The sequence below is a fragment of the Lactobacillus sp. 3B(2020) genome (genome assembly GCF_013487845.1).
Taxonomy (GTDB): domain Bacteria; phylum Bacillota; class Bacilli; order Lactobacillales; family Lactobacillaceae; genus Limosilactobacillus; species Limosilactobacillus alvi.
The window spans coordinates 1,900,600-1,958,270 of record NZ_CP047410.1 but is presented as its reverse complement, the minus strand read 5'-3'; the positions used below and the strand labels follow the sequence as shown (position 1 = coordinate 1,958,270).

Genomic DNA, 57,671 nt, shown 5'->3' with positions numbered 1-57,671 from the left:
TTAACCTACGGCACGGTCAAGGCTTAATTCACGCATCAAGGGAGACGGAGGAAGATCATGAAAGCAGCAATGACACCGGAAGAAATTAAAGCCCAAAAGCCTTACTTGGACTGGAGTTTATCCGAACGCGAATACAACTACATTAGTGAAAAACTTCTGGGCCGGTTACCTAACTACACCGAAACGGGTTTGTACTCGGCCATGTGGAGTGAACACTGTTCATATAAGAAATCAAAGCCGGTTTTGCGGCTTTTCCCGAACAAGAACGCCCGGGTTTTACAAGGTCCTGGTGAAGGGGCCGGGGTTGTCGACATTGATGATGGCCAAGCGGTTGTTTTCAAGGCCGAAAGTCATAACCACCCGTCAACGGTTGAACCGTACCAAGGGGCAGCCACTGGGATTGGGGGGATCCTGCGGGACATTTTCTCCATGGGGGCGCGGCCAATTGCTTCCTTAGATTCCCTCCATTTTGGTGAACTTGATAACCCCACGATGAGGATGAAAGTCCAAAATACCGTTAAGGGGATTGGGGACTATGGTAACTGCATGGGGATTCCAACGGTGGCTGGGGAAACCACCTTTGATCCTTGTTACTCCGGAAACCTCTTAGTTAACGCCATGAGTGTTGGCCTGATGAACCAAAAGGACCTCCAAAAAGGGACGGCCAACGGGATTGGCAACGCCGTGATGTATGTTGGTGCTAAAACTGGTCGGGACGGAATCCACGGGGCCACCTTTGCCTCTGCCGATTTCTCCGATGAAAATGCCACTCAACGGTCAGCGGTGCAAGTTGGGGATCCCTTCATGGAAAAGCTCCTGATGGAAGCCTGCTTAGAGTTAATTGAAAAGCATCCCGATTGGTTAGTCGGGATCCAAGATATGGGCGCGGCCGGAATTGTTTCTTCCAGTGCTGAAATGGCCTCGGAAGGGCAGGCCGGAATGGACTTGGACCTTGACCTTGTTCCACAACGGGAACCAAACATGTCGGCTTACGAAATTATGCTTTCGGAATCCCAAGAGCGGATGCTTCTCTGTGTGGTTAAGGGACACGAAGCGGATGTCAAAAAGATCTTTGACTTCTACGATCTTGAAGCCGTCACGATTGGTCGGATCACGGCAGGTCATAACTATGTCCTTCACCATGATGGCCAAGTTGTTTGTGACATCCCAGTTTCCACTTTAACCGATGATGTTTTAGAAGAAGCAAGTGAAGAACGGGAACCCGCTCGGCTTCAAGCTGCCAAAGCCCAACACGCTTGGCAACCAACAATTCTGAATGCGGAAGCAACCCTTCGGCAACTCTTAGCTCAAAGTACGATTGCGGATAAATCAGCTTTCTACCAACAATATGATTCCCAGGTACGGACCTCAACCGTCTTTGGTCCTGGTTCCGATGCTGGGGTGATCCGGGTCCGGGGAACTAAGAAGGGCTTAGCCATGACGACCGATGGAAACGGCCGCTTTGTTTACCTTGATCCAGAGATTGGCGGAAAGTTAGCACTGACCGAAGCCGTTACTAATATCATTGCCACCGGTGCTCAACCCCTTGCCATCACCGACTGTTTAAACTACGGTGACCCGAACGACCCGGAAATCTTCTGGGAACTTCATCACTCCGTAATGGGAATGGCCGAAGCGTGCCGGGTTTACGATACGCCCGTCATTTCCGGGAATGTTTCCTTATATAACGAAAATAACGGCCAAGCCATTCACCCAACGCCAATGGTCGGCATGGTTGGTTTGATTAAAGATATCAACCATGTGATTCCTTCCTTTGCCCAAAATGCGGGTGATCAAGTTTATCTTGTGGGGCAAACGGGGAACGACTTTGCTGGTTCTGAACTGCAAAAGCTGATGCTTGGTGACATTAGCGGGGTCTTGAACGATATCGACTTAACTCAAGTCCAAGCTTATAGCCAACGCCTTTTGCGGGAAATGCAAGCTGGCCATGTTGCTTCAGCCCACGATTTAGCTGAAGGGGGCTTGGCAGTGGGCTTAGCCGAAACCTTATTTAACACTGATTTGGGGATGAACCTCGACTTAACCCACCTAACCGCCGCCCAACTTTTCGCCGAAACCGGCGGCCGGTTTATTGTGACCGTTCCAGCTGAAGCTACGCCTGATTTTGAAGCTGCCATGGGTTCAGATGCCCAAAAGGTTGGGGAAGTAACTGCCAGTCACTGGCTCCAAGCCCGTTATCAAGGTGGCGAACTAAACGCTGCAGTGGCAGAATTACAAACAGTTTGGAAGGAGGCTATTCCATGCCAGCTGAAGTCAAAAGCTTAAATGAAGAGTGTGGCGTCTTCGGGGTATTTGGCGCCCCCGATGCCAACCATTTAACTTACCTTGGCCTGCATACGCTCCAACACCGGGGCCAAGAGGGGGCCGGGATTGTTACTACGGATGGACAAGAAATGTACCAATACCGTAACCGAGGGCTACTAGCCCACGTTTTTCGGAACCAAGCCGATCTCGATGGCTTAGTTGGTGAAGCCGCCATTGGTCACGTTCGCTATGCGACAGCCGGTCGGCAAACTTTAGCTAACGTCCAACCCTTCCTCTTTAACTTTCACGATGGCGATGTTGCCTTAGCCCACAACGGAAACTTAACTAATGCGGTTACTCTCCGCCGGCAACTGGAGGATGAAGGTGCCGTTTTCCAATCCGACTCGGATTCCGAAATTTTAATTCACTTAATCCGCAAGCATATTAAGGCAGGCTTTATTCCAGCGTTAAAGCAAAGCCTGAATGAAGTCCATGGTGGGTTTGCCTTCCTCTTACTCCAAAAGGATCGCTTAATTGCGGCTTTAGACCCGAATGGGTTGCGACCCTTAGTGATTGGCCAAATGGAAAATGGCGCTTATGTGATTGCCAGTGAATCTTGTGCCTTAGATATTGTTGGGGCCAAGTTAATCCGGGATGTTCAACCCGGGGAAATAATCATTGTTGACCAGGATGGCCTCCATACTGACCGCTTTACGGACAAGACCCAGTTGGCAATTTGTTCAATGGAATTTGTTTACTTTGCCCGGCCGGACTCAATTATCCATGGAGTGACCGTTCACAATGCCCGCAAACAAATGGGGCGGCTTTTAGCACAAGAACACCCTGTGGATGCCGACATTGTAATTGGGGTGCCCAATTCATCGCTTTCGGCGGCTTCCGGGTACGCTGAAGGAAGTGGCTTACCCTATGAAATGGGCTTGATTAAGAGCCAATACGTTGCCCGGTCCTTTATTCAACCCACGCAAGCCTTACGGGAACGAGCCGTGGCCCTAAAGCTTTCGGCCGTGCGGGGGGTCGTCGCTGGTAAGCGAGTGGCGGTGGTGGATGACTCCATCGTCCGGGGAACGACCTCCCAAAAGATCGTTAAAATGCTTCGCGATGCGGGGGCTAAGGAAGTTCACCTTCTAATTGCTTCCCCACCATTCCGCTTCCCATGTTTCTACGGGATTGATATTTCGACCCGGTCCGAATTAATGGCGGCTCATTATTCGGTTGAAGAAATGCGGAAAAAGATTGGGGCTGATTCGCTCAACTTCCTGAGCGTGGAAAATTTGGTGAAGGCGATTAACTTGCCTGATACCGGGGATGCGCCATATCAAGGATTGACGGTTGCTTACTTTAACGGTGATTATCCAACGCCACTCTATGATTACGAAGCCAGCTATCTAGCTTCTTTCAATGCCCAAGAAAAACGGATGCGAAAGGAACAACTCAAATGAATCGTTATCAAGCCGCCGGTGTTGATGTAAATGCCGGTTACGAAATGGTCAAAAAGATTAAAGCGGACGTGGCTTCCACCAAGCGGCCCGGTGTAATGGGTGGGATTGGTAGTTTTGGTGGCCTCTTTGATTTAGGAAGCTTGAACTACCGCCATCCGGTGTTAGTGGCTGGAACTGACGGGGTCGGGACCAAATTAATGATTGCCCAGGCCCTAAACCAGCCGGCCACGGTTGGGATTGATTTGGTTGCCATGTGTGCCAACGATGTCTTGGCCCAAGGAGCGGAACCGCTTTTCTTCTTGGATTACATTGCCACGGGGAAAAATGAACCAACCAAAATGGCAGCCCTAGTCCAAGGAGTTACCGAAGGTTGTCGCCAAGCCGGCTGTGCCCTAATTGGAGGAGAAACGGCCGAAATGCCTGATATGTATGCGATCGAAGAATATGATTTAGCGGGGACTTTAACCGGGGTGGCAGAAAAAGGTCAGCTCCTAGATGGTAGTCAAGTCAGTGCTGGGGATATCTTGATTGGTTTACCATCTAGTGGGATCCATTCCAATGGTTTTTCCCTCGTCCGCCAAATCGTGAAGGAAGCTGGTTTGCAGTATACCGATCACGTTGACCAACTGGGTGATCAAACCTTGGGAGAAGCTTTATTAACCCCGACTAAGATTTACGTTAAGCCGGTTTTACCACTAGTTAAAGCTGGGTTAGTCCACGGAATTGCCCACATTACCGGGGGTGGTTTACCAGAAAACCTGCCACGGATGTATGGGGATGAACTGCAAGCTGTGGTGGACCCGGCCAAATGGGAGCGGCCCGTAATCTTTGACTGGTTAATTAAAACCGGCCACTTGAACCGAGAAGATGCCTTTGGGACCTTTAACATGGGGCTAGGTTTGATCTTAGCGGTAAAGCCGGATCAAGTAGCTACCGTTCAAGCCCAGTTGACCAAGCAGGGTGAAACAAACTTTGTTGTTGGGAAAATTCAATCTCGCCCAGCAGATGCGGATAAATTACAAATTCTGTAGTCTAGATAATAGGAAGGAAAAAGATGCGAGTTGCAGTTTTAGCGTCCGGTAACGGAACCAATTTCCAGGTCATTGCCGAACATTATCAGAATCATGATTTGCCAGGGGAGTTGGCCCTCCTCTTTTGTAACCACCCAACGGCGCCGGTAATGCAACGGGCGGAAAAGTTCAACGTTCCCGCCGAAGCCTTTACGGTTAAAGATTGTGGTAGTAAAGAAGCTTATGAAGCCCGCCTGCTAAAGCTTTTGCAGGCTTACCAGATTGATTTTATTGCCCTGGCTGGCTACTTACGGGTGGTTGGGTCAACGATTCTGGCAGCCTTTCCGAACCGGATTGTCAATTTGCATCCGGCTTTATTACCGAAGTACCCAGGCTTACATTCGATTGAACGGGCTTTTGATGCAGGCGAAAAGGAAACCGGGGTAACGGTGCATTATATCGATGCCGGTCTGGACTCTGGTCCCATCATTGCTCAACGCGCGGTACCAATTTTACCAACGGATACCGTTGAAAGTCTGGAAACGCGGGTACATGAAGTTGAACATCAACTTTACCCAACTGTTTTGAAACAAGTATTAACGTCATTGGAGGAGGAAAACTAATGCGTGCCTTAGTAAGTGTATCGGATAAGACTGGTTTAGTTCCATTTGTACAAGGATTAGTAGCGGCGGGCTTTGAAATTGTCTCAACTGGTGGGACCAAGCGGGTGTTGGATGAAGCTGGTGTCCCAACGATTGGAATTGAAGAAGTAACCGGCTTTCCAGAAATTTTAGATGGCCGAGTTAAGACTCTTCATCCTAAGGTCCATGCCGGCTTACTGGCCCGACGGAACCGGGAAGATGATATGGCTACTTTGGCAGAAAAGCACATCACCCCAATTGACCTGGTTTGTGTTAACCTTTATCCATTTAAGGAAACGATTGAAGACCAAACTAAGGACTTAGCTGATGCGATTGAAAATATTGATATCGGTGGTCCTTCGATGATCCGGGCAGCGGCCAAGAACTACCAAGATGTCACAGTTGTGGTTGACAATGCCGATTATGACCGGGTTTTGGCTGCGATTAAAGAAGATGGTCACACGAGCTTGGCTCTCCGGGCGGACCTAATGGCCAAGGCCTTCCGCCACACGGCTGCTTACGATGCCGTAATTGCCAACTACTTGACTAAGCGCTTGGCAACCACTGAAGCCCAAAGTTTAACCTTGACCTTTGATAAGGAAGCAACTTTGCGTTACGGGGAAAACAGTCACCAAAAGGCTACCCTTTACCGGGATGCGGTGCCAACAACCAACTTCTCTCTCCTGCAAGCAAAGCAACTTCATGGTAAGCAACTTTCCTACAACAACATCAAGGACGCTGATGCTGCAATGCGGACGATCCGGGAATTTAGTGAACCAACCGTCGTAGCGATGAAGCACATGAACCCATGTGGGATTGGGACGGGTGAAACCCTTGAAACCGCTTGGGACCGGGCTTACAAGGCCGACTCCGTTTCAATCTTTGGTGGAGTAATTGCCCTTAACCGACCGGTTGACTTAGCAACGGCGGAAAAGATGCACCAAATCTTCTTGGAAATCATCATTGCCCCAAGCTTTGATGATGACGCTTTGGCCGTCTTGGAAAAGAAGAAGAACGTCCGCTTACTCCAAGTTGACTTTGATGCTCCAGAAGAACCGGAACCAGAACTTGTTTCCGTGATGGGGGGCCTCTTAGTTCAAGACGAAGACGTCTTACCAGAAAAGACTAGCGACTGGACGGTTGCGACCGAAGTCCAACCAACCAAGGAACAACTAGCGGCAATGATGTTTGCTTGGCGCGCCGTTAAGCACGTCAAGTCTAACGCCATCGTGGTGGCTAATGGTGAACGGACCCTTGGAGTGGGGGCCGGTCAACCAAACCGGATTGACTCCTTGAAGATCGCCGTTAAGCACGCCGGTGAAGATGTCAAAGGGGCTGTGATGGCTTCTGATGCCTTCTTCCCATTTGATGACTGTGTTAAGTTCGCCGCTGAACACGGGATCAAGGCCATTGTCCAACCCGGTGGTTCCATCCGCGACCAAGAATCAATCGATGCTGCCAACGCCGCCGGGGTTGCCATGGTCTTTACCGGAGTACGGCATTTTAGACATTAGCAAAAAGCACTTTGCCGGGAATTTGCGATGATAAGCGAAAAGAACCGTGAAGCCGGGTTTAAGGTGCTACTTTGATTGAGAGTATGATTCATAAATGGAGCTAGATTACGTAAGATGTAGGCGAACAGGAGTAATACCTACGATCCGCAAAGCATCTAATATCAGAAAGGAAAGATCATGAGCGAAGGGAAAAATGTCTTAGTTATTGGTTCCGGTGGCCGGGAATTTGCGATTGCCAAGGCCCTCAAACAAAGTGAACATGTCAATCATGTTTACTGTGCTCCGGGCAACGTTGGGATGCCAACAGTCGGGGTGGAACCAGTTGCCATTGCAGAAAATGACTTTGCCGCTTTGATTAAGTTTGCTAAGGAACATCAAGTTACTTGGACCTTTGTGGGCCCAGAAACGGCTTTGGTCGATGGCATTGTTGACGAATTTCACCAAGCAGGATTAAAGATCTTTGGTCCTGATGCTCGGGCGGCCCAATTAGAAGGCTCGAAGGACTACGCCTTGAACTTTATGCAACAAGCTAAGGTACCAACGGCTAAGCATACGACTTATGATCAATTAAACGCGGCCCGGGAAGGGTTGGACCAATATGGCTTCCCAGTGGTAATTAAAGCAAACGGTCTTGAAGGGGGCAAAGGGGTCGTGATTGCGCCTGATCAAGCAAGTGCAGCCGTAACTCTTACCCAAATGTTTCAAGCCGGGCAAACCCGGGTAGTCTTAGAAGAATGCTTGCAAGGACCGGAATACTCTCTCTTTGTCCTCATTGAAAATGGTCAATACCGGATCTTGCCAATGGCCCAAGACCATAAGCGAGCTTATGATCAAGATAAGGGTCCTAATACGGGAGGAATGGGAGCTTACAGTCCGCTTCCACAATTGGCGGATGCCGATTATCAACGGATGATTGATGAAGTCGTTAAGCAGACAGTAAAGGGCCTCGTTGATGGTGGTTATCATTACCACGGAATTTTGTACATTGGTTTAATGTTGACGGCGGCTGGTCCGAAAGTGATTGAATATAATGTTCGCCTTGGCGATCCTGAAACTCAAGTGATTTTGCCGCGGTTAAAGACGGATCTTTTTGAATTGGTGGATGCCTGCTTGAACGATGAGGAACTCCCCCAAGTTGAAGTGCATGAACAAGCAGTTTTGGGGGTCGTCCTAGCGGCTAAAGGCTATCCAACTAATCCGGTTCACGGTCAAAATCTAGGAACTTTCCCTGCCAAACCGGGAATCACCATTGACTACGCGAACGTGGCTGGTGACTTAACTAAGCTCACTGGGGCTGGCGGACGCCTACTAATGGTAATTAGTGAAGCTGATGATTTAAAGACCGCCCAAGCGAATGTTTACACCTACATTAACCAATTAGATGTACCGGAGTGTGAATACCGACATGATATTGGGGATAAGGCATTAAAATAAACAGCCGAGCTTTTTAGAGCAAACTTAAAAATAGTAATAATAAAAAAGTGCTAGAAACCAACGTTTTCAGTAACGTGGCTTCTGGCACTTTTTTTAAGTTGCTTCACCTGATTGGTGGCTACCACTTGCAAAGTAAGTATACCAGTAGTTTGCATAATCAACACGTACTGGTTGATAAGTGACCGCAGGATGTTCAAAGTTAGCATTGAAAATCATCGCTAGGTTATATGCTGATTGAGTACCCCTTATGTACTGACTAGTAGTCATTGAGGTATTAGTAGTAATTAAAGCAGTATTGTGAATAATTGTCGGATTTGCATCATTGACTAAAAACGAATCATTTTTAGCTAACAGCCTGTTCACTAGGAGTTGATTCACTATTAGCTGGATTTGAGTTTACCTGAGCATTAGCGTTGATAAGGAAAAGGGCAGTCGGAGTTATTAACGCAGTCATAAATTTCTATTCTAACAAGAAATCAGATCCTTTGTTTAAGATTGAAAGAGCTCTCACAATGACTATAATAGTTTTTAGTTGAGAAACGTCAATACTTTTTCACATCTTTTCACAATTTTTTTAATAATACCCAGTAACATGTGTTGATTATAGGCAACGATGAGTTAAACTGGAGGTTGTTTATAAGGAAAAAGATTCGCAGAGGGATACAGATAATGAGTAAGAAAATTAGAATCTTCTATTGGTGCTTTTTTGCGACTGTCCTAATTACTTGCTTTAATCTAGAACGAAATCGGCTTCACATGAAAGTAGATGCCAATGTTCGCCAGGTAAAGGTCACCACTGCTAGCACACTAACCGCATCGTCGGCGCATATGCGAACGCCAATTGATTGGCGTAAATCTTCGGAAACGGTGTCCTATCCAGATTTGAGTAAAGTTAAAAACTTCTGGATTAAGGTGAGCTTAAAGCAAAATCGAACTTACTTATACGATGGCAATAAGCTAATTTATACGATGTATAGTACTGGTGGTATGTATAAAAAGAATCCGCAAACTGGAAAGCTAGAAAGTATGACCCCAACCGGAACTTTCTATGCCCAAGCGGAACGAGGAACTTCGTTTTTCAATAGTTCCCTCAATGAAGGGGCAAACTACTATGTTTCGTGGAAGGATCATGGAGTTTACCTTTTCCATAGTGTTCCTACCAAGGCCGGTGGAGCTTATAACGTAAAAGAGGCTGATAAACTGGGGAAGTCGACTGGTTCACATGGTTGTATCCGCCTGTCGATTCCGGATGCAAAATGGATGTCGGCTAATTTACCAGTGGGAACCAAAATTGTGATTGAAAACTAAGTAACCGTGACTTAGGGGAAAGTTGGTTACTTACGTTGGTATAGTTTTTAAACGATATTTGGAGCAAAAAAAGCGACTGGGAAGAAAATTTGAAAATTCTCCAGTCGCTTAGGTTGTTTAATTTATTAATCATCTGGACTTAAGTAATCTAGCAAGGCCTTAAAAAAGAGGCAGACGTTTAGCACGATAAAAAGCCGAAAGAAGATCCCGGCAGGGACAATGCGCAAATGGTGGTAAATCAAGTGAAAACAGTCATAGATTAGGATGATTAAAATATAGAGCAAGTTAGCCCGAAAAATATCCTTTGACCACTTATGATTGATTGTGTATTGCCAAATTTGATCAAGCCATTCTTTAATCATCATTAAGCTCCTAACTGTAGAGAATATTTGCTAAAACAATTGCGGCTAAGGCAAAGCCGATGGCAGAAAGGTAGGCATCACGCAAATTTTCACGCATTTAAAATTCACCATTCTTTCGTAATTATTGGTTTCGATTGAATATATTACACGTTTTGAAATTTTTTTCAAGTTATCGTCAAAGTGAGTGGGAATATAATTATGAAACGCTTTATTAAGTTTATGACAGTAATACTAGTAACAGTTTTGGTTAGTACCATTCCAGCCAACGCTTGCGCTGCTGAGCAAGCCAATTTTTCCAATGCGAAGGCCTCGCTAATTGCGGATGCTAAATCGGGGCAGGTCATTTATGAACAAAATGCGAAGCAAAAGTTGCCGGTTGCTTCGATTAGTAAGTTATTAACGGTAATGGTGATTGCCGATGAAGTACGAGATGGTCAATTAAAGTGGACCCAACCGATTAAGATTTCTGCGGCCGTGGGCAAAATTTCCAATAATTCAGAATACTCAAGTATTGGCTTGCAGACTGGCAAGTCATATCCACTAAACCAACTCATGGCGGTGGCCCTTGTTAAATCGGCTGATGGAGCGACCTTAGCCTTAGCGGGGGCGACGGGAGATAGCACTGCTAGCTTTAACCAAAAAATGCAAAAGAAGGCCCGCCAAATTGGGGTGAAGGATGCCACGATTGTTAATGCTGTTGGTCTTCGTAACGGGGATTTACTTAAGAGTCAACGGGTGGCCGGAGTGGCAAATAAAGCTGAAAATGCGATGTCGGCCCGAGATGTGGCTAAGATTGCCACTTACTTTGTAAATCATTATCCGCACTTGGTCGAAATTGCTGGCTTAACTTCAACCACGATCCAAGCAACGAATGGCAAAGCTAAGACGGTGAAGACCATTAATAAACTTCTAACTGGTGGTTATGCCGTTAATGGGGTTCAATACTTAGGTTTAAAGACCGGGACTTCTGATAAGGCGGGGGCTTGTTTAGTTTCAGCCGCTAAGTATCAAGGCCGGACCTTAATCACCGTAGTTTTACATGCCAACGGCGGGAATGATGATCGCTTCACCCAAACCCAAAAGATGTATCAAGCCTTAGTTGATGAGTATGGTGCTCCCCAACAATTGCACTTGACCAAGCGCTATCAGACGATTCCGATAAAACATGGTCTACCCCTGAAAGTTAGGGTAGCTGCTCCAGCATTAAAAATTTGGATCCGGGGTGATGCTAAGGCACCTTATCACGCCAAAGTTGATCTTAAAAATTCCCTTGCTAAAAATGGAAACTTGCTAGCACCAATAAAAAAGGGAACGACGATCGGAACGATTACGGTTAAGCCTAAGGGGATGGCGAGCTTAAACTCCTATGGCTTAAAAGCACCATTAGTTACTCAACAGACCGTTAACCATGCTAGTTGGTTGAAGATCGCTTGGTACCGGATGGTTCATTAAAATAAAAGTGAGGATGGGAAAAAAGCTCCTTGACGGCCTGGTTGGGATAAGAAGAACGAAGGTTGATTCATTAGAATTGGCCTTTCGTTCGCACTTATCCGCTAAGGCCGTGATTTGGAGCGAACCAGCCAACTGGTTTGGCGTTTGTGAGCCCATGCAAGGCTGAATAGGTTGGTGCGACCGTTAGGGAAGCAACTACCATTCAGCTACTGCTTTGACCTTAGTTACTGAGTAACATTCGGAGATGACAAAGAGGGTGGGAAGAAACTTAAGTTTCTTCCCACCCTCCTCGTAACAGCTTATTTTATTGGTAAAGGGTAATTTTCGTTCCTTGTAAAATTGGTTGGCAAGCCCGGTGATTTTCAGGGAACGTTACGTGTAATTGACTAAGACTAGCTGGGGTGATGGTTACTGGCATCGTTAAAACGAGCCATTGAACGTTGGGGCTTAGTGGCGGGGTGGTTAAAGAACCGACATAGGCAAAGTAAGGACTTGGCGAGGTAAAAAGTTGATTTAAGTCCTTACTCGTTGCCGTTTCAGCTAGTACTTTAGTCAAGTCAAAGCCAGCGGGATTAACTTCACCAAACCGAGCCAAGACGAGATTTTCGCCGTTGGGGCCTTGGAAGACAAAGTGCATTTCCATGGCGTGGGCCTTACCATTAATAAGGTGTTCGCTCCCGTCGTGGAAGTGAACTCGTTGGAATTGATAAGTCGTGCCATGCCAAGTTAAAGTTCCCGTACCGTAAAATTGATCCCCGTGAACTTGCATATCTTTTTTCAGCGGGGTAGTCCCGGTAAAGTTGATCGTAATTGGTACCTTACTGTGGCCTGCTGATGATATTGAAGTAGGGAGGTCAATTGGTGATTGTTGGCTCTTCGGTCCATCCCAGCTAGCTTGCTTTGCATAATCTAGATATTCCATTGTGAAAACCTCATTCGTTAGCCTTAATAATTAAATTATAGCATGCTTTTGTTAACGCTTTCACCAAAAATATTTAGCAAGTGGTCAAATTTGTCTTTGACGTAACTATAATAAGGAAACGCACTAAACTGCAACCAGTCTTCCATTAAATTTCAAGTAAGAAGCTGATCGCCGACCTAGTTAATGTTTTTCGGATTGTCGCCCCACCTAAAAGAACTTGATTACTACTGGTTAGCTATCCCTACTGTATCAGCGGGGAAACCATTGGCAGCTCGGTAGAGGGCATCTTCGAATTGACCCATTGAGATTGTGTTAGCAATCGCAAAGTTAAAGCCAAATTGTTGCTGGAAGTCGTTGACGGCTTTGGAAGCCCCGTGGTGGGCCTTGCTCTTTACTAAGATAACAATATCAGCGGACTTCAACTTATTCTTTAAGTAAGCCTTTTGAGTCTTAAAGCTGTCGACGATGGTTGGTTGTCCGCCGTAAAGGCGAATCATTTGTTCATAGCTTTCGTGTTCTTGACGGTTACCAACTAAAACGGCGACGGTTTGCCCGCTTAGATCAATGCCGGGGTAACGTTTCTCGGTTGGTTGACTGGCAGTAGCTTCCAGCTTTTTACTTGGACTTGTCTTTTTAGCTGGGGCTTTAGCTGCGGCCTTTTCTTCTTCCGTCGGATAAGTCCACCGAATCCGCATAGAATCAGGATCATCAGTAAACCAAGCAAGTTGGACAATCGAACCCTTCCCAGCAACGAGGTTATCTTCGGGGAGTAAGAAAGCGTACTTCTTCCCGTCAACCATTAATGGTTCGTTGTTAGAATTAAAGGTGACCCGGAGATGGCGCTTGTGCTTTTGAACGACCCCAAAGTCAAAGGTTTGAATCTTGGCGGCGTCATCAAATTTAAGGTCGCCGAGGTGATCAATTGTCCGGATGGCTTTGTGAATAAAGATATCGTTGGGCCGAATATCGGCTTTAACAATTGATCCGGATTGCAGATTAAACTTCCGCACCATTGTTTCGCTGATGTGACCAGCTTCTTGGCCATTTTCAGTTAACAGGTCGGCCCCGACGAGTTGCCGTTGAATAACGTATTGGCTCTTTTGGCTACTGAATGGGGCTCGCGGTTGCTTTGGTTGGGTTTTTGCTAAGGCTTCCGTCATTGGGTTGTTAGTTTCAACGGGAGTCGGGGTAGTTGGGGTTGGCTTGACTTCCTTTGCTTGTGGCTTGGGCGCTGGTTGGCTTGGCTTAACTTGGTTTTTAATTGTCATAAAGTTAGCCTTCAGTTGGTTTAACCGAGGTTGCAAAGCCCTTTGATCTGCTTCCGAAAGATCCTTTAGCAGTTTTGTCATTTGATTATTAAGGTGATCAAACTTGACAGCGGCGGTTTTTGGTTGGTTAACTAAGCCTTGTAAAACTGGTTCCAAGCCCTTAATTTTGTTTAAGGCATCGTATTGGTGTCCAGTTAAGGGAACCTTAGTTGCTGAAGCTGGCTTAACCGGGGTTGACTTAACATGGTTAAGGTTAATTTCCGGGTTAGTCCGTTCAACGTGGCGCTTAATTTTGAAGTGCCGCGGTTGGTTAGTAGAGTGCTTGCTTTCGTAGTGGGGATGTTCACCAGCAGTAATTAAGTTTAGAGCTGCTTGGAGAATTTGTTGCCCCCGGATAAGTTCAGCGGGGGTATCACCGATATTTTCTAGGATCGTCATTAAGTCTTGACGGTAATCGTACATCTTCTCGACCTCCTTTTTGGGTATCATAACAATTCTAACAGGTTTTAAGCTCCAGAGGTAGTGAGGAAACCTGCTTGTTGCCCTGAGTTATTGTGCAATTGGAAAAATAAATTATCAAAAAAGTCTTAACTGGAAAATCATGGTTGAATTAAAAGAAGACGCATATAATAGTAGAAAACGGGGTGAAAACATGAAAAAATTCTATCAGTGGGCCGATAAAATAGGAGCCCTCTTGCAAGTTTTAAGTCTGATCTGTATTTCTTTGTTGGGGTTGGCGTTGATCTATTTTATGGTTGATGAATTAATTACGGTGGTAAAAATAAGCACGGTCACAACGGCCACTAACTACTACCTTCTCCTAGAAGGGGTTGTAACCTTCTTCCTCTTTTTCGAATTTGTCGCAATGGTAATTAATATTCTGCGGAACGGCGGCCATATTTCCGTTAACTTTTTACTTGGTTTAGGCATTACCGCCCTCGTCCGGTGGCTAATTACCGAACACGAAAAGTCCCTTGACGATTTGATCGTTTCCCTCGCTGTCCTCGCCCTTGTGGGTAGTACAATTCTTTTGGCGAAGTTTGTGCATGAAGATTAAAAATGGTCCGGAGCCAAATGCAAGGCAGTCAGCTCAATTTGAGGACGATTTTCTGATAAAACCAGATTAGATGTAGGCGTCCGCATTCCTAGAGGATTGGGGTTAAATTTAGTTGCTTGCGCCAAACTAACTCCCGCTAGCGCGATAGATGCTGCGCAAGTTGCACAAGATCTCAGATCTGTACGGAGTCAGAATCCAGATTTGCCCAGATTTTAGTTTGATTTTCCGAAAATAAATGAAAATTTTCACTAACCACCCGGCTTGCTCTTGGCAAGGAAGGTAATCTGATTTAAAATAATTGAGTATGGTGAATTTAACCGAGTTATCTTAAGAAGAAAGAGGTCAATTGAACATGGCTAAATTAGTTTTGATTCGTCACGGACAAAGTGAATGGAACCTTTCTAACCAATTTACTGGTTGGGTCGATGTCGACTTAAGCGAAAAGGGGGTTGCCCAAGCTAAGGCCGCTGGGAAGGCATTGAAGGAACACGGAATTGAATTTGATTACGCCTACACTTCAGTTTTGAAGCGGGCAATCAAGACCCTTCACTACGCTTTGGAAGGTTGCGACCAACTTTGGATTCCTGAATTCAAGACTTGGCGTTTGAACGAACGTCACTACGGTGCTCTTCAAGGCCACAACAAGAAGAAGGCGGCTGAAAAGTACGGGGACGAACAAGTTCACATCTGGCGTCGTTCATACGATGTTTTGCCTCCATTGTTGAGTGCTGATGACGAAGGTTCAGCTGCTAAGGACCGTCGTTACGCTAACTTGGACCCACGGGCTATTCCTGGTGGTGAAAACTTGAAGGTTACTTTGGAACGGGTTATTCCTTTGTGGGAAGACGAAATTGCGCCAAAGCTTTTGGATGGTAAGAACGTTATCATCGCAGCTCACGGTAACTCATTACGGGCACTTTCCAAGTACATCGAACAAATTTCAGACGAAGACATCATGAACCTTGAAATGGCAACTGGCCAACCAGTGGTTTATGACTTCGATGAAAAGTTAAACGTTTTGAGCAAGGAAAAGTACGAAATTGACTAGTAGTCGGTAAGGTGAAACATCCAAGATTACGGCAAAAGCGAGAAGAAGCACAGCATTCTTCTCGCTTTTTGCATTCCTAAAGAAGACTTATTTAAGCTTTGTTTAAGAGCGTGCTCTTTTGTGATAGATTTGGTATCATGGAAAACATGTAAGATCTGAAAAAAGAGAATGTTGGGAGGAATTTGATTGAAACTTTTTAATCGGAGGCAAGCGTCTAAATTTAATTCAACCGCCAAGCTTGACGGCATTAGCATTAAGGATTTTGCTAAGAGCCTCAAGGGCATGGTTAGTCGGAAGGAATACATGATGACAATGTGGCCTTTTGCCGGCTACTTTATTATTTGGTTAGCCTTAACGGGGCTGGGCCTTTACTTTGCCTATATGATGTTGGCTTCCTTATCAATGAGTTTGATGTACATCATGTACGGGATGATGTCGATGACGTCATTACTCTTCACCTTATTAGAATTTCTGGTGGTACTTTTCTTAGTTGCTACGGTTGGTTTTCTTTTCATGTGCTTGGTGGTGGCCGTTCAATTTGGTTACCAAGACCGGATTAACGACGAAAACAAGCAATTGACGCCAAGTTCAATCTGGCAACGGTTTAAGCACACCCGCAAGAATCAACTGTTACGGTTATGCTTATACAGTGGCTTATTCATCTTCTTATGGCAGTTACCATTAAGGGTTGTTGCAACGATCTGGGCTTCTAATAAGATTGTAGTGATAACTTGCCAAATCATTAACTACGTCATCGTGATTTGGAAGGGACTGCAATATTCCCAAGCCGTTTATCTTTACCGTTACAAGCAACCAGCTTTCTTGGGGCAATCCATGCGTCATGCTTTAACGGTAAGCAAACGGTATATGGCTGGCTTTAAGTTTAACCTCTTGTTGGTTGAAATCCTCTTTACCTACTTACCAGTCCTAGTATGGGGGGCCTTAACCGGGGGCTTAGTTTACTACGGGGAATACACAGCAACCAACCCCTTAATTTGGATTGGCGCGGTGCTCTTCGTGCTTGGCTACGCGATGATGATGCCATACTTAACCATGGTTTCCGCCCTTTACTTTGAAAAGACGAAGGCTAAGATCAAGGTTGATGGTCTTTACGAGGATACCTTTAAGCCAGTTGAAGAATTGACAGGAGAAGCTTTCAAAGATTAATTATTAAGTTTGACCGCTAACGAGGTTTAAAGCCTGGTTGGCGGTTTTTTATTGTCTTAGGCTAGGGCAAAACCCTAATTTAAGCAATTATCGTTGACAAACGTAAACTGTAGGCTATACTAAGAATTGTAGTAAGATTTACGGTTGTAAACGAAAGGCGGAATTTGAGATGGCACATGGGTTAGCGATTGGAATTGGAATAATATTAGTAGCTTTTATCCTGTGGTGGTTCTTCGGGAAGCATCAAGTATCAACGGCGGAAGCAACGGTGGTTGAAGGCGCAAAGAAGCAAACTGCCGATGTCTTAGTCGACGGGGGTTACAAGCCAGAAGTCGTAACCTTAAAGCAAGGGGTTCCGGCTACGTTGAAGTTTACCCGGAAGGACCCATCAACTTGTTTGGACCGGGTCGTTTTCCCGGAATGGGGAATTAACCGTCCCCTTCCCGAAGGCAAGACCGAAGAAATTAAGATTGACACCTCCCAAGCCGGTGAATTTGAATGGGCTTGTGGAATGGATATGTTCCATGGAAAGGTAATTGTAAAATAAAGGAGGAATATATCATGGCTAAGCAAACAATTATTGTCGACGGTGGATACCAACCAAATACGGTGACTTTCAAGCAAGGAAAACCAGCTGAATTAACCTTTAAGCGGGTTAGTGATCGGGGATGTGTCCAAGTCGTTCAATCTAAGGACTTTGGTTTTAAAAAAGAATTACCCCTTAACGAAGAAGTTACCTTTAATATTGATACTAGCAAGCCTGGCGAATACGGCTTTGCTTGTGGGATGGACATGGTGAAAGGAAAAGTGGTGGTGGAATAATGACGGTTTTAACCCGCTTTATTATTTCGGTCGTTTTATCCTTACCACTACTCGCTAACATGATCTTGATGCCCTTTGGTGGGCACCTACCTGGTGGGGCGTGGACCCAATTAGTCTTAACCACGTTGATTATGTTGATTTCCGCGAAGCCCTTTATCCATACTTCTTGGGCCGCCTTCAAAAATCACCATGCTAATATGGATACCTTAGTGGCAATCGGGACGACAACTGCCTATGTTTATAGTCTCTTTGCGATGGCAACGAACCGGCCGGTTTTCTTTGAGAGTGCTGCTTTTGTGACGACCTTTGTCCTGTTAGGCCAAGTCTTTGAAGAACGGATGCGGAATAATGCCTCCGATGCAGTAGCTAAGCTGGGGAATTTGCAGGCAAAAACAGCCACGGTCATCAAGGATGGTCAACCAATCCGGATACCCCTAGCAGAAGTCCAAGTCGGTGATTTGATCCAGGTTAAACCGGGAGAAAAAATTGCTGTCGATGGGACCGTCGTTGACGGAACTTCGACCGTTAATGAAGCCATGGTAACGGGGGAAAGTATGCCAGTGACCAAGCAAGCTGGCGACAAGGTGATTGGGGCAACCATCAACCAGACCGGGACGTTAACCTTTAAGGCGGACAAGGTCGGTGATGATACCCTCTTAGCCCAAATTGTGGAACTAGTTAAGAAGGCCCAAAATAGTCACGCCCCAATTCAAAAGTTAACCGACCAAGTATCAGATATTTTTGTGCCGGTTGTCTTAATCGTTGCCATTTTAACTTTTGAAATTTGGTACAATTTCCTGTACGTTAGTTTTGCGACGGCATTAATTTACGCCGTAGCCGTAGTGGTCATTGCCTGTCCATGTGCCCTGGGGCTAGCGACCCCCACGGCCTTGATGGTTGGAACGGGGCGGAGTGCCAAGCTCGGGATTCTGATTAAAAACGGCGATGTCTTAGAAGCAGTTAATCGGGTTAAGACGGTGGCCTTTGATAAAACCGGGACGATTACCACTGGTCAACCCCAAGTGGTTGATGTGATTGGGGATCGGCAAGTAGTTCTTGGTTTAGCCGCTGCTTTGGAAGCTAAGTCGGAACATCCGTTAGCGCAAGCAATCTTAGCCGCCAACGATCGGTCAAGCGACTTAACGGTGACTAATTTTCAAGCTATTCAAGGTCAAGGAGTTACCGGGACGGTTAACGGTCAACCTACCTGGGTCGGGAGTCCAACCTTAATGGCCCAGCCTTTCCCGGAAAAATGGCAATCAGAAATGGACCGGTTAACGGGGGAAGCCAAAACGGTAGTTGCTGTTGGTCAAGGTGATCAGGTCTTAGGATTAATCGCCATCCAAGATACCCCCAAGGTAACTTCAAAAGAAGCCATTGCGGATCTAAAGCAACTTGGTCTCTCCACGGTAATGGTAACCGGGGATAACCAAGCCGTCGCTGAAGCCATCGCCAAGGAAGTCGGGATTGACCGGGTGGTGGCCAATGTCCTACCGGCAGATAAAGCCGCCGTAGTTGAAGACCTGCAAAAGCAAGGCTCAGTAGCTTTTGTGGGGGATGGAATTAACGATGCGCCCGCCTTAACCACCGCTGATGTTGGGATTGCGATGGGTTCTGGGACTGATATCGCGATTGATGCTGGCGGAATTGTCCTGGTTAAAAATGATCTTCGGGATGTCCCATTAGCCATTGAATTAAGCAAGAAGACCTTTAACCGGATTAAGCTCAACCTTTTCTGGGCCTTTATCTACAACGTGATTGGCCTACCAATCGCTGCTGGCCTCTTTGTTGGGGTCGGCCTCGCCTTAAGCCCTGAACTTGCGGGATTAGCAATGGCCTTTTCCTCCCTTTCGGTTGTAACTAGTTCAGTGCTCTTGAACCGGACTCCTCTGAAGACAGAGCGCCAAGTTGTGATGAATTAGCAGCGGGCGGGAATGGCCGTAGTTATTGAGTAACCTTCGGAAATGAAAGAAAGAGGCTGGGAAAAAACTCCTAGTCCAAAGTAAAAACCGGATGATGAATTTCTTAAACAATTCATCATCCGGTTTTTATGTACACAGGAAGTTGCTCCTGATATGATGTAATTATCACGAAAACAAACAAAAAGGAGCGATTTCCATGTATCAAAATTATACCATAGGGCAAACCGAATTCGTACTAAACTATAACTATGATTTACCAAAGAACCATATTGCGCGACTAATTAGTGCATTTGTCGACTCAATTCCACAGGAGGTTCTATTGGAAGAGTCGGTGGCGGCTACTGGCCGCCCTGCATCGCATCCAGCAATTATGCTTAAGATCCTCTTGTTTGCCTACTCGCGTCAAACCTATTCTGGAAGAAAGATTGAAATGATGTTGGATGAGAGTCTACCAATGCGTTGGTTAGCCCATGACTATACTTATAGTTACCACACCATCAATAACTTTCGGAGCAGTCAGCACGCTAGTAATCTGATCAAGCGTGCTTTTGTCTACTTTACCATGGCTTTAACAGATCACGGCCTAATTCAAAATGATGCAGTTTTTATTGATGGAACCAAGGTCGAAGCTGATGCCAATAAATATTCATTTACTTGGCGTCGTGCAGTGGAAAAGTACCACGCTAAGTTAAGGGAAAAGACAAGTAAGATTTATGAGGAATTAGTGGAAAAACGAGTGGTGCAAGAAATGGCGCCAGAGCTGGTCACTTCTGCCGAAGGCATGAAAACAATGGAACAAGAACTCGGAGAGCAAATCACTAAATTAGATGAAGAGATTGAGCAAGAACCCAAAATCATCAAAGGTGGTTCAGTTAGGAAACGGCGTCGTCGTTTCCTAAAAAAACTTCGCCACCAGCTAAGCAACGACTTAATTCCTCGTGCCCAAAAGTATGAACATGCCGAAGATATCTTCCAAGGTCGCAATAGCTACTCCAAGACTGATCATGATGCGACTTTTATGTGTATGAAAGAAGATCCGATGATGAATCGGGAATTGAAACCTGGCTATAACTTACAAATTGCCACTCATAAGCAATTTGTTCTTGATTACGGATTATTTTCAAACCCAACTGATACAAGGACTTTAGTGCCATTTCTTAAGCAATTTCATGCCTTAGGCTTCTTTAAACATATCGTCGCTGATGCAGGTTATGGTAGTGAATACAATTACACAACGATTCTTGATCAGTTTGAAAAGCAACCTATTATTCCCTATACAACTTATCAAAAGGAACAGAAGCGCAAGTTTAAAAACGACCCAACTAACTCACAAAATTGGCAGTATAACGCCGAAGATGATTACTATATTGATCATTTAGGGGTTCGTTTTAGCTTTTATCGGTATAGTGAGCAAATCGATAAATATGGTTTCAAACATGATTTTAAAATCTATCGGGCAGATAAGCACCAGCCGTCAGCGCAATTGGATAAATTAACGAAAACACCAGGTGGTCGGCAACGTTATATGAAGGTTAACCCGACCTGGAATTATTACAAAGCAAAAGTGAAAGCGACCCTCTCAAGTGACGAAGGTAAGGCGATTTATCGTCGACGGAAGTTCGACGTTGAGCCAGTCTTTGGTCACATGAAGAGGGATTTTGGCATACGCTGAACTCATTTGCGTGGTCAACGGGCTGTGGAAAATGACATTGGCCTAGCCCTGATGACATTAAACATAACGAAATTGGGACAATTAATTAACCGATGGAGGGCCAATTTCATTAATAATCGAAAATCCGGACTACAATTTTTGATCAAGGCAAAAATTATAGTCCGGATTTTAATGTTAGAGGGGCAAAAATTAATAGTTAATTCCCAGCCTCTTTGGTTTTTGCTTGGTTTTAGCATGAAGATGGCTATGCGCTGGCTAAGGACTCAGCCTTTGATTATTCCACTAAATATACAAGGGGACTTCTTGATCATAAAAGCCAAGGGGGATTGCGAGGTAAATTAAGATCCCCATGATTAGCAAATCGATACAGCCAGCACCCTCGCTCCCTGTCCCTGGAGGAGATTATAATGTGAAAAAAAACTCGGCTAGGTTTGGAGCGGTGATAAGGTCGGATGCTTATCGAAGCGCCAAACTCAGCCGAGCTAGAGCGGGCAAATTTTCCCCTAATCAAGGGTAATATGATCTTTCAAGGTTTGGTTAGCGACTTGGTTTAGCTTTCGCTTAGCCAATCGTTCATGATAAGTACTAATTAGGTAGTTTTCTTCATCATTCGCCCCAACGAGTTCAAATTCCGGGAAGGTGAAATCCTTATCGACAACGACATAGGTGTTAAAACCGGTATAACCTAAGAATTGTTCGCCAGTTTGGAGGCTTTGTCCAGTTACCTTAACGAAGACCTCGGCGGAACGGTTTCCCAGTCCAGTTAAGTAGGCAGTCATCTTTAAGGCGTCGTGCAGTTGGAAGGGGTGGTAAAAATGTATATCTTCCATGCCCACGGTAGCCACTTTTTTTAAGGAAAGGTGGGAGGCGATGATTGATGGTTCAGCATCCACAATTTCAAGCAGCCGCCCGCCAAAAAGGGTTTGGTGTTCATTTAAGTCACGGTTTAAAATCCGGTGAGTCGTAATTACGCGGTGATCATGTACATTATATTTAGTCATTGCAAATCCTCCTGTTATTTAGAAGACCTTCATATCTGTCCAATGGGTTGGTAAGTTATTGAAGTCATAATTGGCTAAACCAGCGGCGATCTTGTCTCCAGTAAACATGGCGGTGTGTGAACGAGCTAGCATCAAATTTAATTCATTATCAGGATGGAATTGTACTAAGACCACGGGGATGTTCCAGGCCCAAGCAGCGCCAACTTCAAAAATGGTGCCGCTATCTGGTTCGTAATTTTGCTCTTCGTATTTGTAGTCAGTGATTGCGACCACCACGTCTGCTTTTTTAACTTGGCGCATGTCAGTGCTAAAAACGGCATCTTGCCAATCGCGGGAACCAAATGCTAAATTTTCTTCTTGATGTTCTTGTGGATTATAAATTCCTTCCGGATCAATCGTGGGATTCTTTTTAAGGGCGGTAATTACTTTTTCAATTCGTGTTTTTTGTTCCGGTGAGAAAAACGGACTCGCTAGGTAAACCTTATTTTGATACATTTTTATCATTCCTTTTATTTGTTCTTGTTTCCATTATAGTAAATTCTTGCTTATTATCACCACCCGCTGGTCAAAAAATTAAAATTGTTAATGGTTAACCCAATCGTAAAGAAAGGGGTTGCAAAAATCTTGCGGTGGTAAAACTTTCAAAAAGGCCTTGCGTAAAAGATGATGTGCGTGTATAGTATTTAATCGTTGTCACCGCGATAAAAAGTTACGCGTTTGGTGGTCAACACAAGATTGTTAAAACTTCTTGTTGACAAGAAGTTGACAGTTTGGTAATATATAAGAGTTGTCGCTGAGCGATGATTCAAGAACTTCTCCAAAAAAGTTCTTGACAAGCTCTTGAGTGATTTGATACAATGATCAAGTCGCTGACTTATAGCGAACAACGGTAGACCTTTGAAAACTGAATAAAGTTTCGACGAATCAAATGTGTAGGGTCCTTGATCTTGATGATCGAGGCAAAACATTTGCGAAGTCAATTCGCTTAATTTATTTTTGAGAGCTATCTCAAATTCTTATTTTATATGAGAGTTTGATCCTGGCTCAGGATGAACGCCGGCGGTGTGCCTAATACATGCAAGTCGTACGCGTTGGCCCAACTGATTGATGATGCTTGCATCTGATTGACGTTGGTTTACCAACGAGTGGCGGACGGGTGAGTAACACGTAGGCAACCTGCCCAGAAGCGGGGGACAACATTTGGAAACAAGTGCTAATACCGCATAACAACATTAACCGCCTGGTTAATGTTTGAAAGATGGTTTCGGCTATCACTTCTGGATGGGCCTGCGGCGCATTAGCTTGTTGGTAAGGTAATGGCTTACCAAGGCAATGATGCGTAGCCGAGTTGAGAGACTGATCGGCCACAATGGAACTGAGACACGGTCCATACTCCTACGGGAGGCAGCAGTAGGGAATCTTCCACAATGGGCGCAAGCCTGATGGAGCAACACCGCGTGAGTGAAGAAGGGTTTCGGCTCGTAAAGCTCTGTTGTTGAAGAAGAACATGCTAGAGAGTAACTGTTCTAGTATTGACGGTATTCAACCAGAAAGTCACGGCTAACTACGTGCCAGCAGCCGCGGTAATACGTAGGTGGCAAGCGTTATCCGGATTTATTGGGCGTAAAGCGAGCGCAGGCGGTTTTCTAAGTCTGATGTGAAAGCCTTTGGCTTAACCGAAGAAGTGCATCGGAAACTGGATGACTTGAGTGCAGAAGAGGGCAGTGGAACTCCATGTGTAGCGGTGGAATGCGTAGATATATGGAAGAACACCAGTGGCGAAGGCGGCTGCCTGGTCTGCAACTGACGCTGAGGCTCGAAAGCATGGGTAGCGAACAGGATTAGATACCCTGGTAGTCCATGCCGTAAACGATGAGTGCTAGGTGTTGGAGGGTTTCCGCCCTTCAGTGCCGCAGCTAACGCATTAAGCACTCCGCCTGGGGAGTACGACCGCAAGATTGAAACTCAAAGGAATTGACGGGGGCCCGCACAAGCGGTGGAGCATGTGGTTTAATTCGAAGCTACGCGAAGAACCTTACCAGGTCTTGACATCTTGCGCCAACCCTAGAGATAGGGCGTTCCCTTCGGGGACGCAATGACAGGTGGTGCATGGTCGTCGTCAGCTCGTGTCGTGAGATGTTGGGTTAAGTCCCGCAACGAGCGCAACCCTTGTTACTAGTTGCCAGCATTTAGTTGGGCACTCTAGTGAGACTGCCGGTGACAAACCGGAGGAAGGTGGGGACGACGTCAGATCATCATGCCCCTTATGACCTGGGCTACACACGTGCTACAATGGACGGTACAACGAGTTGCGAACTCGCGAGGGCAAGCTAATCTCTTAAAACCGTTCTCAGTTCGGACTGCAGTCTGCAACTCGACTGCACGAAGTCGGAATCGCTAGTAATCGCGGATCAGCATGCCGCGGTGAATACGTTCCCGGGCCTTGTACACACCGCCCGTCACACCATGGGAGTTTGCAATGCCCAAAGTCGGTGGGGTAACCTTTTGGAGCCAGCCGCCTAAGGCAGGGCAGATGACTGGGGTGAAGTCGTAACAAGGTAGCCGTAGGAGAACCTGCGGCTGGATCACCTCCTTTCTAAGGAATTAATCGGAAACCTACACAGCGTTGAAACTTTGTTCAGTTTTGAGGGGTTTACCTCTCAAGCTTGTACTTTGAAAACTAAATAATATCTTTTCTAAATAATCAAGAAAACCGAGAACACCGCGTTATTTGAGTTTTTAACGAATATAATCGCTATCTCAATTAACTCGATTGATCGTCGATCAATCAGGTTAAGTTACAAAGGGCGCATGGTGAATGCCTTGGTACTAGGAGCCGATGAAGGACGGGACTAACACCGATATGCTTCGGGGAGTGGTAAGTACACTTTGATCCGGAGATTTCCGAATGGGGAAACCTAACTAACTTAGTCGTTAGTTGCTTGACTAGTGAATTCATAGCTAGTAAGCGGTAGACGCAGTGAACTGAAACATCTAAGTAGCTGCAGGAAGAGAAAGAAAAATCGATTTCCTGAGTAGCGGCGAGCGAAACGGAAAGAGCCCAAACCAACGAGCTTGCTTGTTGGGGTTGTAGGACTGAACGTTTGAGTTACCAAGGGGCAAGGTAGTCGAAGCAGTTGGGAAGCTGCACCAGAGATGGTGATAGTCCAGTAGACGAAACCTTACCCCCTCAGTTCAGGATCCTGAGTACGGCGGGACACGTGAAACCCCGTCGGAATCCGCGAGGACCATCTCGCAAGGCTAAATACTCCCTAGTGACCGATAGTGAACCAGTACCGTGAGGGAAAGGTGAAAAGCACCCCGGGAGGGGAGTGAAAGAGTTCCTGAAACCATGTGCCTACAAGCTGTCGGAGCCCGTTAATGGGTGATGGCGTGCCTCTTGCAGAATGAACCGGCGAGTCATGATTACGTGCAAGGTTAAGGTGGAAAAACCGGAGCCGTAGCGAAAGCGAGTCTGAAATGGGCGTACGAAGTACGTAGTTATGTACCCGAAACCAGGTGACCTACCCATGTCCAGGATGAAGGTGCGGTAAAACGCACTGGAGGTCCGAACCCGTGTCTGTTGAAAAAGGCTGGGATGAGGTGTGGGTAGCGGTGAAATTCCAAACGAACTTGGAGATAGCTGGTTCTCTCCGAAATCTCTTTAGGGGGAGCCTCGGAATTAAGAATCTTGGAGGTAGAGCACTGTTTGAACACGGGGCCCGTCATGGGTTACCAACTTCAGATAAACTCCGAATGCCATCGATTCATGTCCGGGAGTCAGACGATGAGTGATAAGATCCACCGTCGAAAGGGGAACAGCCCAGATCACCAGTTAAGGTCCCAAAATATATGCTAAGTGGAAAAGGATGTGGAGTTGCATAGACAACTAGGATGTTGGCTCAGAAGCAGCCATCATTTAAAGAGTGCGTAATAGCTCACTAGTCGAGTGATCCTGCGCCGAAAATGTACCGGGGCTAAGCATATTACCGAAACTGTGGATTCAACCGTTAGGTTGAGTGATAGGAGAGCGTTCTAAGGGCGATGAAGTTAGACCGTGAGGACTAGTGGAGCGCTTAGAAGTGAGAATGCCGGTATGAGTAGCGAAAGACAGGTGAGAATCCTGTCCACCGAATGACTAAGGTTTCCTGGGGAAGGCTCGTCCTCCCAGGGTAAGTCGGGACCTAAGGCGAGGCCGAAAGGCGTAGTCGATGGCTAACAGGTTGAGATTCCTGTACTAGTTAGTTGCGTTTGAATGATGGAGGGACGCAGAAGGCTAAACGATCCGGACGATTGGAAGTGTCCGGCCAAGCAGTAAGTTAGGGTTAGAGTTAAATGTTTTAATCCGGGTTAACAAGCTGTGATGGGGAGTGAAATTATAGTAGCGAAGTCGTTGATGTCACGCTGCCGAGAAAAGCTTCTAGTGAGTAACTAACTACCCGTACCGCAAACCGACACAGGTAGTCGAGGAGAGAATCCTAAGGTGAGCGAGTGAACTCTCGTTAAGGAACTCGGCAAAATGACCCCGTAACTTCGGGAGAAGGGGTGCTGGTCGCAAGACCAGCCGCAGTGAAAAGGCCCAGGCGACTGTTTATCAAAAACACAGGTTTCTGCAAAATCGTAAGATGAAGTATAGGGGCTGACGCCTGCCCGGTGCTGGAAGGTTAAAAGGAAGGGTTAGCTTCGGCGAAGCTCTGAATTGAAGCCCCAGTAAACGGCGGCCGTAACTATAACGGTCCTAAGGTAGCGAAATTCCTTGTCGGGTAAGTTCCGACCCGCACGAAAGGCGTAACGATCTGGGCACTGTCTCAACGAGAGACTCGGTGAAATTGAATTGCCTGTGAAGATGCAGGCTACCCGCGACAGGACGGAAAGACCCCATGGAGCTTTACTGTAGCTTGATATTGAGTGTTTGTATTGCTTGTACAGGATAGGTAGGAGCCATAGAAACCGGGACGCTAGTTTCGGTGGAGGCGTTGGTGGGATACTACCCTTGCACTATGACCACTCTAACCCGCACCACTCATCGTGGTGGGAGACAGTGTCAGGTGGGCAGTTTGACTGGGGCGGTCGCCTCCCAAAAGGTAACGGAGGCGCCCAAAGGTTCGCTCAGAATGGTTGGAAATCATTCGCAGAGTGTAAAGGCACAAGCGAGCTTGACTGCGAGACAGACAGGTCGAGCAGGGACGAAAGTCGGGCTTAGTGATCCGGTGGTTCCGTATGGAAGGGCCATCGCTCAACGGATAAAAGCTACCCTGGGGATAACAGGCTTATCTCCCCCAAGAGTCCACATCGACGGGGAGGTTTGGCACCTCGATGTCGGCTCATCGCATCCTGGGGCTGTAGTCGGTCCCAAGGGTTGGGCTGTTCGCCCATTAAAGCGGTACGCGAGCTGGGTTCAGAACGTCGTGAGACAGTTCGGTCCCTATCCGTCGCGGGCGTAGGAAATTTGAGAGGACCTGTCCTTAGTACGAGAGGACCGGGATGGACATACCGCTGGTGTACCAGTTGTTCCGCCAGGAGCACCGCTGGGTAGCTATGTATGGATGAGATAAACGCTGAAAGCATCTAAGTGTGAAACTCGCCTCAAGATGAGATTTCCCATTCCGTTAAGGAAGTAAGACCCCTCAGAGATGATGAGGTAGATAGGATGGAAGTGGAAGTGCGGTGACGCATGGAGCGGACCATTACTAATCGGTCGAGGACTTAACCAAGGTAAAAGGTGGTAAGGTTGCTTGAGGGGAAAGATATTGTTTAGTTTTGAAAGCACAAGCTTTCAGTCCTGAAAAGGATAGAGTGTGGTGATGATGGCTTGAAGGATACACCTGTTCCCATGCCGAACACAGAAGTTAAGCTTCAACGCGCCGAAAGTAGTTGGGGGATCGCTCCCTGTGAGGATAGGGCGTCGCCACGCAAATGTAAACGGCCTGCAGAAATTGCAGGCCGTTTTTTTAGTATTTGTGAGTCTTTTTAGTATTTGTGAGCCCATGCAAGGCTGAATCGGTTGGTGCGACCGTTAGGGAAGCAACTGCCATTCAGCTACTGCTTTGACCTTAGTTACTGAGTAACATTCGGAGATGAAAGAGGGGCTGGGAAGAAACGTGCGTTTCTGCTCACCCTCGTTAGTTATTCTTGTAAGCTTACTAGTTCTTTCAACGCCAACGGAAATTTACGAAAACCATCACTGGTGAGGTAGTGGCCACCGTGTTCTTGGCAGATTAATTTTGCTTCCAATTCGCTAGCAATCGTAATTGCCTGCCGGTAAGGGGCGATTGGATCGTCTTTGGCAGTAATCACAGTGGCTTTTGAAACCTTAGTTCGCAGATCGGCATAATCTGGACGGGGATTGGTGAAACCATCTAAGCTTGGATAAAGGGGAAGCGGTCGATCAAAAGCGCCAACTAGTAATAAGCGAACGTCCTGGATTTGATGGTGGGCAACAAAACGAAGGGCCGTAATGCAACCAAGACTATGAGCGACAATGGTAATCCCATCTTCAACGGGGATTTGGTCGTCAACGGCTTGATCCCAGGCTTGGGGATCCGGAGAAAAAGGATCTGGTAACCATAGCCGGTCTAATTTAATAGCCGATTTAGCGGCGTCCTCAAGCCAGGGAAACCAGTCATCATCACGGGTAGAAGTGCCATGGATTAAATATGCTTGTTTCATTTGGATCATCCTTTCTTGGTTTATTCCTACCTTACCATGGAATCAGGCCTTAAAATGCGGCTTTTTGAAAAAATTTGCCAAAAGGGGTAGGCAAAGGACTGAATATCTGATATAGTAGTGACTGTTGAGAAATTGCTGACTTAGCTCAGTTGGCAGAGCACGTCACTAGTAATGATGAGGTCGGAGGTTCGAATCCTCTAGTCAGCATAAATAACTGTTAGAAGGTGTCTAAGAACGTTGTTTAATGGCGTTCTTAGACACCTTTTTTTATTCGTTTTTACTAAAAGACAATCACGTTTGTCACACGCCACTGTAACACTGTCACACGTTTTAATTTTTAAGGAGCCTTTTTTATTGGTATTACAGTGTTTTCAGCGGTTTTTAGTGTGTGACACACAGAGTAGATACTAAAGAACTGACTACTGAGATGGATTTATCTTAGTAGTCAGTTTTATTTTGCTTTGATAATTTTTAAAATTCCCTCACTAATTATTTCTGCTCGTTGAGGATCTAACTTTAGTAGGTAGTCAAACAGTTCTTTCGTCTTTGGAATATCTGAATTATTAGCAAGTTGATGATTAATTTGAATGCGATCGTTGAGTTGATATGTTAAGAGCTCAACGACTGATAGTTTTAACGCATCGGCGATGTCAGTTAATTTACTCAAAGAGATATTATCTTTTTCTCGTCTTTCAAGTTGGGAGATAAAGTTGACTGAAGAGTTACTGAGTTCTGCTAGTTTTTCTTGGGTAAGTTTAAGATCTTTTCGCCGGGCCTTGATACGGAGCCCGATATTTATTTCTTTCATGACCGCCGTTCCTTAATTCGTGATTAAGTTAAGCGTATGGATTTTAAGTTCAAAATAGAACACACTAGTATGTGAAAAAACATTATATTATTGTATAATCACAACGTAGTGTTATTTATTGAACGAAAGGTTCCTACTTGGGAGGAAATTCTCACTTGAGGATTGTAATAGAAACACTAATTAGTATTTACGGAGGTTTAATCATGGAAGATTCTAAGAAGAAAATGTTAGTAGCGTCAGTTGCTTTCGGTGCTGCGACCGTCGTAACCGGTGCAACAACCAATGTTCACGCTGCAACTAGCGATAACCAAGCTACTAGCCAAGCAACAGCAACTGATGTCAAGGCCACGGTGGGCCAACGGGAAGCTGATTCAGCGGCTGCTCAACAAAAGTATACCGATGCGCAAACGTCCTTGAGCGATGCCCAAACATCAGCTTCAACGGCACAAGGTAATGTCGACACAGCCCAAAGCGCGGCTACTAATGCACAAAACGCGGTTAGTAATGCGCAAAAGAACTTAGACACCGCTAATCAACAAGTAGCTGACGCTAAGAACGTAATGAGCGACGCTAACCCAGCTGGTGAAGCAAAGGCTCAATCAGCAATTGATAGCCAAAAGCAAGCGGTAGCAGATGCTAACAAGGCAGTCGATCAAGCATCACAAGCGGTTGCGGATCAACAAAAGGCAGTCAACAGTGACCAAGCAGTTGCTAATTCTGCGCAACAAGTCGTTGACAACGCTACTAAGAACGTTGCTAGTGCGCAAGCAAGTGCCGACGCTGCTAAGAATGCTATCAGTGATGAAGCAACCAAGGCAGCCGTTTCAGCTCAACAAACAGCGCAAAACAATTTAACGAATGACCAAAACGATCTTAATTCTGCTCAATCTACGTTAGCAAAGCAAACGCAAACGGTCGCTAACGATCAAACTAACTTACAAAAGGCCCAAAGCGACCAAGCAAAAGCCCAAAGTGCCGCTGACCAAGCAAAAGCCTCTGCTAACCAAACTAGTCAAGCTTTAGCCGACGCTACGAAGGCTAAGGATGAAGCTCAAGCAGCGGTTGATGCCCTCCAAAATCAAACGGAAGTTAAGAACACAATTGTTCTACCGGCAGGGTACAAGGAAGCTTATGAAGCTTACAAACAAGCTAATGATGATACTATCGCTGAAGCAGATCAAAAACTGACTAAAGTAGCTGGCAATGGTTGGTCTATCAATCACTATCAATCAAACGCCGCTGACAAATTAATCTCTGTGGATTATAAAAACCTTACTTTTGATCAACAGAAAGAACTGTCAATCTATGCTGCACAATTAATTAACCAAATTCGCGAACAAATGGGGACGCAACCAATTGCAGTTTCGCCAAAGTCGGTAGAACTTGGCAATAAAGCTGTCGAAGAAGCATATAACGAACCTTCTTGGGATGCGTTCGGTGATCATATTAATGCAAATGGGACCGTTGATGGGAAGTCACATAACGAAGACGCTCTTCGCTCAATTAATACTTCAATGGGTGGGGACCAAATTCTTGAAAATATGGCAACTTCGTTGCGGACGTACTCCAATTACGATGAAGCTACCAACGCTTATTACGCAGTTCCAGTTGCCCCACAAACCATGGACAGTTTGAAGAGTCAAATTTACTTTGACATTGAATCAATGATGTTTCATGACGCTATGCAGGCTTGGTGGCACACAGATACATTCATCAATTTTGGTGCCACTATTCACAGTTTGAACAACGAAACGCTCGGTGTTGACTTTGACAAGTATGGATATTCTCACTTTATTATTGAAGGCCAAGATCCTTTAGCTTTATTCCCTAAAGACGATTCGGGATTCCGCCAAAACGAATACGACCTCAACCCAACTGATGACACTGCTGCTAAACTGATTAAGGCCCAACAAAGCCTTGCTGATAAGCAAAGTGCTTTAGATGATGCACAAAAGGCGGATGACGATGCCCAAAATGTGTTGAAGGAAGCTAACAGTCAATTACAAACCGCTAAGGATAAGACTAACCAAGCTCAAGGCCAACTTGATGCTGACCAAAAGATTGCTACTAACCTGCAAAACAAGGTAACGCAACTCAAGGGTAAGATCGCGGCTGACCAAAACTTGTTAGCTAAGGCTAACCAACAATTAGCTAATGCTCAAAAGGATCAAGCCGATAAGGTTAATGCCTTTAAGCAAGCTGAACAAGCTGTAACGGACGCTCAAAACGTCCTTGCTCAAGCTAACGCTAAGTTAGCTGACGCTAACAAGCAACTGGCTACTGATCAAGCTAAGTTGACTGCTTTGCAAAACGATCTGCAAGCCAAGCAACAAGCCGCTACGAATGCGCAAAAGGATCTCCAAGCAAAGGAAGATTACTTAGCGAAGTTGCAAAACGCTGAAACTAACTACCAAGCTGCTTTAGCTAATCAAAAGGACGCTCAAGCGAAGTACGATGCCGCTAACGCGGCTAACCAAACCGCTCAAACGAAGCTAGATGAAGCTAAGAGTGCTCTTGCTAAAGCAAACGCGGCGGTTACAGATGCACAAAAAGCGGTTGACGATGCTAAGGCTAACCTTTGGACTGATGCTAAGGTTTACGGTGACCAAGTTAAGGTTAGTGAAGTAACAATCAACGCTGGGCAAACAGCGACTGTTCCAACCTTAATTAATCAACTCCGGGGCGATGCCAAGGTTAAGGCAATGAACTTAATGGTCGCCTTACCTGACGCTGACGAAGCTACGGTTGAGCTTTGGGACGGCAAGTTGCCAGCTAACACGACCGTAACTTGGGCCGATGCAAACCAAGTTAAGCAAGACTCTCAAACTGCTGGTGACTACACTGAAAATGCGCTCGTAACGTTCCCTGATGGTTCTACGACTACGGTTGCAACAAAGTTGCATGTTCTGGCTGTTAAGGATAACAATGAACCAACTACACCAGATAACCCAGCTAAGCCGGACGATCCAGCTACACCGGATAACCCAACAACACCAACTACCCCAACAGATGACAATCAAAAGAAGCCATCTACTGATAACTCTCAAAACGGTGGCAAGACAACACCTTCAAACGACGGGCAAAAGCCATCTAATAACGATGACCAAGGTGATACAACTCAACCAACGGCACCTGTTGCTGGTAACCCTCAAAAGGGTGTTGACAACGGTGTGGTAGTTAATAATACTAAGACAACTGCCACGACGAAATTGCAAACTGTCGCTTCTAACAAGGGCGAAGCTAACAAGTTGCCACAAACAGGTAATGAAACCAACGCTCTCGGCGTTCTTGGGCTTGCAATGCTTGGGTTGACTGGGTTACTGGGGTTGACGGGTGTTAACCGGAAGGCTAAGCGAAACTAGGGGGAGTAATCATGAATATCAAGAAACTTGGGGCCATTGCCGTTACTGGGCTGGCAATATTTACATTGGCAGCTTGTGGCAATCAATCCAGCAATTCGTCATCTTCTTCAAGTTCTTCAAGCGTTAAGCAAACTAGGAAGATCAGTAACGAAGAATACGCAATCTACGCATTACTTTATAACAACACGGCAAGGGATATGCTCCCTTATAGATCGTCTGAAGGCAGAGCGAATAAAGGGGCCGGCGGTTTTAATCTGGGTGTTGACGGCTCGTCAGTTGCAATCAAAAAAATTAAAAATCATTATTTGATTTTTTACCGAGGCATGGAGCAAGCTGTTGTTACTATTGATGGCAATAAAGTTCACTATTACGATCAGTCACCATACAACCCTAAAGTCGACCCAACTGATGATGCGGCATGGGACCCAGGTAACCCAACGGAGCACACTGCAACTTTTAGCAAGAAAATTTTAAATAAGCTCTATGCGCATAACAACCAACCTAGTCTAAATCTAATTCCTAAGAATATTAACAAATGGAAACATAACGATGAAAATGCTGGGCGTGATAAAAGTAGCTCTGCGATATACCAAGATTATGGAGAGCAAATCGCTTACCCAACGTTTCCATTAGATAAATAAAGCATCAATAACGGATCTACAAAAATTGGTACTAATAGGGGTAAAATCCTAACAGTACCAATTTTTTATAGGATTTTATGTATAAAAAAGAAGATGGTTATCCCCCTGTCTCTTCAAAAGAAAGGACCTTCTTCATGAAAAAGTATATTAAAACAGATAACTTAATTAAATTTAGCTCGCTGATAGAGATTATCCAAGTTATCCCTAGCTAGTAACCAGTTCACCATCAATTTAAACAAATTACGCACGATGAAGTTTATTTATGATAATCATCTCCTTTAATAATTCTCTTGGTCGCCAAAAACCCGCATTTTAAGATTAAATTTAGGGACAAAAAAGGCACCGCCGAAGCGATGCCTTTTAATTAAGCGGGTAACGAGAATCGAACTCGCGACTTAACCTTGGGAAGGTTATGTTTTACCACTGAACTATACCCGCATGGGTGAATAACTCAACTCAATAATAATAGCATATTCAGTGGTATTTGACCATAGCTTTTTAAAAATTATTAGTCCAAGGTCACTTCGCCAGCCACGTCAGTCGCGAAAAATTCCTTCACTTGGCCGAGGTCCATCTCTTGGCCTAAAGCCCACATCAACTTGGTAATTGCGCTTTCTGAAGTCATATCGTGAGCACTAATGGCGCCTTCTAAAAGCGCTTGCCGGCCAACTTCGTACTTGGTGAGGTCACTTCGTTCGTACAAGCATTGGCTCGCAGCCACCACAGGGATATTTTGCCGACTTAATTGGCCAATTACTGCCGCCACGTTCCGCCGAATAAAGGTCATGCCACCAAGACCATATCCTTCAATCACGAAGCCGTGACAACCGCTTTTGGCCATTGCCAGCATAATCTGTGGATCAAAGCCAGGGAAGAGTTTGATTAAAGAAACGTTGAGATCTAGCTTGGTATTAAGCTGGCAAGGCTTGTTGTCACTTTTGCGGTGGGTCCGAATGTTAAACCCATCCGAAGTAACTTCCGCAACCGGTGGAAAATTGACACTTTCAAAGGCGTCAAAGTCAGTGGTCCGGACCTTAACTGCTCGGCAACCCCGCATGACTTTTCCGTTAAAAGCTAAGTAAATCCCGGGTTGGAGTTTGGCAGCGGCCGTAAAGGCGAGGGTTAAGTTTCGCGGCGCATCACTTAAAAGGACGCTCATTGGTACCTGACTCCCGGTTAAGACGACGGGAATTTCGATGTTTTGTAACATAAAGGTCAACATGGCTGCCGTGTAGGCCATCGTATCGGTCCCGTGCGAGATTACAATGCCATCGTAATCTTGGCGGTATTGATAAATATCTTCTGCCATCAAGCGCCATTCCTCCGGCTGGATGTTGGAGGAGTCTAAGGATAAGATGTCCTTAACGTCAATTTCATAGGGAAGATTGTGGAGCGTTTGGACCAAGTCTTCGCCAGATTCACCAGGGGCTAAGCCCGTATTAGAAGCAACCGAGGCGATTGTGCCCCCGGTGGACAATAAGAGGAGTTTTTTTGTGGCCATGCTTTCACCTGCTTTTTAATTTTGTCTTCATTATACGAGCCCGCCGGTGAAGGTCAAGCAAGGGGAATACACGTCACGAAAAAAAGTTGCGAAAGGCCTTGACGAAGCGAGTAAATCTGAGTAGAATAATGGTAATTAAATTAGAAAACGCTGAGAAAAGATGAGTAAGTTTGAAAGCCGATTAAGCGAGCTGGGGATGGTGTAAGCCAGCAAGGTGGCAGAACCGAAGATGGTCTTGGAGCGAAACGGTAAATGAACTTTAGTTTATCGCGGTTGGCACTCGATATCGTGGTCCAAGTATGGTAGTACTTGATAAGGGTTTAGTTGTGAGATTAAACCAAAGTTGGGTGGTAACACGCGCCAAGCGTCCCAGAAAACCAGAGCTGGTTTTCTGGGATTTTTTAATTTCCAGCAGCAATTAGGGGGTATTAAGAATGAAAAGACGGAAACAAACTAAGTGGTGGTGGCTTTTAGCGCTTGTGATCGTGGTTGTAATTGGGGCTGGCCTAAATTGGGTGGCAAAAGGGGGCAGTCAAAGCAAACAAACTATCACGGTCGGTTCCTTAGGGGCGGATGTGAAGGTTTGGCAACATATCGCAAATAGTTCAGCTGCTAAGCAAGCTGGTTTAAAGATTAAGGTGAAGTCCTTTACTGATCCGGTACAATTAAACCGGGGGACTGCGGATGGGGAAGTTGACGTCAATGCTTTCCAATCCTGGGCTTATCTGCAAAACTTTAACAAGGATAGTAAGCAAAAGCTGGTTGCCTTAGGGACGACCTACCTGGAACCAATGGGGATTTACTCTAAGAAGTACAAGAGCGTCAAGGATCTACCTGAAGGAGCGACCATTGCGATCGCCAACAACCCGGCAAATACGGCCCGGGGGTTGAAGCTCTTACAAAGTGCGGGGTTAATTACCTTAAAGAAGAGCTTTACGGCGACGAGTGGGACCAACAAAATTGCTTCCAATCCGCACCATTTTACCTTTAAGGAAATCGATGACACCACTGGTCCCCGAGTCATTGACTCCGTTGATGCCGTTTTGATCGGGAATACGATTGCCTTGGAAGGGCACCTAAACGTATTGAAGGATTCTATTTACCACGAAAAGGTTGATCAAAGCACCAAGGATAATGTTAACGTCCTCGCCACAGCTAAGAAGAACGCCAATAAAGCTGCTTATAAGAAGTTGGTTAAACTTTACCACTCCAAGGATACGCAAGACTATATTGCTAAGCAGTTCAAGGGGACCAAGGTTGAAGTTAACAAGCCAATTTCATATTTAGAAAAGTAGTAGTTGAATGGTAGTTACTCCCATTGATTACCTCCTGCTTGACTTGGCATGGGTTAACGACCAATGAGTTGTAACAATCAAGCCGCCGTCTTAAGTAACATGCTATGTAATCCAGATTTCCTGGGCCTTACGCACCAGATAAGGACTCAGCTTTGAATACAATTTCATTCGCTGACTAACTTTATCACCGCGTAATTCCCGGGAAATTTTGGTTTTGTGAACAATTATTCAAAAGTTGTCAATTTAAGGGCAAAAGAGACTGTGAAATTTTTCCAAAACAACCTCAGGGAATTACCTAAATTTTGGTCAAAATGGTTCTAAACTGGTTTGGAATTATTACTTTCCGATGAATAAAATCGCTTTAAATTAATAATTGATAATGGTCAAATAAAAAATATTTATAGTTCCATAAATATTCCAAATTTAAATAAACGCCTTGCAAATCGCTTCACAATATAGGAAAATGAGGGGGATGAATTAGACGTGTGATCGGAAAGGAAGTTACGACATGAAAAAGTACATTGCGATTCCTGGTACTAATCGGGCCGGATCTACCAACCGGCGGCTTTTACAATTTATTAAAGAGCATTTTAAGGACCAAGCTGACATTGAATTAATGGAAATTGGGGGCTTACCAGTATTCTACAAAACTCCAGACCGCTTCTTGCCAGCTGAAGTGCCTGCGATGGTCAAAAAGATCGAAGAAGCAGATGGGGTTTTGATCTCCACGCCCGAATATGATCACGGGGTACCAGCTGTCTTGATGAACGCCTTAAGCTGGTTATCATACGGGGTGCACCCCTTTGCGGATAAGCCAGTTATGATCACCGGGGCTTCTTACGGGATGCTCGGGACTTCCCGGGCCCAAGCCATGTTACGGCAAATGCTGGATGCTCCGGAATTGAGTGCCCGGATCATGCCAAGCTCCGAATACATGGTAGGTCACTCCCTCCAAGCCTTTGATGATAATGGCAACTTGAAGGAAGAAAACTTAGTTGATCGCCTAGATGGTTTATTCAATGACTTTGAAACTTTCGTTGATGTTAACAAAAACCTGGTTTACAACCGGGAACACGCAATGAATGATATCCGCAAGACGGATTTAAAGAACAAATAATAAGGAGGACATACGGATGAAGTTAGTTGGGATTGTCGGCTCAATCGCTGAAGAATCATACAACCGGAAGTTAATGATGTTTATCGCTAATCGTTTTAACAACTTGGCTGACATCGAGATCTTAAGCCTAAAAGACGTGCCAATGTTTAGCGAAGACAATGACCAAACCAACAGCATGGCGGTTCAATACCTCAAGCACCGGATTGAAGGTGCTGATGGGGTTATTATGGTTACCCCAGAACACAACCACACCACGACGGCGGTTTTGAAGTCCACCATTGAATGGCTCTCATACAAGATCCACCCATTAAAGGACAAGCCAGTTTTGATTTTAGGGGTATCATACTTTACCCAAGGCTCATCCCGGGCCCAATTAGACTTACGAGGAATCTTGGAAGCCCCTGGGGTTAACGCCTTAGTAATGCCCGGAAACGAATTTCTTTTGGGAAACGTGCGCGATGCTTTTGATGAAGATGACAACTTAAAGGATGGCCGGACAGTTAAGTTCTTAGGCGACATTTTGGGGCAATTTACGAAGTGGGTTTCCGTCTTGAAGGCTTTGAAGGGCCCTGAAGCCCCTGATGCTTGGAAAAACGAAGACTTGACGGCTTCCGGGAAGACCGATACCACTATCGAAGGGGTCGACATGGACGATCCAAAGTGGGTTGAAAAGGCTAGTGAAATTAAGCATGCCGCTTCCGGTAAGGACTACGTGAAGTTAGACTCTGGGGTTTTGACCGTCGACCAAATCAACTGGTTATTGAAGTCTATTCCGGCCGAATTAACTTACGTGGATGATAATAACCAATTTATCTACTATAACCACAAGAACCCTGACACGAAGATGTTCGCTAAGCGACGCCCCGACCAAACTGGGAATCCATTGAGTATGGTTCACCCCGATGTGCGGAATGTCTTTGACCACGTTAAGCAAGTGGTTCACACCTTACGGACGGGAAAGACGGACATGTTCCAATTAGCCGAACCAGTTGACCGGAAGAACGTTAAGTGGGTAGTTAACAACTACCAAGCCATTCACGATGAAGATGGTAACTACCGTGGAGTTAACGAAATTGTCTTAGACTTCTGGCCAATTGTGCAAAAGTACCTTGAAATGACGGGACAAAAGTTGGTTGACGATCCAAACAACAAGGTTGATACGGGCGCTTCCGCTTCTGTTAAGGAAGATGATCAACCAGCCAAGGCCGCACCGGCCCAACCAGCTGCTGATACTGGGGCTTCGGCTTCCGTTAGTGATGATGCTTCAGCCAGCCAGCCAGCTCCTACCCAGACACCAACCCAACCGGCTGATACGGGTGCTTCTGCCTCGGTTGAAGCTGACGATGCGCCAATGCCAGAAGTTGATACCACGGCAAGTGTTAGCGTGAGTGATAAGTAAGTTCCTAATTTAAAGACTAGCACTCCAACCCAACCGTGCGTTGTTATACCGGTATCGTAGTGAGAAGCAATCGGTGAATGGTAGTTGCGTTCACTCGTACCAACTTAATGCGTTTAAATTATTGATAAAGTTGAGGCTGGGAAAAAACTCCTAGTCCAAAGTAAAAACCGGATGATGAATTTCTTGAACAATTCATCATCCGGTTTTTATGTACACAGGAAATCGTTCCTGATATGATGTAATTACCACAAAAACAAACAAAAAGGAGCGATTTCCATGTATCAAAATTATACCATAGGGCAAACCGAATTCGTACTAAACTATAACTATGATTTACCACAGAATCATGTTGCGCGACTAATTAGTGCATTTGTCGACTCAATTCCACAGGAGGTTCTATTGGAAGAGTCGGTGGCGGCTACTGGCCGCCCTGTATCGCATCCAGCAATTATGCTTAAGATCCTCTTGTTTGCCTACTCGCGTCAAACTTATTCTGGAAGAAAGATTGAAATGATGTTGGATGAGAGTCTACCAATGCGTTGGTTAGCCCATGACTATACTTATAGTTACCACACCATCAATAACTTTCGGAGCAGTCAGCACGCTAGTAATCTGATCAAGCGTGCTTTTGTCTACTTTACCATGGCTTTAACAGATCACGGCCTAATTCAAAATGATGCAGTTTTTATTGATGGAACCAAGGTCGAAGCTGATGCCAATAAATATTCATTTACTTGGCGTCGTGCAGTGGAAAAGTACCACGCTAAGTTAAGGGAAAAGACAAGTAAGATTTATGAGGAATTAGTGGAAAAACGAGTGGTGCAAGAAATGGCGCCAGAGCTGGTCACTTCTGCCGAAGGCATGAAAACAATGGAACAAGAACTCGGAGAGCAAATCACTAAATTAGATGAAGAGATTGAGCAAGAACCCAAAATCATCAAAGGTGGTTCAGTTAGGAAACGGCGTCGTCGTTTCCTAAAAAAACTTCGTCACCAGCTAAGCAACGACTTAATTCCTCGTGCCCAAAAGTATGAACATGCCGAAGATATCTTCCAAGGTCGCAATAGCTACTCCAAGACTGATCATGATGCGACTTTTATGTGTATGAAAGAAGATCCGATGATGAATCGGGAATTGAAACCTGGCTATAACTTACAAATTGCCACTCATAAGCAATTTGTTCTTGATTACGGATTATTTTCAAACCCAACTGATACAAGGACTTTAGTACCATTTCTTAAGCAATTTCATGCCTTAGGCTTCTTTAAACATATCGTCGCTGATGCAGGTTATGGTAGTGAATACAATTACACAACGATTCTTGATCAGTTTGAAAAGCAACCTATTATTCCCTATACAACTTATCAAAAGGAACAGAAGCGCAAGTTTAAAAACGACCCAACTAACTCACAAAATTGGCAGTATAACGCCGAAGATGATTACTATATTGATCATTTAGGGGTTCGTTTTAGCTTTTATCGGTATAGTGAGCAAATCGATAAATATGGTTTCAAACGTGATTTTAAAATCTATCGGGCAGATAAGCACCAGCCGTCAGCGCAATTGGATAAATTAGCGAAAACACCAGGTGGTCGGCAACGTTATATGAAGGTTAACCCGACCTGGAATTATTACAAAGCAAAAGTGAAAGCGACCCTCTCAAGTGACGAAGGTAAGGCGATTTATCGTCGACGGAAGTTCGACGTTGAGCCAGTCTTTGGTCACATGAAGAGGGATTTTGGCATACGCCGAACTCATTTGCGTGGTCAACGGGCTGTGGAAAATGACATTGGCCTAGCCCTGATGACATTAAACATAACGAAATTGGGACAATTAATTAACCGATGGAGGGCCAATTTCATAAACAATCGAAAATCCGGACTACAATTTTTGATCAAGGCAAAAATTATAGTCCGGATTTTAATGTTAGAGGGGCAAAAATTAATAGTTAATTCCCACCCTCTTTTTCTTACTAAACCGCCAAGGAGCTTTTTCCCAGTCGCTAGTTAACAAAGCAACCAAAATCCGGGTCGCTAAACTCAGTGGTTCATTAATTCACTCTTGTTTTTTATCGTTTTTTAATTAAAATGGTTGACAAATGAGAAAATTCTAATTATGATAGTAACAATCAAATTGGTTAAACAGTGATCGACACAGCGAGAGAACGAGTAACGTTACTTGGACTGGAAAGAGAAGCTCGGGTTGGTGAAACGGGTTAAGACCAGTATCGTGAAGATCAGTCTTGAGTGCCCGGGTCCCACCCCTTATCGTGGAAATGAGAATTGGAAATTTCCAATTAAATCAAGGTGGTATCACGGCTTCGTCGTCCTTACAAACAACTCGTTTGTGGGGACTTTTTTCAACCATTTTGAAAAATACATAATTAGGGTAATTCAGAAAGGATGATTACAATGGCAAAAGCAAAAGCATCTGAATTGGATTGGAACAAATTAGGGTTTGGTTATCGTGACTTACCTTATCGTTGGCAAGATGAATACGTTGACGGTCATTGGCTTGGGGGTGGCTTAACTGCTGATTCCAACATGGTCTTAAATGAAGCGGCGCAAGTACTTCACTACGGCCAAGAAGTCTTTGAAGGTTTAAAGGCTTATCGAACCAAGGAAGGAAAGGTACAACTTTTCCGGCCAAGTGACAATGCCAAGCGGTTAAACAACTCCGCTGATCGCCTTTTAATGCCGCACTACCCCGAAGAAAAGTTCTTAGAAGCCGTTAAGGCCGTCGTCAAGGCTAATGAAGAATTTGTTCCTCCTTATGGGACTGGTGGTACTTTATATTTGCGGCCGTTTATGGTTGGGACACAACCACTCGTTGGGGTGACGCCGGCAGAAAACTTTGTCTTCCGCGTTTACGCTACTCCAGTTGGTGCTTACGTTAAGGGCTTGACCCCAATGCCATACGTCCTTTCTAAATACGACCGGGCGGCCCCAGCCGGGACTGGTCAAGCTAAGACCTCTGGTAACTACGCCGCAAGTCTTTTACCAGAAATGGAAGCCAAGAAGGCCGGTTACGCTGATGCCCTTTACTTGGATCCCAAGGAACACAAGTATGTCGATGAATTCTCTGGTGCCAACTTCTTTGGGGTTACCAAGGATGGTCAATTTGTTACCCCTAAGTCCAACTCCATCCTCCCTTCGATCACCAAGCGGTCGTTGCTTCAAGTGGCTGAAGATCTCGGCTTGAACCCCGTCGAAAAGCAATTAACCCTTGCTGACCTTGATAATTTGGCTGAAGCTGGCGCAATGGGGACGGCTGCGGTGATCTCCCCAGTTGGTTCCCTAACTGATCTTGATGGTAAGAAGCATGTCTTCTACTCTGAAACCGAAGTTGGTCCGGTTACCACCAAGCTTTACAACGCCCTGATGAACGTCCAACTTGGGGATGCTGAAGATACCCATGGTTGGGTCGTTCCAGTTGATTAAGCCCGCCGCAATCATTCGTCAAACTTCATAAAAACTCTCCGTTGCATAATTTCCTTCGATTGAGTAAATAATAACACCGAGCTTAAAATCAAAATAACCCTCCATACCGCATCCTTTAACGTGGGGATGCGGTTTTCTAGTGGTAGAGTGGTAGAATATAAACAAAAACCAAAGCAGGTGACACTGGTGAAACAAGAATCACTCTTTGCCCAACCGCTCCATACGCCGTTGGCAGACCGGGTCCGGCCTCGGAATTTAGGAGAGTTTGTCGGTCAAGAACACTTAGTGGGACCGGGAAAGATCTTGCGGGATTTGATTGACCGGGATCAACTCTCGTCAATGATTTTTTGGGGCCCACCAGGAGTGGGGAAGACGACCTTAGCTAAAATTATTGCCCAAAAAACCAAGGCCGAATTTGTGACTTACAGTGCGGTAACAAGCTCAATTAAGGACATTAAAGCCTTGATGAAGCAAGCCGAGGCTAACCGGGATTATGGCCAACGGACCGTGGTTTTTGTTGATGAATTTCACCGTTTTAATAAGGCCCAACAGGATGCCTTCTTACCATATGTCGAAAACGGGGCAATTATTTTAATTGGGGCAACGACGGAAAATCCGTCCTTTGAAATTAACGCCGCGCTCTTATCGCGGTGTCGGGTCTTTGTTTTAAAGGAATTGCAAGTCAAGGATATTCAAAAACTCCTTCACCAAGCCTTAAAGCGGGGGTTTACTTATCCGGTAGCAATTACTGATGAAATGGTGGATCAAATTGCTACTTTCGCCAACGGGGATGCCCGGGTGGCGCTCAATACCTTAGAAATGGTGGTTGAAAATAGTGATCGCCAAGCCGATGGCAAAGTAGTGGTCGCGAGTGATCTCTTAGATCAACTCTTAGCCGGGAAAGCCATTCGTTATGATAAAAATGGGGAAGAACACTACAATTTAATTTCTGCCTTACACAAAGCGATGCGGAACTCGGATGCCGACGCGGCGGTTTATTGGCTTAACCGGATGTTAGCGGGTGGGGAAGATCCCCTCTATATCGCCCGGCGGCTAGTGCGGTTTGCCAGTGAAGACATTGGCTTAGCCGATCCAAATGCCCTTAACTTAGCAATCAATGTCTATCAAGCTTGCCAATTTATTGGGATGCCGGAATGTAATGTCCATTTAACTGAAGCCGCAATTTATCTTAGTTTGGCGCCAAAGTCCAATGCCGTTTACCGGGCAGTGATGGATGTGCAAGCTGATATCAAAAAGACCCAGAATTTACCGGTCCCCCTCCAAATCCGCAATGCGCCAACTAAGTTAATGAAGGATTTAAATTACGGGAAGGGCTACCAATATGCCCACGATACCAAGGATAAAATTACCAGTATGCAAACGATGCCGGATCAATTAGTTGGGCATCATTATTACAAGCCGACGACCCAGGGGATGGAAGCCCAAGTTAAACAACGTTTTGAAGCAATCAAACGGTGGCATCAGCAACATGATCCCCACTAAGGGCTTGTTTTAAGGTCAAAAAATCGGTAAAGTAGAACTAGAATTTGAGCTGTGGCGGAGTTAATCGCTGGGGCTCTTTTTATTTATTGAGAGGTGTAAGATGAACGAGAAAAAGATGCAACTAAGCGACTATATGGCTTTGCTTTCAGTCGCCTTATTAACTTTTATTGGGATTATGGCGGAAACCGCCTTGAATGTCACTTTCCCGGAATTAGCCCGGGTTTTCAAAATTGCCCTTGATACCACGCAATGGCTAACAGCGGGCTACCTCTTAATGGTTACGATCATGATGGGGACGACCGCTTACTTATTAAAACGCTTTTCCACAAAGCACTTACAACTAGCAGCGGTGGTAGCTTTTATTATTGGGGATATTGGTTCGGCAATGGCACCAAGTTTTACGATTTTAATGCTAAGTCGGCTCCTCCAAGCCGTTGCGACGGGGATTGCAACGCCAACCCTCTTTCATTTGGTCTTTACCCAGGTGCCCCGAGAAAAATTGGGGATGATGACCGGAATGGCCGGGATGATTATTTCCTTTGCTCCAGCGCTGGGACCGACTTACGGGGGCTGGGTCTCAACGGCTATGAGCTGGCGGGCCTTGTTCTGGTTGTTATTACCGATCGCGGCCATTAGTTTATTGCTTGGTCAACATTACATTCCCGCTGGAGCAGGCACTAAGCAGGTTAGCTTTAACTTACCGAGTTTTATTGCCTTAGCGTTAGCGATGTTTACTTGGATTTATGCCTTTTCATTGATTGGCAATGTTGGGATTACGCCAAAATTTTATCTCCTAATGGGCCTCGCTTTAGTCCTCTTTGGGATTTTCGGTTGGTTAAATTTCCGCGGTGCGACTACCTTGATGGACTTACGCATCTTTAAGCATTACGAAATTAGTTTAAATGGGGTAACCTACTTTTCCCTGCAATTTATTAACATTGGGCTTTCAACGGTGATTCCGGTCTATGCCCAATATACTTTACACGCTAGTCCGTTAGTAGCGGGATTAATTTTACTTCCCGGGACGATATTGGGCGCGGTGATGTTACCAATTTCCGGGGCCTTAGCCGACCGGGTTGGGTTTGCAATGCCAGTGCTTACGGGGAGCTGTTTACTGACACTCGGCACGGCCAGTTTTCTCTTTTTCCAAGCCAAGTTAACGCCAGTCTGGATTGCCATTTTCTTTATACTTTTGCGGGCCGGTTTTAATATGACCTTCGCTAATACAATTTCAAATTCATCGACTAAGGTGCCAGTTCAAAGTGCTGCCGATGTCAGTTCAATTTTTAATGTCTTACAACAATTTGCCGGAGCAACCGGGGTGGTCTTCTTGGCTTCCTTAATGGCGCAATTTGAAAACCACGGAACTGGAAGCATGGCGATGCGGACTTACATGGGTGGTCACGTTGACTTTGTGATGGGCTTTATCTTAGCCTTAGTTGTTTTAGGCGCGAACCTCGTGAATTACCATTTCCAATATCACTTAGGGAAAAAGAAAGAGGCTTAAGATGCAAATTATTATTTCACCAGCCCGGAAGATGACCGTTGACGTTGATTCCTTACCATACCGGGATTTACCGCAGTTTTTACCCCAAGCTAAGGAAATCCTCGCCCAGCTAAAACAATTATCGATGGCGGAAATGAAGGCGGTTTGGCAATGTAGTGACCGCCTTGTCCGCATCAATTATGCTAAGTTGCAAGCATTTGACCTCGAGAAAAACTTAACCCCAGCCCTCTTAGCCTTTACTGGTTTGCAATACCAATCAATGGGAGCGGGGGTGCTGGATGATGCGGGGTGGGAGTATGTGCAAAAGCATCTCCGGATCTTGTCTGGCTTTTATGGGGTATTACGACCCTTAGATGGAATTGTTGACTACCGGTTGGGGATGGTGGATGCTGCTAAAATTAATGGGACCCCGGATCTTTATCATTATTGGGGAGATCGTTTAGCAAAAAGCCTGTATGCGGAAGGTAATTTGGTGTTGAATCTGGCCTCCCAAGAATATGCCAAAGCAATTCGTCCGTATGTAGCCGCAGATCAACAATTTGTGACCTGCGTTTTTGGTGAATTACAGCCAAACGGTAAGGTTAAGCAAAAGGCTACCCGGGCTAAGCAAGCGCGCGGGAGTATGGTAAGATACCTTGCGGAAAATCAAATTCAAACCTTGGAGGGGGTTAAAAAATTTAACCTTGCCGGCTACCGGTATTTACCGGACTTATCCCAAGCGGATGAGTTGGTGTTTGCGAATAATTAATTACTTATTTTAGAGTCAAAGAGGGTGAGACCGGGAAACAACATGTGTTCCTTTCCGGCCTCACCCTTTTTGAAAAGGGGCAGGAGGAGTTAAATTAGAAGTTGTAGTCTTGATCAGTCATAGTCTCAGCTTCCCCCATTAAGTATCCAGCTCCAACTTGACTAAAGAAGTCATGATTAGCGGTTTCAGTAGAAATGCCGTTCATTACAATTGGGTTGATATCTTCGATGGCCGCATGGTCAAAAATTGCATCAAATCCCATATTATTCATGGCCTTATTAGCGTTATATTTAACAAATTGTTTTACATCTGCGACAAAGGTTTCGCCTAAGGGAGCATAAACTTGGTCCGTAAATTTAAATTCGTTATCCAGTAAATCAGCTAGGAGATTATCCATCCATTTTCTGAATGTTTGTTGTTGAGCGGAAGTTAGCTCTTGAAAAGCTTTTTGAAATTTATATCCTAAGTAGGTTCCATGGACCGATTCGTCCCGAATAACGAGCTTAATGATTTCTGATAGGTTAGCCAATTGGTTTTGTCCACGGTACCATAGGGGCGTGAAAAAGTTGGAATAGTAGAGAATCCCTTCGAGAAATACACTAGCCACTTTCTTTTGGAGATTATTGCCGTTTTGATAAATTTCATTAATCCGCTTAACCTTGTATTGCATCCGCGGGTCATTATTCATCCATTGGTAAGTATCATCAATCGTTTGTTGATCATTAAGGGAGATCAAGATCGTACCATAACTTTTGGCGTGAATTGATTCCATCATCAAAAAGTCATTAATGACCCCAATTTCCTTGCGGGTTCGAGCATCCACCCGCATGACATTTACGCCTTCTTCAGATTGAAGGGTATCAAGAAGTGCCAAGCCGCCAACAACCTTATTAATAACGGCTTTTTCGTTTTCTGATAATTGGCGCCAATCGCCAAGATCGTGGGAAACGGGGACACGGGTATCGAGCCAAAATTGTGCCGTCGCTTTATCCCAAACATATTCATCGAATTCGTCTTCAATGATGTTCCAGTTGATGGTGTGATATGTCATAATTGTTATCCTCTCTAAAAATCATAATCATCGTTTTGCATTACTTCAATTGCGTCGCTATCTGTAATGTCAGCGACAGGCTCAACGGTGGCAACCTTTTGACGAATAAATTGTAATTTTTTAGCAAAATTAGACTTAGGGGAATTTAGATTATCCGCGGTTAAACCCATCATTTGATTAATCGTATTAACTTCATCCTGACAAACAGTTTGAAATTCTCCGTTGGTTGATGACGCTAAAAATTGTTGTTCTTGAGAAATCACACGGTCTTCAAATTGATAGATCCAATCAGTAAGTTCTACCTGCTGAGGCATCGGGAGCTGACTAAAACTCTTACGAAATTTGTAGCTAAGATAAGCAATAAAGATGGCTTGACCAGTCATAATGTTTTTAACCATTTGTTGAATACCCGTTAAAGAGGGATATTGGTTAATAACAGCTAAACGTCCATTTGTTAAGATAGTTTCGCTAATTAGAAAGGCCGCTCGCCGTTTAAGGCGGTCATCATCCGAGATTGCCTGTGTTAGTGCTGTAACCGATGCTTGAAGCCATTGATTATCATCTGCCCATTTGAAATAATTGGTTGCTGCGGTTTTCTCACCTAAGCCACGAAAAATGGTGGTTATCGCTTTAGAATGGACCGATTCCATGAAGGTGATCATGTTGATAACGGCCTCTTCTTGTTGCGTTAAATGACCATCACGGAGACTAGGGACGCCTAATTCAGACTGAAAAGCAAAATTTAAAGAAAGGGCAGCTAATTGTTGGCCAATCGTATTTTGATCAATTTGGGGCAGTTGATTCCAAGCGTTACGATCACCAAAAATGGGAACACGCGTATCAAGCCAAAAGTTATTGGTTAATTTAAGCCAGGTTTCTTGGTCGATATTGTCTTCATTTTCGTCCCAGTTAATTGCACGGTAGTATAAGTATGACATGGTTAATTTCTCCTTTAGATCATGCAGGCGCTACATTCATTCGCGGTTTTAATTTCATTATCTTCGGTAAAGGTACGAACATAGTAGAGGGTTTTAATGCCTTTTCGCCAGGCATAATTACGTAAGTGGTTTAAGTCGCGAGTGGTCATTTTGGGTTGTTCAGGATGTTTCCATTCGTACATGCCAGTTGGGAGGGTTGAACGCATAAACAAGGTTAGGCTCATCCCTTGATCAATATGGCGTTGGGCTACGGCATAAGTATCAATGATTTTGCGTTGGTCAAGATCATAAGCTGGGGTGTAGTAGGGTAAAGTTTGGTTTGACAAAAATGGAGCCGGATAAAAAATCGAGCCGACTTGATTTTCTTGCCGTTGTTCAACCAGTTGGGTAATCGGCTGTAGGGAAGCACTGGTTTCGTTAATATAAGAAATTGAACCAGTTGGTGCTACGGCCAAGCGGTTGCGGTGGAAAAGACCATCTTGCATGACGCGTTGCTTAAGTTGTTTCCAATCGGCGATAGTTGGGAGGTTAATTTTGGCAAAGATTGCTTGGTTTTTAGGGAATTTTAATTGGAATTCGTGATGCAGGTATTGGTCAAAATAAGTTCCATCCGCATAGTGGGATTTTTTAAAGTTATGGAAACTAGTACCGCGTTCTTTAGCAATCTTCCAACTCGCTAATAAAGAGTAATAATTTAAAGCAATAAAATAAGCTTCGACAAATTCCAAGGCTACCGGCGAACCATATTCAATTTGATTTACTGCTAAGGCGGTGTGGAGCCCCATTGCACCAAGACCAATCGTATGGTATAGCTGGTTTCCTTTCATGATACTTGGCACCTCTTGAATGTTGGTGGTTTCAGTAACACTTGTTAAAGCCCTTACGGCTAGTTCAACGGAATGGCCAAAATTAGGCGACTTAATCATATTCAGCATGTTGGTTGAACCTAAATTACAAGAAATATCAGTACCGACAGTTTGATAAGATAGATCGGGCTCTAATTTTGAGGGAGTTTGCGGTTGCAGGATCTCGCTACATAAGTTGCTCATAATGACTTTGCCATCAACCGGATTGTGGCGATTAACCGTGTCGATATTTAAAATATAAGGATAACCAGATTCTTGTTGCAGACGAGAAATTTCTTGTTCCAATTCACGAGCATTGATCGTGGTTTGTTTAATATCTGGATTGTTGACCAAGTTGTCATATTCTTTGGTAATATCAATATATGAGAACGGTTGCCCGTAGTATTTTTCAACATCGTAAGGGCTAAAGAGATGCATCGGTTGGTTGGTTTTCAGTAATTCATAGTATTTGTCCGGAACGACAAGTCCTAGCGATAAGGTTTTTACCCGAATTTTTTCATCAGCATTTTCTTTCTTAGTTGCTAAAAAGGCCAAAATATCAGGATGGAAAACATTTAAATATACAACCCCGGCTCCTTTACGCTGGCCCAGTTGATTTGAATAGCTAAAGGTATCTTCTAAAATCTTCATTACCGGAATTACCCCTGAAGAAGCATTGGCAATCTTTTTGATGGGATCACCAGCCGCTCGTAAATTGGAAAGGTTCACGCCAACTCCGCCACCTAGTCTTGATAATTGGAGGGCTGAATTAACGGTACGGCCAATTGACAACATTGAATCCTGGGTGTCAATTAAAAAGCAAGATACCATTTGTCCCCGGCGAGCTTTACCAGCGTTTAAGAAGGTTGGCGTAGCCGGTTGGTAACGTTGAGTGATCATTTCAGTCGCTAAGCCTTCGGCGAGTTGTTCATCACCGCGACCTAAGTAGAGGGCATTCGCTAAAACGCGATCGTTAAAATCTTCCAGGAAAGTTTGGCCATCGTTAGTCTTTAAGGCATATTGATTGTAGAATTTATAAGCTCCCATAAAGCTCCGGAAGCGAAAGTTATGGGCACGCAATTTTTGATCAAGTTGCTGAATGAATTGACGGGTGTACTGCGAAAAAACTTGACCATCTAAGTAATCGTGGTCCACTAACCAATCGATCCGTTGATCAATTGAAGTAAAGGTTTTGGTACGGGGAATAATTTCTTCAGTAAAATAAGCCTTTACAGCTTCTTGATCATATTGAACAGGAATTTGATCGTCTTGCGGAATGTTAACCAGGTTGTTTAAAGTAAAAAAATCTTTTGTCATTATTCGGCCTCCGTGCTTTTTTCTACGATTAAGTTGGCAATACGTTGAACGTCCTGTTCGCTCCCCCGTAATTCAAAATCCGTTAAGTAAGGGAACTTAAAGCGACGCGCATATTGTTTGGCGGTTAAGGCAAATTGGCGGTTAAAATTACGGTTACCGCTCCCAATAATGCCATAGCAACGATGATAATTATCAGCGTACCCCAGCCAATGACTCAAAATGGGCGAAAGAATTTCATGGCACCCATTCTGTCGTCCATTACCACCGTCCAAAAAGGCTGGGAGGATGGTGATAAAGGGATGCTCAAGCTTACGGAAATTAAAATTATCTTTTACGTTAAGTGAATGTACGATAATTCCTTGTTCTTTAAGATGATTAGTCAGTCGTTGAACGAAATTATGGGTGTTGCCACTTAAACTTATATACAATATATAGACGTTTTTAGTCATTAACAGCTCTCCTAACACAATATGTTGTGCCAAGAGTATATCAGAATTCTTGCCATCTTAAAAATTAGATTTTTCTAATATATCTTTTGATAACGAAACTAGAAAAAAGCGGAAAAACTGTCAATAAAGGAAGTCACTCAGCATTAAATTGATGGTAATCAACGCTAACATTAGAAAAATCTAATGTTTTTGAGTAACAAAATGATAAATTACTTACAATTAACTATCTTAAGATTAATAAAAGAGAGTAAAAACAATTGAGGATGGTTAAGAGCGAGCGTTTACCAGTTTGAACTAAAAATGGTTTAGAAAAAAATACCGAACGATGCTGAATTAAAAAATTCGGATCGCGCGGTATTTTTTATATCGTCAAAACTTGAAAGGAGCTAATGGCGTTGAAAATGTTATTAACAAGGTAGTGGGCTAATGCTAATCCTTACAAGTTGGTATATTAGACTGCTAGTAGGTAGAGGTTGGGAAAAAAGCTCCTTGACGGCCTGGTTGGGATAAGAAGAGCGAAGGTTGATTCATTAGAATCGGCCTTTCGTTCGCACTTATCCGTTAAGGCCGTACTTTGGAGCGAACCAGCCAACTGGTTTGGCGTTTGTGAGCCCATGCAAGGCTGAATAGGTTGGTGCGACCGTTAGGGAAGCAACTGCCATTCAGCTACTGCTTTGACCTTAGTTACTAAGTAACATTCGGAGATGACAAAGAGGCCGGAAAGAAACATTAGTTTCTTCCCGGCCTCCTTGTATGGAAGACCTAAAATATTTAGTTATAAATCAATATAATCTGGCTTCGTTAGGAAGTTTTCCGTCGATATTACCAACCCATCTCCTTAGCAGCAGCGGGAAGGGCGAGTTTACCGGCAGCGAGTTCAGCGAAGGCTTGATCAAAGATCTTAAAGACTTGATCAAGTTGTTCCTCGGTGATCACCAGTGGTGGTTGGAAACGAAGGATGTTTCCCCGTAGGCTAATGATGATTGCCCCAAGTTCGAAGACCCGGTAGATTAATTTCGTTGTTGCTTCTTCATCAGGTGCGCCCGTTGCGGGGTTAACGATATCAATCCCGCCATCTAGGCCGTACATCCGAACGCCACCGATGAACGGATACTTTTCCTTGGCGGCTTCAAAGTACGCTTTCGCCTTGGCGCCGAGCTTTTGCGAACGTGCTAGTAAGTGTTCTTTTTCGATAACATCAATCGTTGCTAAAGCCGCGGCACTGGTAACCGGATTTCCAGCAGTCGTGTAAACGTTGGCCGGAGCCCCTAGAGATTCCATAATCGCTTTGCGGCCAATGACGGCACTTAATGGTAAGCCGGAGGCGAGGGACTTCGCCGTTGAAATCATGTCGGGTTCAATTTCCGGGAAGTTTTGGATCGACCACCATTTCCCGGTCCGCCCCATACCTTGGTTAACTTCATCCACCGCAAAGAGAATGCCATGTTCTTTGGCAAAATCATAAATCTTTTGCATGAAGGCGGGAGGCATCATCGCAATTCCCCCGTCCCCTTGAATAGCTTCAATTACAATCACGGCCACTTCATCGGCCGGTAAGTAAGTTTCAAAGGGCTCTTTAAAAGCCTTAAAGTAACGATTAACGAAGTGTTCGTCACTTTCGTCAGCTTCTTGTTCCCACGGAGATGGGAATGGAACCTTAACCACCCCGGGCAACAGGGGACCTAACTTCCGGGTCATGTTTAAGCTTACCCCGGATAAGGTTAAAGATCCATACGTGGAGCCGTGATAAGCCCCGGTAAATGAGACTATGTATTGGCGCCCGGTATAGGCGCGAGCGAACTTAATGATCGCGTCGTTCGCATCGGAACCTGAGTTACCCCAGGCCACCTCTACCGGACCGGACATTGGAGCAATCGCTGCTAATCGCTTCGCGAGCTTAGCAGTCGTACTGTTGGCAAAGTAAGCTGGTGTGTACTGGGTTAGTTTGGCGGCTTGATCTTGGATGGCTTTGACCACGGTCGGGTGGGCGTGACCGGTATTAGTAGCCGAAGCGCTGGCCAAGAGATCAAGGTAGTGATTGCCTTCAACATCGGTTAGGACTGCTCCCTTCCCGTGATCAAGCACCACGTCGAAGTATTTAATACGGGCACAAGTCGCAAAAACATCATTTTCTTGAGCTAATAATTGATGATTACTTCCAGTCATGTTATTTCTCTCCCTTCTTAGCAAGGTATGAGTGACGAATTCCGTATGTGAAGTAGATGATTACCCCGAGGACGAACCAACCACCAGCATAGACCTTAGCTTGGACATCCAAACCCCAGAAAACGAAGAGGGAAGCTAAGAAGCCAAGTATTGGCATTACGGGGTAAAGGGGCATCTTGAAAGCAGGTTCTGGAATATCTTTTCCTTCCCGCTTCCGCAGGGCGTAGATCCCAAGGGAAACGAACATGAAGGCAATTAAAGTTCCGGCAGAAATCAATTGGGACAAGAAAGCAAATGGGAAGAAGGCTCCGATCAAAATAGCGATGATCGCTAAAGTCCATAAAGCCCGGTTAGGCCGGTTTCGAGCATCCAAATTACCAAGGAACTTTGGCAACATGCCATCCCGACCGAAGGAGTAGATCAACCGGGAACCAGCCATGGTCATTCCGATTAAAGCGGTGAACATTCCGAAGACGGCGATGGTTTGAACAACTGAGGCAACGGCTGGGTGACCAGCTGCCCGCAAGGCTAAACCAACTGGTTCGGCTGAGTTAGCATACTTGGTGTAATGCAATACCCCCATCAAGACGAGGGCCACGGCAACGAAGAGAACCACGGCGATTAACAATGATCCCAGGATCCCACGGGGCATCGTCTTTTGCGGATCTTTTGCTTCAGCAGAGTTAGCCGCGATTGAGTCAAATCCAATGTAGGACAGGAAAATCATCGAAACCCCAGCGTAGATCCCTTGCCAACCCCCAAAGGGCCCATTTGGCGTTGGGCGATACTTAGGAATAAATGGGGTGAAGTTAGCTGCCTTGATGGCCGTCATCCCAACAACAATGAACAAGAGAATTGCAAAGACCTTCAAGAGAACCAGGATATTTTCAACCCGGGCGGCTTGGGAAACCCCACGAGAAACTAGGTAGGCGACCAGGGCGATGACACAAAGGGAAATCAGGTCGACCACCCCACCATTAGTTCCAAATGCATTAGAGAGCGAGGCAGGTAACTTTAGGCCAAGTGGTGCAACTAGGGCCCGGAGGTTAGCCGAAAGCCCAGAACCAACAAAGGCGAGGGCAATAAAGTACTCAGCCAAGAGGGCCCAACCGGCAATCCAACCAAAGAATTCCCCGAAAACCACGTTAATCCACGAATAAGCAGATCCAGCAAATGGCATGGCAGCCGCCATTTCAGCATAAGCAAAGGCAACTAATCCTGCCACCACGGCAGCGACTAAGAAAGAAATCGCTACAGATGGACCAGTATGCATGGCAGCCACTTCCCCTGGCAGGGTAAAAATGGACGTGGAAACAATCGTCCCAACCCCGAGGGCCAAGAAATCTCGAACCCGCAGAGTTCGAATTAAATGACTATCCTTATCTTGATATACACTCGGGTTTTCTTTCCGAGTAATGGTTTGCCAAAGACTCATAATAATATCCTCCTTGAAAGCCAACCTATGTGACTTTCGCTTGTAAAATTGGTGATTATGTAAAATGTCATTTTCTCATCAATCTTTAATATAGTTTAGCAAGTCTTAAGAAAGCCGTCAATAAAAGAATTTGAACTTTTTTCTGGCAGGGGTTTCAAAGTTTGGTATTAAAAGAATCTCATTTTTAAAATTATGGACGGCTCTGAGAGGTTGAGGTTGGGAAAAAAGCTCAGCCCCATCCTCCCGCCGAATATTACACAGAAACTACGACCAAATACAAAAGGTGGCCGAAAAACTGGATGTGTTTCTCAGTCGCCGCGGGTTGTTTATATCATTGCCCTAAACCTGGCAAATTTTTCTATTCTTATTTTGGGGTAGCTTTCTTTTCGACTTTCTTTCCCATTTCCATTTGATCGTTGTATCCCCAGACCCAAGTAACGATAAAGGAAACGACAATGGGCTGCGATACTAGAAAGTAAGAAAGCATAGAAACTAGTTAATTGGGTTGGGTGAGCCGGGTTAAAGATCATTTGCAGATAACTTGGGAGGTGTTCTTTAAGCCAGTCGCCCAATTTTTAGCCAGCCAAGCCGCCAAAATCATTGGGAAGATGGAGTAAGTGTAGTTTAAGAATTGGAACTTAAAGCCCTTTCCCCAAGTAACTAATTGCGGATAGGTAAGGACACCCCCGATCACGGCAGCCACAATTGGATCCCCACCCAACCGTTTAGCCGCTGCATAACCAACTAAGACCGGCAAAAAGTAAAAGGCCGAGTCAGCCATGGCGCTAATGGAAAGATACATAACGGACTTTGTGTTTAATAGGGCCCCTAATTGAGGAAGTGTCAACAAGGCTAATAACCCTTTGATGATCCCGGAAGCCGCGATGACCCCCACGACCGGGCTCATGGAACCGGTAATAACCCCAATTAGGTTGTTAAAGGCTCGTGAAATTGGGCTTTTACCGTTATTAGCTGGGGTTTGATCTGCGGGAGCATCGGCCAAGTTAGGGGGTTGCTTCATCACGGCATCATAGACATCGGTGACTTCATTGCCGATTACGACTTGGTATTGGCCTTGGGCGTGCATAATGTCGATGACCGACAGCATGGCAAGGTAAGGCGGTTTCCAAGTTAATTGGTAATTACCCAACGGCGATTACCAAGTTGAGTTCGACAATTACGTTGCAACCATACGAAAATTTAGCTCTTAAGGGATAAGTATGCTACTTGATCAAGTTCCGCTGAAAATCATTCTGGTGATTAGCATGACAGCTAGCAAACTATTATAAAGTTAGTTTTTGCTTGCTGATGCCTATCACCGTGGGTTTTTAGGGGGCTTTTTTATTTGCATCGGTTGGGGTTGTCAAAGGGGCAAATTTATGTTTTAATACGTTTAAACATTTAAACGCAAAGGAGGGGGAATATGGAAAAAGAGCGAATCTTGGCAGCTTTTAATGCGGTGATGCCCGTGTTTGCGATCTTTCAGGATCAACGGCGCCAGGAATTAATGACCGAACTTTGTTGCAAGGGGGAGCTGACTGTAAACGAATTAACGGCCTTGGTTGCGCTTTCCCGTCCGGCGGTATCGCACCATTTAAAATTAATGCTAGATGCGGGAGTTATTACTGTCCGCCAAGTAGGGGTCGAACGCCGTTACCAACCAAACATGGCTCCAATCATCAAGCAACTTAAGACACTAACGGCCGCCTTGGAAGCTAATTAGGCCGTTTATTTTTTAGAGCTTTAGTTTAAAAGTTTAAACCTTTAATCGAAAGGATGATTAGATGCAAAGTATGCAAAAATTAAGGTTAAAAAATGGTTTAGTGATCAAAAATCGGGTGGCCAAGGCAGCTACCAGTGAAACAATGGGGGATCGTCGGGGAAATCCCCAAGCAGTGTTGCTGAATTACTATCGTAAATTAGTAACGGGTGGGAGTGGTTTGATCATTTCCGGGAACGTGATGGTTGACCGCACGGCCCGTGGCGAGATGGGCAATGTTATTGTTGATAAGCAAACTGATCCCCAATTACTAGCCAAGTGGGCCCAAATTGGGGAAAGTAATGGGAGCCATCTCTGGTTACAATTAAACCATCCGGGGCGGCAAGCCCCCAAAACAGTTAATAAGCAACCGGTGGCGCCGAGCGCGATTCCCCTAACCGGGCCGAATGCCTTTGCCTTTAATCCTCCGCGTGAATTAACTTTACCGGAGATTCAACAGATTGTTCAACGCTTTGTAACAGCGGCCATGATCGCCGAACAAGCTGGCTTTTCAGGAGTCGAAATTCATGCGGCTCACGGTTATCTGTTAAGTCAATTTCTATCACCAAAAGTTAATCACCGGACCGATCAGTATGGAGGAAGTTTAGCAAACCGGATGCGGATTATTACTGAAATCTATGATGGAATTCGCGCCCGTACCAAACCAAATTTTGCGGTTGCGATTAAGATTAACGCGGGTGATTTTACTCCAGGCGGATTTACGGCGACGGAATCGTTAGCAGTTATTCGTCAATTAGCCGCCCGGGGCATTGATTTAGTTGAAATCTCGGGGGGTTCTTACGAGAATCCTAAAATGATGGGGACAGGAAAGGGACCGCTGTTTGTGGAATACGCCCGGAAAGTTAAGGCCGCCGTGACGGTCCCTGTAATGGTTACGGGAGGTTTTAGGACGGCCAGCGGCATTGAAAAGGCCGTGGCCACCGGGGCGGCCGACCTGGTAGGATTAGCGCGGGCCTTAGTTTTGGAGCCTAATCTCCCAAATAAACTAGCAGTTGGCGCCTTTACGGCGGTAGCGATCCCCCATTTTTCGACAGGAAGTGCTAAACTTGATGCTAAAGTAGGCTCGTTGATCGGGTTAGCTTACTATGAGCAACAAATGCGGCGATTGGGAAGGCATCAGTCGGTTAAGCGCCCCAAAACAGCCTGGCCAATTTTAATGTATGCAATGCGATACCAAGGATTGGCTGCCTTGGTGCCCCAACGAGGAACGGAGATATGACCATGAAAAAAGTATTAGTCGTTGAGACAAACCAAGCTACCTATGGTGCCCGGAAGGAAGCCACCGGGTTATGGTTGGGAGAGACGACCGAATTTATTACCCAGTTGCAAGCTACAGGTTGGCAGGTTGATTATGTTAGTCCCCGGGGTGGCTATG

Annotated in this window: 43 protein-coding genes, 2 tRNA genes, 3 rRNA genes and 2 pseudogenes (2 of these 50 only partly in view); 33 read left to right on the top strand and 17 right to left on the bottom strand. The window is 45.1% G+C overall.

From position 1 onward, the window contains the following. From purQ to purD, 7 genes are all read left to right on the top strand, one after another. Nucleotides 1–27, top strand: the 3' end of a protein-coding gene (gene purQ / locus GTO83_RS09730) for a phosphoribosylformylglycinamidine synthase subunit PurQ (RefSeq protein WP_180870790.1). The gene continues 648 nt to the left of window position 1, outside the view; the window shows 27 of its 675 coding nt (coding positions 649–675); the start codon falls outside the window, past its left edge; the stop codon is at nt 25–27. 30 nt (nt 28–57) lie between these two features. Beyond that, nucleotides 58–2,286, top strand: a complete 2,229-nt coding sequence (gene purL / locus GTO83_RS09725; protein ID WP_180870788.1) for a phosphoribosylformylglycinamidine synthase subunit PurL — start codon at nt 58–60, stop codon at nt 2,284–2,286. After that, nucleotides 2,262–3,725, top strand: coding sequence for an amidophosphoribosyltransferase (gene purF, locus GTO83_RS09720; protein WP_180870787.1), 1,464 nt, complete (start codon nt 2,262–2,264; stop codon nt 3,723–3,725). The genes purL and purF overlap by 25 nt, the downstream gene beginning before the upstream one ends. Continuing rightward, nucleotides 3,722–4,756 (top strand): phosphoribosylformylglycinamidine cyclo-ligase, encoded by a 1,035-nt coding sequence (gene purM, locus GTO83_RS09715; protein ID WP_180870785.1) that lies wholly within the window; start codon nt 3,722–3,724, stop codon nt 4,754–4,756. Before purF ends, purM begins: the two co-directional genes overlap by 4 nt. Before the next feature lie 23 nt (nt 4,757–4,779). Beyond that, entirely contained in the window at nt 4,780–5,358 is a 579-nt protein-coding gene (gene purN / locus GTO83_RS09710; protein ID WP_180870783.1) for a phosphoribosylglycinamide formyltransferase, read from the top strand. Further along, nucleotides 5,358–6,890: a bifunctional phosphoribosylaminoimidazolecarboxamide formyltransferase/IMP cyclohydrolase gene (purH, locus tag GTO83_RS09705; RefSeq protein ID WP_180870781.1), complete on the top strand. Its 1,533-nt coding sequence runs from the start codon at nt 5,358–5,360 to the stop codon at nt 6,888–6,890. Before purN ends, purH begins: the two co-directional genes overlap by 1 nt. Nucleotides 6,891–7,067: 177 nt before the next feature. Beyond that, complete coding sequence (gene purD / locus GTO83_RS09700) at nt 7,068–8,324, top strand: phosphoribosylamine--glycine ligase (RefSeq protein WP_180870779.1); 1,257 nt, start codon at nt 7,068–7,070, stop codon at nt 8,322–8,324. Between the two features lie 93 nt (nt 8,325–8,417). On the opposite strand, the gene GTO83_RS09695 is transcribed toward purD, so the two are convergent. Next, nucleotides 8,418–8,687 (bottom strand): phage tail tip lysozyme, encoded by a 270-nt coding sequence (locus tag GTO83_RS09695; RefSeq protein ID WP_180870777.1) that lies wholly within the window; start codon nt 8,685–8,687, stop codon nt 8,418–8,420. A 393-nt stretch (nt 8,688–9,080) separates the two neighbouring features. Between GTO83_RS09695 and GTO83_RS09690 the strand changes: the two genes are divergently transcribed. Beyond that, on the top strand, nt 9,081–9,632 hold the full coding sequence (locus GTO83_RS09690) for a L,D-transpeptidase (protein WP_255463204.1): 552 nt from the start codon (nt 9,081–9,083) through the stop codon (nt 9,630–9,632). A gap of 125 nt (nt 9,633–9,757) precedes the next feature. Here GTO83_RS09690 and GTO83_RS09685 read toward each other — a convergent pair whose 3' ends face one another. Further along, a complete protein-coding gene (locus GTO83_RS09685; RefSeq protein ID WP_180870774.1) occupies nt 9,758–9,994 on the bottom strand; it encodes a hypothetical protein in 237 nt (78 codons plus the stop codon). A gap of 198 nt (nt 9,995–10,192) precedes the next feature. On the opposite strand from GTO83_RS09685, the gene GTO83_RS09680 reads away from it, so the two are divergent. Then, nucleotides 10,193–11,446, top strand: a complete 1,254-nt coding sequence (locus GTO83_RS09680) for a D-alanyl-D-alanine carboxypeptidase family protein (RefSeq protein ID WP_180870773.1) — start codon at nt 10,193–10,195, stop codon at nt 11,444–11,446. A 304-nt stretch (nt 11,447–11,750) separates the two neighbouring features. On the opposite strand, the gene GTO83_RS09675 is transcribed toward GTO83_RS09680, so the two are convergent. Both GTO83_RS09675 and GTO83_RS09670 read right to left on the bottom strand, forming a co-directional pair. Then, nucleotides 11,751–12,368 (bottom strand): carbonic anhydrase family protein, encoded by a 618-nt coding sequence (locus tag GTO83_RS09675; RefSeq protein ID WP_180870771.1) that lies wholly within the window; start codon nt 12,366–12,368, stop codon nt 11,751–11,753. A gap of 224 nt (nt 12,369–12,592) precedes the next feature. Continuing rightward, nucleotides 12,593–14,098: a DUF2325 domain-containing protein gene (locus tag GTO83_RS09670; RefSeq protein ID WP_180870769.1), complete on the bottom strand. Its 1,506-nt coding sequence runs from the start codon at nt 14,096–14,098 to the stop codon at nt 12,593–12,595. A 190-nt stretch (nt 14,099–14,288) separates the two neighbouring features. Here GTO83_RS09670 and GTO83_RS09665 point away from each other — a divergent pair, with 190 nt between their 5' ends. The 7 genes and pseudogenes from GTO83_RS09665 to GTO83_RS09635 form a co-directional block, all read left to right on the top strand. Continuing rightward, nucleotides 14,289–14,693: a phosphate-starvation-inducible protein PsiE gene (locus GTO83_RS09665; RefSeq protein ID WP_180870768.1), complete on the top strand. Its 405-nt coding sequence runs from the start codon at nt 14,289–14,291 to the stop codon at nt 14,691–14,693. A 352-nt stretch (nt 14,694–15,045) separates the two neighbouring features. After that, entirely contained in the window at nt 15,046–15,741 is a 696-nt protein-coding gene (locus GTO83_RS09660; RefSeq protein ID WP_180870766.1) for a 2,3-diphosphoglycerate-dependent phosphoglycerate mutase, read from the top strand. A 186-nt stretch (nt 15,742–15,927) separates the two neighbouring features. Then, nucleotides 15,928–16,908 carry a hypothetical protein gene (locus tag GTO83_RS09655; RefSeq protein ID WP_180870765.1) on the top strand — a complete coding sequence of 327 codons (981 nt, stop codon included), beginning with the start codon at nt 15,928–15,930 and terminating at the stop codon, nt 16,906–16,908. 169 nt (nt 16,909–17,077) lie between these two features. Further along, nucleotides 17,078–17,455, top strand: coding sequence for a cupredoxin domain-containing protein (locus GTO83_RS09650; RefSeq protein WP_180870763.1), 378 nt, complete (start codon nt 17,078–17,080; stop codon nt 17,453–17,455). A gap of 14 nt (nt 17,456–17,469) precedes the next feature. Further along, nucleotides 17,470–17,730 (top strand): cupredoxin domain-containing protein, encoded by a 261-nt coding sequence (locus tag GTO83_RS09645; RefSeq protein ID WP_180870761.1) that lies wholly within the window; start codon nt 17,470–17,472, stop codon nt 17,728–17,730. Beyond that, nucleotides 17,730–19,652, top strand: a complete 1,923-nt coding sequence (locus tag GTO83_RS09640) for a copper-translocating P-type ATPase (RefSeq protein ID WP_180870759.1) — start codon at nt 17,730–17,732, stop codon at nt 19,650–19,652. The genes GTO83_RS09645 and GTO83_RS09640 overlap by 1 nt, the downstream gene beginning before the upstream one ends. A gap of 196 nt (nt 19,653–19,848) precedes the next feature. Further along, nucleotides 19,849–21,456 (top strand): annotated as a pseudogene (locus GTO83_RS09635) (IS1182 family transposase); the annotation flags it as partial. A 371-nt stretch (nt 21,457–21,827) separates the two neighbouring features. Here the strand turns inward: GTO83_RS09635 and GTO83_RS09625 are convergent. Together GTO83_RS09625 and GTO83_RS09620 are read right to left on the bottom strand one after the other, a co-directional pair. Continuing rightward, a complete protein-coding gene (locus GTO83_RS09625) occupies nt 21,828–22,325 on the bottom strand; it encodes an acyl-CoA thioesterase (RefSeq protein ID WP_180870754.1) in 498 nt (165 codons plus the stop codon). 18 nt (nt 22,326–22,343) lie between these two features. Then, nucleotides 22,344–22,820, bottom strand: a complete 477-nt coding sequence (locus tag GTO83_RS09620; protein ID WP_180870752.1) for a nucleoside 2-deoxyribosyltransferase — start codon at nt 22,818–22,820, stop codon at nt 22,344–22,346. A gap of 526 nt (nt 22,821–23,346) precedes the next feature. Here GTO83_RS09620 and GTO83_RS09615 point away from each other — a divergent pair. From GTO83_RS09615 to rrf, 3 genes are all read left to right on the top strand, one after another. Next, nucleotides 23,347–24,921: ribosomal RNA gene (locus GTO83_RS09615) — 16S ribosomal RNA — on the top strand. A gap of 195 nt (nt 24,922–25,116) precedes the next feature. Beyond that, nucleotides 25,117–28,039 (top strand): 23S ribosomal RNA (locus tag GTO83_RS09610). Nucleotides 28,040–28,122: 83 nt separating this feature from the next. Continuing rightward, a 5S ribosomal RNA gene (gene rrf, locus GTO83_RS09605) occupies nt 28,123–28,239 on the top strand. The 16S, 23S and 5S rRNA genes sit together here, the layout of an rRNA operon. A 212-nt stretch (nt 28,240–28,451) precedes the next feature. On the opposite strand, the gene GTO83_RS09600 is transcribed toward rrf, so the two are convergent. Then, nucleotides 28,452–28,994, bottom strand: coding sequence for an alpha/beta hydrolase (locus tag GTO83_RS09600; RefSeq protein ID WP_180870750.1), 543 nt, complete (start codon nt 28,992–28,994; stop codon nt 28,452–28,454). A gap of 134 nt (nt 28,995–29,128) precedes the next feature. Between GTO83_RS09600 and GTO83_RS09595 the strand changes: the two genes are divergently transcribed. After that, nucleotides 29,129–29,201 (top strand) — tRNA-Thr (locus GTO83_RS09595). 244 nt (nt 29,202–29,445) lie between these two features. Here the strand turns inward: GTO83_RS09595 and GTO83_RS09590 are convergent. Beyond that, complete coding sequence (locus GTO83_RS09590; protein ID WP_180870748.1) at nt 29,446–29,802, bottom strand: helix-turn-helix domain-containing protein; 357 nt, start codon at nt 29,800–29,802, stop codon at nt 29,446–29,448. A gap of 203 nt (nt 29,803–30,005) precedes the next feature. Between GTO83_RS09590 and GTO83_RS09585 the strand changes: the two genes are divergently transcribed. Next, entirely contained in the window at nt 30,006–33,164 is a 3,159-nt protein-coding gene (locus tag GTO83_RS09585) for an SEC10/PgrA surface exclusion domain-containing protein (protein WP_180870746.1), read from the top strand. An 11-nt stretch (nt 33,165–33,175) separates the two neighbouring features. Further along, entirely contained in the window at nt 33,176–33,805 is a 630-nt protein-coding gene (locus GTO83_RS09580) for a hypothetical protein (RefSeq protein ID WP_180870744.1), read from the top strand. A 367-nt stretch (nt 33,806–34,172) separates the two neighbouring features. Here GTO83_RS09580 and GTO83_RS09575 read toward each other — a convergent pair. Together GTO83_RS09575 and GTO83_RS09570 are read right to left on the bottom strand one after the other, a co-directional pair. Next, nucleotides 34,173–34,243, bottom strand: a tRNA-Gly gene (locus tag GTO83_RS09575). Between the two features lie 70 nt (nt 34,244–34,313). After that, nucleotides 34,314–35,306: an asparaginase gene (locus GTO83_RS09570; protein ID WP_180870742.1), complete on the bottom strand. Its 993-nt coding sequence runs from the start codon at nt 35,304–35,306 to the stop codon at nt 34,314–34,316. A 434-nt stretch (nt 35,307–35,740) separates the two neighbouring features. Between GTO83_RS09570 and GTO83_RS09565 the strand changes: the two genes are divergently transcribed. The 8 genes from GTO83_RS09565 to yaaA all read left to right on the top strand — a co-directional run bounded on the left by GTO83_RS09565 (nt 35,741) and on the right by yaaA (nt 46,315). Further along, nucleotides 35,741–36,601, top strand: a complete 861-nt coding sequence (locus GTO83_RS09565; RefSeq protein WP_180870740.1) for a MetQ/NlpA family ABC transporter substrate-binding protein — start codon at nt 35,741–35,743, stop codon at nt 36,599–36,601. A 508-nt stretch (nt 36,602–37,109) separates the two neighbouring features. Further along, a complete protein-coding gene (locus tag GTO83_RS09560; protein WP_180870739.1) occupies nt 37,110–37,718 on the top strand; it encodes an NADPH-dependent FMN reductase in 609 nt (202 codons plus the stop codon). A gap of 16 nt (nt 37,719–37,734) precedes the next feature. After that, nucleotides 37,735–39,117: an NAD(P)H-dependent oxidoreductase gene (locus tag GTO83_RS09555; protein ID WP_180870737.1), complete on the top strand. Its 1,383-nt coding sequence runs from the start codon at nt 37,735–37,737 to the stop codon at nt 39,115–39,117. A gap of 276 nt (nt 39,118–39,393) precedes the next feature. Continuing rightward, the gene (locus tag GTO83_RS09550; RefSeq protein ID WP_180870735.1) at nt 39,394–41,127 is read left to right on the top strand and encodes an IS1182 family transposase; all 1,734 of its coding nucleotides are present in this window, start codon (nt 39,394–39,396) and stop codon (nt 41,125–41,127) included. A gap of 401 nt (nt 41,128–41,528) precedes the next feature. After that, nucleotides 41,529–42,557: a branched-chain amino acid aminotransferase gene (locus GTO83_RS09545; RefSeq protein ID WP_180870733.1), complete on the top strand. Its 1,029-nt coding sequence runs from the start codon at nt 41,529–41,531 to the stop codon at nt 42,555–42,557. A 186-nt stretch (nt 42,558–42,743) separates the two neighbouring features. After that, nucleotides 42,744–44,060: a replication-associated recombination protein A gene (locus GTO83_RS09540; protein ID WP_180870731.1), complete on the top strand. Its 1,317-nt coding sequence runs from the start codon at nt 42,744–42,746 to the stop codon at nt 44,058–44,060. Between the two features lie 100 nt (nt 44,061–44,160). Beyond that, nucleotides 44,161–45,567 carry an MFS transporter gene (locus GTO83_RS09535; RefSeq protein WP_180870730.1) on the top strand — a complete coding sequence of 469 codons (1,407 nt, stop codon included), beginning with the start codon at nt 44,161–44,163 and terminating at the stop codon, nt 45,565–45,567. Between the two features lies 1 nt (nt 45,568). Next, nucleotides 45,569–46,315, top strand: coding sequence for a peroxide stress protein YaaA (gene yaaA / locus GTO83_RS09530; RefSeq protein ID WP_180870728.1), 747 nt, complete (start codon nt 45,569–45,571; stop codon nt 46,313–46,315). 94 nt (nt 46,316–46,409) lie between these two features. Here the strand turns inward: yaaA and nrdF are convergent, their stop codons facing one another. From nrdF to GTO83_RS09495, 7 genes and pseudogenes are all read right to left on the bottom strand, one after another. After that, entirely contained in the window at nt 46,410–47,366 is a 957-nt protein-coding gene (nrdF, locus tag GTO83_RS09525; RefSeq protein ID WP_180870726.1) for a class 1b ribonucleoside-diphosphate reductase subunit beta, read from the bottom strand. 14 nt (nt 47,367–47,380) lie between these two features. Then, nucleotides 47,381–48,304 (bottom strand): ribonucleotide-diphosphate reductase subunit beta, encoded by a 924-nt coding sequence (locus tag GTO83_RS09520; protein WP_180870724.1) that lies wholly within the window; start codon nt 48,302–48,304, stop codon nt 47,381–47,383. Nucleotides 48,305–48,318: 14 nt separating this feature from the next. Next, on the bottom strand, nt 48,319–50,466 hold the full coding sequence (gene nrdE / locus GTO83_RS09515; protein ID WP_180870723.1) for a class 1b ribonucleoside-diphosphate reductase subunit alpha: 2,148 nt from the start codon (nt 50,464–50,466) through the stop codon (nt 48,319–48,321). Beyond that, a complete protein-coding gene (locus GTO83_RS09510) occupies nt 50,466–50,915 on the bottom strand; it encodes a class Ib ribonucleoside-diphosphate reductase assembly flavoprotein NrdI (RefSeq protein WP_180870721.1) in 450 nt (149 codons plus the stop codon). The genes nrdE and GTO83_RS09510 overlap by 1 nt, the downstream gene beginning before the upstream one ends. An 822-nt stretch (nt 50,916–51,737) precedes the next feature. Further along, nucleotides 51,738–53,081: an aspartate aminotransferase family protein gene (locus GTO83_RS09505; RefSeq protein ID WP_180870719.1), complete on the bottom strand. Its 1,344-nt coding sequence runs from the start codon at nt 53,079–53,081 to the stop codon at nt 51,738–51,740. A gap of 1 nt (nt 53,082) precedes the next feature. Further along, a complete protein-coding gene (locus GTO83_RS09500; protein ID WP_180870718.1) occupies nt 53,083–54,516 on the bottom strand; it encodes an APC family permease in 1,434 nt (477 codons plus the stop codon). Between the two features lie 364 nt (nt 54,517–54,880). Beyond that, nucleotides 54,881–55,615 (bottom strand): annotated as a pseudogene (locus GTO83_RS09495) (PTS transporter subunit EIIC); the annotation flags it as partial. 324 nt (nt 55,616–55,939) lie between these two features. Here GTO83_RS09495 and GTO83_RS09490 point away from each other — a divergent pair. The 3 genes from GTO83_RS09490 to GTO83_RS09480 form a co-directional block, all read left to right on the top strand. Next, entirely contained in the window at nt 55,940–56,239 is a 300-nt protein-coding gene (locus GTO83_RS09490; protein WP_180870716.1) for a helix-turn-helix transcriptional regulator, read from the top strand. A gap of 61 nt (nt 56,240–56,300) precedes the next feature. Beyond that, nucleotides 56,301–57,515 carry an NADH:flavin oxidoreductase/NADH oxidase family protein gene (locus tag GTO83_RS09485; RefSeq protein ID WP_180870714.1) on the top strand — a complete coding sequence of 405 codons (1,215 nt, stop codon included), beginning with the start codon at nt 56,301–56,303 and terminating at the stop codon, nt 57,513–57,515. A gap of 2 nt (nt 57,516–57,517) precedes the next feature. Next, nucleotides 57,518–57,671, top strand: the start of a protein-coding gene (locus GTO83_RS09480; RefSeq protein ID WP_180870712.1) for a type 1 glutamine amidotransferase domain-containing protein. Its footprint extends 539 nt past the window's final position; 154 of the gene's 693 nt are visible here — the first part of the coding sequence; the start codon lies at nt 57,518–57,520; its stop codon lies beyond the right edge, outside the window.

What these genes read in the sequence shown, in the direction of transcription:
- purL (WP_180870788.1), top strand. Translation starts at nt 58, where the DNA reads ATGAAAGCAGCAATGACACCGGAAGAAATTAAAGCCCAAAAGCCTTAC.
- purF (WP_180870787.1), top strand. Translation starts at nt 2,262, where the DNA reads ATGCCAGCTGAAGTCAAAAGCTTAAATGAAGAGTGTGGCGTCTTCGGG.
- purM (WP_180870785.1), top strand. Translation starts at nt 3,722, where the DNA reads ATGAATCGTTATCAAGCCGCCGGTGTTGATGTAAATGCCGGTTACGAA.
- purN (WP_180870783.1), top strand. Translation starts at nt 4,780, where the DNA reads ATGCGAGTTGCAGTTTTAGCGTCCGGTAACGGAACCAATTTCCAGGTC.
- purH (WP_180870781.1), top strand. Translation starts at nt 5,358, where the DNA reads ATGCGTGCCTTAGTAAGTGTATCGGATAAGACTGGTTTAGTTCCATTT.
- purD (WP_180870779.1), top strand. Translation starts at nt 7,068, where the DNA reads ATGAGCGAAGGGAAAAATGTCTTAGTTATTGGTTCCGGTGGCCGGGAA.
- GTO83_RS09690 (WP_255463204.1), top strand. Translation starts at nt 9,081, where the DNA reads ATGAAAGTAGATGCCAATGTTCGCCAGGTAAAGGTCACCACTGCTAGC.
- GTO83_RS09685 (WP_180870774.1), bottom strand. Translation starts at nt 9,994, where the DNA reads ATGATTAAAGAATGGCTTGATCAAATTTGGCAATACACAATCAATCAT.
- GTO83_RS09680 (WP_180870773.1), top strand. Translation starts at nt 10,193, where the DNA reads ATGAAACGCTTTATTAAGTTTATGACAGTAATACTAGTAACAGTTTTG.
- GTO83_RS09675 (WP_180870771.1), bottom strand. Translation starts at nt 12,368, where the DNA reads ATGGAATATCTAGATTATGCAAAGCAAGCTAGCTGGGATGGACCGAAG.
- GTO83_RS09670 (WP_180870769.1), bottom strand. Translation starts at nt 14,098, where the DNA reads ATGTACGATTACCGTCAAGACTTAATGACGATCCTAGAAAATATCGGT.
- GTO83_RS09665 (WP_180870768.1), top strand. Translation starts at nt 14,289, where the DNA reads ATGAAAAAATTCTATCAGTGGGCCGATAAAATAGGAGCCCTCTTGCAA.
- GTO83_RS09660 (WP_180870766.1), top strand. Translation starts at nt 15,046, where the DNA reads ATGGCTAAATTAGTTTTGATTCGTCACGGACAAAGTGAATGGAACCTT.
- GTO83_RS09650 (WP_180870763.1), top strand. Translation starts at nt 17,078, where the DNA reads ATGGCACATGGGTTAGCGATTGGAATTGGAATAATATTAGTAGCTTTT.
- GTO83_RS09645 (WP_180870761.1), top strand. Translation starts at nt 17,470, where the DNA reads ATGGCTAAGCAAACAATTATTGTCGACGGTGGATACCAACCAAATACG.
- GTO83_RS09640 (WP_180870759.1), top strand. Translation starts at nt 17,730, where the DNA reads ATGACGGTTTTAACCCGCTTTATTATTTCGGTCGTTTTATCCTTACCA.
- GTO83_RS09625 (WP_180870754.1), bottom strand. Translation starts at nt 22,325, where the DNA reads ATGACTAAATATAATGTACATGATCACCGCGTAATTACGACTCACCGG.
- GTO83_RS09620 (WP_180870752.1), bottom strand. Translation starts at nt 22,820, where the DNA reads ATGTATCAAAATAAGGTTTACCTAGCGAGTCCGTTTTTCTCACCGGAA.
- GTO83_RS09600 (WP_180870750.1), bottom strand. Translation starts at nt 28,994, where the DNA reads ATGAAACAAGCATATTTAATCCATGGCACTTCTACCCGTGATGATGAC.
- GTO83_RS09590 (WP_180870748.1), bottom strand. Translation starts at nt 29,802, where the DNA reads ATGAAAGAAATAAATATCGGGCTCCGTATCAAGGCCCGGCGAAAAGAT.
- GTO83_RS09585 (WP_180870746.1), top strand. Translation starts at nt 30,006, where the DNA reads ATGGAAGATTCTAAGAAGAAAATGTTAGTAGCGTCAGTTGCTTTCGGT.
- GTO83_RS09580 (WP_180870744.1), top strand. Translation starts at nt 33,176, where the DNA reads ATGAATATCAAGAAACTTGGGGCCATTGCCGTTACTGGGCTGGCAATA.
- GTO83_RS09570 (WP_180870742.1), bottom strand. Translation starts at nt 35,306, where the DNA reads ATGGCCACAAAAAAACTCCTCTTATTGTCCACCGGGGGCACAATCGCC.
- GTO83_RS09565 (WP_180870740.1), top strand. Translation starts at nt 35,741, where the DNA reads ATGAAAAGACGGAAACAAACTAAGTGGTGGTGGCTTTTAGCGCTTGTG.
- GTO83_RS09560 (WP_180870739.1), top strand. Translation starts at nt 37,110, where the DNA reads ATGAAAAAGTACATTGCGATTCCTGGTACTAATCGGGCCGGATCTACC.
- GTO83_RS09555 (WP_180870737.1), top strand. Translation starts at nt 37,735, where the DNA reads ATGAAGTTAGTTGGGATTGTCGGCTCAATCGCTGAAGAATCATACAAC.
- GTO83_RS09550 (WP_180870735.1), top strand. Translation starts at nt 39,394, where the DNA reads ATGTATCAAAATTATACCATAGGGCAAACCGAATTCGTACTAAACTAT.
- GTO83_RS09545 (WP_180870733.1), top strand. Translation starts at nt 41,529, where the DNA reads ATGGCAAAAGCAAAAGCATCTGAATTGGATTGGAACAAATTAGGGTTT.
- GTO83_RS09535 (WP_180870730.1), top strand. Translation starts at nt 44,161, where the DNA reads ATGAACGAGAAAAAGATGCAACTAAGCGACTATATGGCTTTGCTTTCA.
- yaaA (WP_180870728.1), top strand. Translation starts at nt 45,569, where the DNA reads ATGCAAATTATTATTTCACCAGCCCGGAAGATGACCGTTGACGTTGAT.
- nrdF (WP_180870726.1), bottom strand. Translation starts at nt 47,366, where the DNA reads ATGACATATCACACCATCAACTGGAACATCATTGAAGACGAATTCGAT.
- GTO83_RS09520 (WP_180870724.1), bottom strand. Translation starts at nt 48,304, where the DNA reads ATGTCATACTTATACTACCGTGCAATTAACTGGGACGAAAATGAAGAC.
- nrdE (WP_180870723.1), bottom strand. Translation starts at nt 50,466, where the DNA reads ATGACAAAAGATTTTTTTACTTTAAACAACCTGGTTAACATTCCGCAA.
- GTO83_RS09510 (WP_180870721.1), bottom strand. Translation starts at nt 50,915, where the DNA reads ATGACTAAAAACGTCTATATATTGTATATAAGTTTAAGTGGCAACACC.
- GTO83_RS09505 (WP_180870719.1), bottom strand. Translation starts at nt 53,081, where the DNA reads ATGACTGGAAGTAATCATCAATTATTAGCTCAAGAAAATGATGTTTTT.
- GTO83_RS09500 (WP_180870718.1), bottom strand. Translation starts at nt 54,516, where the DNA reads ATGAGTCTTTGGCAAACCATTACTCGGAAAGAAAACCCGAGTGTATAT.
- GTO83_RS09490 (WP_180870716.1), top strand. Translation starts at nt 55,940, where the DNA reads ATGGAAAAAGAGCGAATCTTGGCAGCTTTTAATGCGGTGATGCCCGTG.
- GTO83_RS09485 (WP_180870714.1), top strand. Translation starts at nt 56,301, where the DNA reads ATGCAAAGTATGCAAAAATTAAGGTTAAAAAATGGTTTAGTGATCAAA.